We start from the raw sequence: 57671 nt of genomic DNA, 5'->3' as shown, positions 1-57671 counted from the left end.
GACTGCAATTCACAATTTACAATTGAATCCTCTGGGGGAACCGTTGACGTTACATGGACCATGAGCGGGGAAAATAAAACGACAATGGAAAAGTGGATGAGCCTTAACTTTGATAATATGATTGGTAAGGATTTCGAAAGCGGCCTTAAGGACCTAAAGAAACTCTCTGAAAAACAATAAAAAAAAGCGCCAGTGGGGAACTAGGCGCTTTCATGTATGATGAGTTTAGAAAAGGGGCTAATTAATCCATTTCTGCGTAAACCGGTTTTTTAACTCCGTTATCATACGGCTTTAAGCTTTTCTTAAGCAATTTACGCGCAACGTGAATCCTTGTTTTTACTGTTCCAATCGGAATTTGAAGATAATCAGCAATCTCGTGATACTTGAATCCTTCAAAATACATACTGAAAGGAACATAATACTCTTCAGGCAACTTGCCCAGGGCTAACTTAATGTCATCCATAATAAATTTGGATTCACCCTGATTTTTTGTTGAACTGAACACAAGATTGGCTGATGAAATCTCTTCGGATTTAGTAACAAATGAGCTGATTTTTACAAATCTGCGGTAATTGTTAATAAATGTATTTTTCATGATAGTGTAGAGCCATCCTTTAAGGTTTGTACCTTCCTTAAATTTATTGTAGTATGTAATAGCTTTTAATAGAGTGTCTTGAACTAAATCATTCGCATCGTCGGTATCACGTGTAAAATGTAAAGCATACATTTTTAAAGAGCTTGATTGACGCATTACCATGGTGTTGAATTCGATCTTTGTCATAGTTATTGGATTTAGGTTAACTCTAATTTAAATTTGAACAACCTGTTTAAAATTCTGCTTTTAATACCGTCATTGCGATCGGTACGGAGAATTATACAACAACTATGCTAACACCAGAAAAATAAAACAATATAGACTCTGAACGGTAAAAAATTTTGACGATTTAATGATTTCTTAACATTAAATCACGTTCACCTCACGCTCTAATTCAATACCAAAATGGCTCCGAACATCGCTGATAATTTTTGAAGAAACATCATAAATAGCTGATCCTGTTGCATTTCCGTAATTAACAAGCACTAATGCCTGGTTCTTCCAGGTACCGGCATTGCCAATTTGTTTGCCTTTCCAACCTAATTTTTCTATCATCCACCCTGCCGCAATTTTTTCTTCCTCATTGTTTACAGAAAAATGTACAATGTCTGGAAAAGCAGACTGCAACTGTCTGAATTTGTCAACCTTTATGATCGGATTCTTAAAAAAACTACCTGCATTACCAATGGTTGATGGGTCTGGGAGTTTGCTTACGCGTATGTGGGATACAACGTCTGATATATCTTTAACCGAGGGCTCAGTTATTTTTCTGTTTTCCAGCTCTTGACGAATTGCACCGTATTCGAGCTTTAAATTTTGCTGATTTGATAATGAATAAGTAACCTCGGTAATAATGAACTTACCTTTTAATGCATTTTTAAATACACTGTCGCGGTATCCAAAATGGCAGTCATGATTTGAAAATTGCCTGATCAAACCGGTAGCGATTTCAAAAGCCCGGCATGAAAAAAAAACGTCCTTCAGCTCGACACCATAGGCGCCGATATTTTGTATTGGTGAAGCGCCAACCGAGCCGGGGATTAAACTGAGATTTTCAAGGCCGGCAATATCTTTTTTTACACAATACTGTACTAAGTCGTTCCATACTTCCCCCGCTTTTGAGATTACAAGAATCCGGTCATCTTCTACGCGTGTCTCAATTCCCTTTATATTAATTTTAATTGCCAGTCCGTCAAAATCGCGGGTGAAAAGAATATTGCTTCCGCCTCCAAGTACTAGGCGCGGAACATCATGCCATGTTTTATCTGCAAATAATTCAGCCAGGTCAGCTTCCGAATTTATCTCAACGAAATAACGGGCCATAACGTCAACACCAAAGGTGTTGTATTTTTTAAGGGAAACGTTTTCTTTTACCTCCAGCATGAAAAGATATTTTGCGCCGAATTTCGGATTAAATTTATTTAGAAGGCTGCTTTTTTAAATATTTTCCGGAAACTATCCACAACCCAAATTCTTCAGATGGGAATCTTTCCACGGATTTATGATGAATTTTATGAGCACGCCGCACGCCGCTCAAATACCGGTTTTTACTTTTAAAAGCTCTGATACGGTTATGAATAAACCAGTCGTGGAATATGAAATAAGATATGCCATACAATGAAATTCCGACGCCAATCCAAAATTTATAGCTTAACCTTTCGTGGCCCGAATACATGAGCAAAAACGCTATCGCAGCAAATAACACGCTAAAAATATCATTCAACTCTAACCAGCCATGCCGTTTCTGATGATGTGTTTTGTGAATGAACCATAGCGGACCATGAAATAGATATTTATGCATAGCCCAGGATACCGCCTCCATCAAGACGAATGTTGTAATAACAACTGCTGCATTAAATAAAACTTCCATGTTTGTATTATAAAAAAAGCGATGATTTCATCGCTTTTATATCCTAAATATGTATTGGTCGATTCTCTGTTGCAGCCAAAGCAGCTTCTTTAAGTGATTCCGTATAGGTCGGATGTGGGTGGCATATTCTGCCAATGTCTTCAGCCGATGCCCGGAATTCCATGGCCGTGACAGCCTCCATGATCATATCAGCAGCGCGCGGACCAATCATATGCACGCCTAAAATTTCGTCTGTTTCCGCATCCGCCAATACTTTTACAAATCCGTCAGTATCCATGCTGGCCCTGGCACGTCCACTCGCTTTAAATGGAAACGAGCCGGTTTTATATTTTTTTCCGTCTGCCTTTAACTGCTCTTCTGTAAAACCAACACTCGCAACCTCCGGCCATGTATAAACCACGCCAGGAATCAGGTTATAATTAATATGCGGTTTTTGACCAGCAATGGTTTCAGCCACAAATACCCCCTCATCTTCAGCTTTATGTGCAAGCATAGCACCACGCACTACATCGCCGATAGCGTAAACTCCAGGAACACTAGTTTGAAGATGTTCATCAACGGTTATTTTTTTACCGCGATCTTCCACTTTTAAACCAATGTTTTTCAGCCCGAGGCTGTCTGTGTATGCTGAACGCCCTACCGCGACGATGCAGTAGTCACCTTCTACTGTAATAGTTTCGCCTTTCGGAGTTTCTGCAGAAACAGATACTTTTTTACCTTTTACTGTTGCACCGGTTACTTTGTGGCTCAACAAGAATTCAAAGCCGATTTTTGTCAACGTTTTTTGCAACTCGCGACCCAGCGCTTTATCCATTGTTGCGATAATTGAATCAAGGAATTCGATCACCGTTACTTTAGCGCCTAGTCTCGCATAAACCGACCCCAATTCCAAACCGATCACTCCGCCTCCGATAACAATTAAATGCTTAGGTACTTCAGGCAGATTCAGCGCCTCGGTAGATGTAATAATTCTTTTTTTATCGATAGGTAAAAACGGCAACGCAGTTGGTTTTGAACCTGTTGCGATGATAACGTTTTTTGCCGTTATGGTTTCTTCTTTACCTTCATTGGATATCTTGATGGTATTTTTATCAACGAATGATCCCATTCCCTGGTAAGAAGTAATTTTATTCTTTTTGAACAGGAAAGTGATCCCGCCGGTTGTCTGGGCCACCACTTCATTCTTACGCTTTATCATTTGAGGCAAGTCAACTGACAAATCTTTCAGATTAATTCCATGGGTTTGAAATGTGTGCGCTGCATTATGAAAATGCTCAGAAGAATCAAGCAAAGCCTTTGATGGAATACAGCCAACGTTAAGGCAGGTTCCGCCGAATGTGCTGTACTTTTCAACAACAGCCGTTTTTAAACCTAATTGAGCACAGCGTATTGCGGCTACATATCCGCCAGGTCCGCTGCCAATAACTACTACATCGTATTGCATGGAAAGATTTTTTCTAATGTTCGCGCCAAAGTTAACTATTTGCCCGATTAGTTCACTGGCAATAAAACTGCATATATTTGAAACAAAGCCATTAAAAGTTACCTTCGGAGATTTATTACTTTAACATGAAGATTGCACGGTTACTTACATTACTTCCTGTATTTTTTGCGGTAATAGTTAACGCCCAGGTTATGACATCGCAAGAAAAATACACGAGAGCTGATACTCTTCGCGGCATGTTAACGCCGTTACGCACATGCTACGATATTAATTATTATCACCTCGATGTTCAAATGAATATCAGTAACCAATCTATACAGGGCAGTAACGAGTTTTCATTTACCGCCACTCAAAATTTTCAAAAACTGCAGTTTGATTTATTCGATAATCTTAAAGTAGAACGTGTATTATACGGTAAACAGGAACTACCTTTTACACGTGAATTTAATGCAGTATTTGTCACTTTCCCTCGTGAGATAAAAAAAGGCACAAAGGAAAAGTTCACGGTTTATTACTCGGGTAAACCGGTTGTCGCAAAGAGGGCACCATGGGACGGTGGTTTTATCTATTCAAAAGACAAGTCCGGAAATCCGTGGGTTGCGGTTGCCTGCCAGGGATTTGGAGCGAGCTGCTGGTGGCCAACCAAGGATCATCAAAGTGATGAAGTAGATAGTATGCTAATCAGTATTACAGTTCCTGATACCTTAAACGAAATTTCTAACGGCCGGCTAAGAAGTGCAGTGAAAAAGCCAGACAACCAAACCCAGTACAACTGGTTTGTTGCAAATCCAATTAACAATTACGACGTAAGTTTCTACATTGGAAAATATTCACATTGGAAAGACAATTTTAAAGGTGCACAAGGTGATTTAAGTATCGATTACTGGTCGCTAAAAGAAGATAGTTCTCAAGCTAAACCACACTGGGATGCTGATGTTAAGCCTATGCTTAAATGCTTTGAATATTGGTTCGGCCCCTATCCTTTTTACAAAGATGGTTACAAACTTGTCGAATCACCTTATCTGGGAATGGAACACCAGAGCGCGGTTGCTTATGGAAACAAATTTAGAAAAGGCTACCTTGGTAAAGACCTCAGCGGAACCGGCCATGGATTGAAATGGGATTTCATAACCGTGCATGAAAGCGGCCACGAATGGTTTGGCAACAATATAACAAGCAAAGACCTGGCTGATATGTGGATTCACGAAAGCTTTACTAATTACTCCGAAACGCTCTTTATCGAATGTACCGAAAGCAAAGCCGCCGGAGCAGAATACCTGGTCGGCATTCGCAAAAATATCGCCAACGATAAGCCTATAATTGCCGCATACAACGTAAACAAAGAAGGTTCCGGCGACATGTATTATAAAGGCGCCAATATGATCCATACGATACGGCAGCTGATTAACGACGACGATAAGTTCAGGGAAGTTTTGCGAGGTTTAAATAAAACTTTTTATCATCAAACAGTTACAACCACACAGATTGAAAACTTCATCAGCAACAAAAGCGGAGTAAAGCTGAACAAGGTATTTGATCAGTATTTGCGGCATATTACTATTCCAGTGCTTGAGTATAAAATTTTTGGTGGGACACTCTCCTATCGCTGGGTGTCAGAGGTTAAAGGATTCGATATGCCTGTAAAGGTGACATTAAAGAATTCGTCTTTTGAGTGGATAAAACCTTCAACGGAATGGAAAAAAACAAAAATACCATTAACCCTAACAGCTGAATCATTTAAAATCGATCCAAATTTTTATGTCGACTCAAAGAATATTAAATGATAGTAGCTGTGAGGCCTTTTAAATATTCAGAACGTTGCAACTAATTGTATGACAAATGCGTCTAATGAACAAATTATAAATCGTATGAAAAAAATAATAGCATCTTTCGGTTGGCTCATGTTGCTGCTGCCGCTAATCAGCGTGGCTGGAAACAAGTCGTTTTTAAATTCTATTAACGGCGGTTTTGCCGAAACAGAAACCAGGCAAGTATCAAATTTTAAAGGCGTTTCTTCGGGCGGCTCGTTCGACGTTTTTATAACAATGGGTGGCCAGGAATCATTAAAACTTGAAGGCGATAAAGAAGACCTGGCAAAAATTGAAACCGTTGTTGAAGATGGCATTTTGAAAGTAAGATTTCAGAAGAAAATGAATTCCAGTTGGTTTAACACCCATGAAAAAGTACGCGTCTACATCACTGCCAAACAACTTGATGAAGTTTCATTGAGCGGATCTGGAAATATAAAAGTTGATGGTACTATCAAATCAACCGACTTTAAAACCAAACTCAGCGGCTCTGGCAATATCAGTCTTGCTGCCAACGCAAGCACGTTCAATGCAGCAATCAGCGGCTCAGGCGGCATCACCGTATCGGGCGAAACAAAAGGTTCGTCAATCAGCATCAGCGGTTCAGGCGATTTTAATGGAAAAGGATTGCATTCTCAAACAACCGACATTAAAATAAGCGGCTCAGGAAACGCGAAGGTAAACGTTGACGAAACCCTAAATGCGGCGGTAAGCGGATCAGGAAATATTTATTATTCAGGCAAAGCCCAGGTAGCGAATGTGAAAAAAAGCGGATCGGGGAGTATTTCTAAAATGTAACCCTTATTTAACTCATTTGGCCCGGTAATCCGGGCTTTTTTTTGCAAAAACATTGACCGGGGTTTTTAGTTGTTCAGGTATCGTAGAATAAATTCCTGTACAAGATGAAAATTGTAATTATAGGTGGCGGTTTTGCCGGAATGAATCTTGCCAAGAGCCTTGCTAATGAAAATGGTTTCGATATAACCCTTGTCGATAAAAACAATTACCACTTCTTTCCGCCACTAATTTACCAGGTTTCCACTGCATTTATAGAAGCTTCCAACATCAGTTACCCTTTCAGAAAGATATTTCAACACAAGAAAAACCTTCGCTTCCATTACGGTGCGTTAACGGGCATCAATCTTCAGGAAAATAAAATTACTACAACAACCGGCGACATACCCTACGATCAGCTGGTGCTGGCAATGGGTACCGAAACTAACTATTTCGGCTTGGAGAACGTCAAGAAAAACGCATTACCGATGAAGACCATCAACGATGCGTTGAACCTGCGTAATCATATCTTGCAAATGACCGAGAAAGCCGCCCTGGTTGACGATCCTAACGAAAAAGAAAAGTATCTGAATATCGTGATCTCCGGCGGCGGGCCAACCGGTGTTGAGCTGGCGGGCATGCTTTCTTATGTAAACAAAAACATTGTCAAAAAGGATTATCCTGAGATTGGCGACGCCAGCAAAATCAAAATATATCTTGTCGACTTGCTCCCGGTTCTTTTAGGCCCGATGAGTAAAAAGTCACAGCAGGAAGCCAAAGACGTACTTGAACGAATGGGTGTGATCGTGAAGCTGAACCTGGGCGTAAAAGATTATGTCAACGATGAAGTCGTATTCGCCGATGGAAGCACCATTCCAACTTATTCTTTGATCTGGACGTCGGGTGTAACAGCAGTTACCGTACCAGGCATTCCACAGGAAAGTGTTACTAAAGGCAACAGGGTATTAGTGAACGAGCACAACCTGATCAACGGAACCTCAAATATTTACGCAATTGGTGACGTTGCCTTGATGATGTCAGACCCGAAATGGCCGAAAGGACATCCGCAACTGGCGCAACCAGCTATACAACAAGGCGAATTGCTGGCCGATAATTTCGAGCGTATGCTTAATAACAAGCCACTGAAAGCATTCAGTTATCGCGACAAAGGCAGTATGGCGATCATTTCAAAAAATGAAGCCGTAGGCGATCTCCCGGGCAACATCTTCATCAAAGGCGTAATCGCCTGGTTTATCTGGATGTTTATTCACATCATCCCGATAGCCGGTTTTAGAAATAAAATCAAACTGTTCAACAACTGGTTTTGGTCGTTTTTAACCAATGACCCGAACTTACGGCTTATCATACGGCCAAGAAATGATTGGGCAGCGAAAGTAGATGAGCCTGTTAAACCGAATGGGTGAGGAAAATCTTCGTTTGTCATTCTGACGAAGGGAGAATCTGACACGGATAGGACGACTTCTTTGTTTTAGCGATAATGACAGCTGCTATAAACCACTGGTAAAAGAATATTGAAAAGCAATGTTCACCATTGTTCTGTCCCGTGCTTCGCTGTAGTTTTGCCTTGAACGTTACTGCTATGATTAAATTAACTGCAATGGTAAAAGCTGCCGCTGCGCCCGGGTTTATTGCACGCGGGACATACTTTCATGGCAAGATAATACTGCGCAAAAGCAAATTCTGTGCGGTGAATGATGATTTTAAACCGGATTGAAGTGGTTACCCCACAGCGAAGCGACGCCAAAAGAGAGGGGGCGAGGAGTAAAAACGGAAAGCCGGACTGCAGGGAATAGAAGCACTTCTATCCCTTTTCAAAAAAACAATCGAACTAAATGCATTACTGTCAGGAGCTATTACCTTGTCAACTTCTTTCGATACAAACATTCTAAAATTCACTTCGTTACTATTTCCAATCACACTATTATGAAAGCATTAATAATCAACTGCACATTAAAACCATTGCCGGAATTTTCAAATACCGGGGCGTTAATCGACAAGGCAGTAAAGCAACTGGAAGAACAAGGCGCAGCTACCGAAGTAATTCGCTTAGTAGATTACGAAATTAAGCCCGGCAATTCATCTGATGAAGGTAATGGTGATCAATGGCCACAAATTCTGAGTAAGATTCGCGAAACTGACATCCTGATCATTGGAACTCCCGTGTGGATGGGACATTTAGCTTCAACGGCTCAGCGGGTTATCGAACGCCTCGACGCTATTTTCCATGAGGAAGGAACAACCGACGAGCAAACCGGCCAGTACTTTACCTATAACAAAGTAGCAGGCTGCCTGGTTACCGGTAACGAAGACGGTGCACATTCGTGCGCGGCACAGGTGCTTTGGTCTATGCAGGAATTAGGATTTACCATACCTCCAAACGTGAATGCCTATTGGGTTGGAATGGCCGGCGGCGACAAAGACTATGTACCCGGCGGCGGCGAACGCTACTTTTATACAAATAAGACGCTGCGGTATATGATCGCCAACCTTACTTATTTCGCGAAACTTTTGAAAGAGAATCCTATTACAACAAATTGGAATGAGTTAACGAAGCTGGCGAAAAAGGAAAGTGATGAAGAAGGAGAATAAAAATTAAAGTACACTTGCCTTTTTGTCATTCTGACGAAGGAAGAATCTGTCTCCGTTTCTGAAGATTTGTTGATCAAGCTTTAGCAAACGGCAATGAATTCTTGCTGACCAGATACTATTGAATAAAAATTAAGTCTTAAAAAGCCCGTTTCTACTCTTTTCGAATCGGACAGCCCGAGCTTTGCTCATACTACACAAGGCGTTAACCACAAGGCCGGAATCCCAATGTCATTAAGTTAAGCAAATTACGGTCAGGTTGAGGTACTCGAAGTCCCGTGATTTGCTTGCTTCGTTTCATAAAAATGCCCCATTTCAAGCGCCTCAATGTGGCATTTTTATTAAGCATTCTCTTAACAAATAATATTCGCCGGTATCCGCGACGCCCGGGTTTTATCATACTCAAGACAAACTTTCATGGCTGCACACGCAACTGTCAACCCGACTATCGTTCCTCCATCCTTAAAACCTTGTATAAACTGCCAACTGAATCACATTATTCGAAACGTTTGTATTCAGTCCCTTTACATACTGGTTTATATAACCGGCTTCCAGGTCGACTTTCGGGCTAAAGCGATATCCGACGGCTCCGTAAACCCGGTTCTGATCAAAGAAGCTATCATTCAGCTTCTCCTTGTTCTGGATGGTGAAGAATATTTCATCCTGCAATGCTGCGTATGGCCCCTTGCTGAACTTTCCTTCCTGTTTGGCCAAAGGAATGATGGTGCGTACAAAGTATCGCAAACGCTGAGAGAAAATATCATCGGCCTGTCGTTCTATGAAGCGCTGCTCCAGTCGAAAACGGTTCTGTAAACTAACAGCACCGAAGCTCATGTTATTGATATATTGCTCCCAAATACGGCTTTCGGTTAGCGAGTTTTTAGGAACACCTACCAATCTGTTAAATGTGCCAACATAAGCATAACCCACCGTCACATTATTTTTCGGATTAAAATGATAAGTGATTCCAGGGCGGATAAGTACATTTCTTACATATCGCCAATTATCGGCAGAACGCACTTGTCCGTCAAAATGAAGTCCCCAGTTTTTTGAAAACTTATAGGAATTAAACCAGGCGAACCAACCTGTGTTTTCATTTAAAGTTTGTGCGATTGATGTGTTGGCAAAAGCAATTAACACAATAAAAGATATAAGCAATTTCCGGTTACTCATAATTTAACGGATATAAAAAAGTCCGGCTGACCGGACTATATAATAAAAACTTAATTTTTAAACGCCTAACAGCAGACGCGCCGGGTCTTCCAGTAATTGCTTTACTCTTACGAGGAAGCTAACGGATTCGCGGCCGTCGATGATACGGTGATCATAGGATAATGCTATATACATCATCGGACGAATTACAACCTGGCCGCTAACAGCAACGGGACGTTCGACGATGTTATGCATACCCAAAATGGCTGATTGTGGTGCGTTAATAATTGGTGTCGACATCATCGATCCGAAAACACCGCCATTTGTGATGGTAAATGTTCCACCAGTCATCTCGTCGATCGTCAATTTATTATCACGGGCTTTCGTAGCCAGCGTTACAACTTCTTTTTCAATCTGGGCAAGGCTCATTCCATCCGCATTGCGAATAATCGGAACTACAAGTCCTTTAGGTGCAGACACGGCAATTGAAATATCCGCGAAATCATTGTACACGATTTCTTCACCATCGATGCGTGCGTTTACAGCCGGAAATTCCTTTAAAGCTTCGCAAACAGCTTTGGTAAAGAATGACATAAAGCCTAAACCTACGCCATGTTTCTCTTTGAATTTATCTTTGTATTTGGAACGCAATTCCATGACCGGCTGCATGTCAACCTCATTAAAGGTTGTAAGCATTGCCGTATCATTTTTAACAGCTACCAAACGTTTTGCAATCGTCTTACGCAGCGAGGTCATTTTCTCGCGACGCTCGTTGCGGCTTCCGGCAACTGAAGGTGCAACAGTTGGCTTTTGAGCTTCAGCAGCGGCAGGTTTGCTTTCAGTTTTAGGTTTAGAAACCTCAGCTTTTAATGCATCTTCTTTTGTAATACGGCCACCAACACCTGTGCCGTTTACACCGCCTCCATCTACTCCTTTTTCAGTTAAAATTTTTGCTGCCGAAGGCGAAGGCGTTCCTGAAGCATACGATTTTTGAGTTTCGCCGCCGCCCGCGCTTACTGGCTCCGTTACCGGAACAGGGCTTTCCTTTTTTACAGGAGCACCAACAGCGCCTGAAATAGCACAAACTACAGCACCGATCGGAAGCGTGTCTCCTTCTTTAGCAATAGTTTTTAACGTCCCTGCTTTTTCGGCAGTCAGTTCAAATGTTGCTTTATCTGATTCCAACTCAGCGATAGCTTCGTCCATTTCAACCTGATCGCCGTCTTTCTTGATCCAGCGGGATAAAACCACTTCAGTTATTGATTCGCCAACCGGCGGAACCTTTATTTCTATACTTTCTGCTGATGCTGATTTTTGTTCGGCTGCCGGAGCACTTGCTTCCTGAGCAGCGGGCTTCTCTGCGCTTGCAGATCCAGCCTCATCAATCGAACATACAACAGCACCAATTGCCAGCGTATCTCCTTCTTTGGCTATGGTTTTTAAAGTTCCTGCTTTTTCGGCAGTCAGTTCAAATGTTGCTTTGTCTGATTCCAGCTCGGCAATAACCTCATCCATTTCAACCTGGTCGCCGTCCTTTTTTATCCAGCGCGACAGAACTACTTCAGATATTGATTCGCCAACCGGCGGAACTTTTATTTCTAAACTCATATTGTATCTCTTGTTACTTTAGGTTTTAATCGATATTAACCACTTTTTTGGTTGTTTTCTCAACAGCTTTTTTTACTTCGGGCCCGGCCGCACTTTCGAAAGCTTTTCCAACAATATATAACTGTTGCGCAATATGCTGCTTCGCATAGCCGGTTGCTGTACTGCTGCTTTCCTTACGGGATATAACCTGTAAATCGGTATTCCTGAATTTACGGCATAAATAAGGCCATGCACCCATATTTTCTGGTTCTTCCTGAACCCAGATAAATTCGCCCGCTTTTTTATACTTATCACGTATTGCCTGAATTTCATCATAAGGCAGCGGATAAAGCTGCTCTACTCTGACAACAGCGACATCCTTCCGTTTGTCGGTTTGCTGTTTTTCCAAAAGGTCGTAATACACCTTTCCGGTACAGAACAACACGCGTTTTACGTCCTGGGCTTTAACAAAGTCATCATCTATAACTTTACGGAATGATCCTTCGGTAAACTCTTCCAGTTTGCTTACTACCTGCGGATGACGCAGCAAACTTTTCGGCGTAAATACTACCAGCGGCTTCCGGAAATCACGTTTTAACTGGCGGCGCAACAAGTGAAAGAAGTTTGCAGGAGTTGTACAATCTGCAACGGTAATGTTATTATCAGCACAAAGCTCCATAAAACGTTCAATCCGCGCCGAGGAGTGCTCCGGCCCTTGTCCTTCGTAGCCGTGAGGCAATAGCATTACCAGGCCGTTTGAACGTTGCCATTTAGTTTCAGCACTTGTTATAAACTGGTCGACAATAATTTGTGCTCCATTGAAGAAATCACCAAACTGAGCCTCCCAGATAACTAAAGCCTGAGGATTAGCCAACGCATAACCATACTCAAATCCTAAAACACCGTACTCGGACAAATGCGAGTTATATATATCAAATTTCGATTTTTCCGTAACGTGATTTAACGGCACATATTCTTCTTCCGAATCTTCTAAAGTTAAAACTGCATGCCTGTGAGAAAACGTTCCACGCTCTACATCCTGACCGCTAACGCGTACGCGATTGCCTTCGTCAAGTAATGTCGCATATGCCATCAGCTCGCCCATTGCCCAGTCAAAAGTTTTAGTTTCGACCATTTTCCGGCGATCATCAAAAAGCTTCTCGATTTTCTTGAAGAACTTTTTATCCGCAGGCAGTTCGGTGATTTTCTTGGCAAGTTCTATGAACTTATCCGTTGATACCGCCGTATCTACCGCTTTATTCACTTCCTCTGTTGTTGCCAGATGAAGACCTTTCCACGCTCCGGAGAACATTGGATTGGTGTTTGAATAAGGCTCGTCTTTTGACTCGTTTAATCTTTCCTGCAGTAAGCCACGGAATTTCTTTTCCATCTCTTTAGCAAGATTGGCATCTACGCTTCCCTGTTCCTGGAGTTTTTTGGCATATATCTCACGGGGATTTGCATGCGTTTCAATGGCCTTATAAAGTAATGGTTGAGTGAACTTAGGCTCATCAGATTCATTGTGTCCAAACCGACGATAGCAAAGGATATCGATGAATACATCATTGTGATACTTTTGACGATATTCAACCGCGAAATTGATTGCATATACCAAAGCCTCTACGTCGTCGCCATTTACATGGAAAACGGGTGATAAGGTAGTTTTCGCGATATCGGTGCAATAAGTGGAGGAGCGGGCGTCTTTGAAATTGGTAGTAAAACCAACCTGATTGTTAATCACCAGGTGAATAGTTCCGCCTGTTCTGTAACCATCAAGTTTTGACATCTGCAATACTTCATATACGATTCCCTGCCCGGCAACGGATGCATCACCATGGATAAGGATCGGCGCAATGCGATGTTCATCGCCTTCATATTTGAAATCGAGCTTTGAACGCACCATTCCTTCTACCACAGCGTCCACTGTTTCGAGGTGGGATGGATTCGGGCAAAGGCTCAGGTGAACTTTTTTTCCTGTACTCGTATCAACGTCTGTTGAATAACCGAGGTGATACTTTACGTCTCCGCCGAATGGTTTGCTTTCATCATAACTTTTACCTTCGAACTCGGAAAATATTTCTTTGTACGTTTTATGCATAATGTTAGCTAAAACGTTCAGTCGGCCACGATGTGCCATCCCGATTACAAACTCTTCAATACCGAGTTCGGCGCCTTTTTCAATTACCGAATCAAGCGCAGGAATAACGCTTTCGGCGCCTTCCAGTGAAAAACGCTTTTGTCCAAGAAACTTGGTTCCGAGAAAATTCTCAAAAACAACGGCTTCATTCAATTTTTGAAGAATCCGTTTTTTCGTATCTATCGAAAATTTAGGCGTATTGCGTTCGCTTTCCATGCGCTGCTCGAACCATTTCAATTTCTCCGGGTTACGGATAAATTTATATTCGGCGCCGATGGACTGGCAGTAAGTATCTTCAAGCAACTGGCGTATATCACGCAGTGAGGCCGGACCTAAGCCTACCTCTACGCCCGCGTTAAAAATTGTATTGAGATCTGCCTCTGTAAAGCCAAACGTCTCCAGCTCTTTTCCGGGGAAATATTTACGGCGCTCACGCACCGGATTAGTCTTTGTAAACAAGTGACCACGCTGACGGTAGCCGTTTATCATGTTCAGAACATTAATTTCTTTCAGAACATGTTCATAATTTTCCGGACTTGCACCTGCACTTGCTGAAACGGAAGAATCAGCACCCCGGCCAAAATCAAATCCTTCAAAAAATTTCTGCCAGCCAAAATCAACTGATTCGTGATCCTGATTATATTGCTGATAAAGTGAATCGATGTAAGCCGCGTTCGTTTCGTTTATATACGACGGATTATTCATTGGAAATAAATTTGTAGCGCTCAAAATTAAGACTTTTGCCTATTAGTCAGGCAGAAAACTTACTATTTACTTATGATATTTTATCAGGCAACTTTAATGCTGCCTGTTTGCAGGGATGGATAAAGCTGAACCCCAAAATCATCTATCTGCTGAGGTGTAAGCTGCCATGGCTGGTGTATCGCAGCTCCGGGAATATCCGCAAGTTCCGGAATCCAGTATCTTACGTATTCACCCTTGGGATCATACTCCAATGCCTGTTTCAGAACGTCAAAATACCTCTTATCTCTCGGATCATTACCAACTCCGGCAATATACGCCCAGTTGCCCCAATTACTGGCAGGCGAATAATCAATCAGCTTTTCTTCAAAGTATGCTGCTCCCAGACGCCAGCTTACATGCAAATCCTTTACCAAAAAACTGGCTACATTTTGCCGGCCGCGATTACTCATAAACCCGGTAGCATTTAACTCCCTCATATTAGCATCAATAAACGGGAAACCGGTAGTTCCTGTTTTCCATTTTTCAAAAAGATCTAACTGATTTTCTGAAACAGCCGGTGCGAGATCTTTAAAGCCGGTTTCTTTAAAAAACATATTGCCGTGCTTTTTAAACATGAACCTGAAAAAATCCCGCCATAATAACTCAAAAACCAGCCAATAAGTTGAATCGTTTGCCAACCTTTCGCGCTCATATTTTTTCACTTCCCAGTATACCTCCCGCGTTGATAAACACCCCACCGCTAACCAGGGTGAGAGATGCGAAGAGTAATCAGAACCCAGCAAACCGTCGCGGGTAGCTTTATAGCTTTTAAGCAGATCTTTTTCCCATAAATAATAATGGAGGCGCTTTAGACCTTCTGTTTCACCGCCGTTAAACTGCATAAATGCAAGCGGCTCATCAGTCACATCGTCATACGACAGATCGGATAAAGACGGCACGTTGCTCGGCTGAAGGTCAACAGGCACACTAATAGAAACAGGCGTTTCAAAAGACGGCCTGATATGGCTGTCGCGCTCTATTTTCTTTCTGAATGTTGTAAATATGTCGGGAATGTCTTTTATCGGGAAGGGCAGATCTTCTTTGTGATACATGGTATGCCCGATGAAATGCTTCAGATTAACCCTGAGCTTCCATAATGCATCTTCAACAAGTGATGAGACACGGGTTTCCTCTGTGGCTACTTCCCTGTGATGGTAAACCTCGGTAATATTATATCGTTCAACTAAAGATGGAAGTATTTCCTCCGGTTTTCCTGTCAAAACAAGCAAATCGCCACCAAGACTTTGAAGTGAGTGTTTTAAATCGGAAACGCTTTCAATCAAGAATTTTGCCCGCCGGACGCCGGTTTTTAGGGTACCGAATTGCGTCTCTGTAAACTGGCGTGGATCAAAGCAGTAAACAGGCAAAATCCGGTCAGATTTTTTTACTGCTTCCAGCAGGATTTCATTATCATGAATCCGTAAATCATTTCTAAACCATACTAAAATGGTTTTTGACATCTATAAAATTTTAGTTAAACAAATCTCGGGGAACCTTACCGAACAACTGTCCAAAGTTACGCATCAAACGGTATACATTTATATCATTTAAACGTCAATTCGACGATTTTAAGCGATTTCAATAACAGTTAGACAAGAACTTAGCAAAACAACCGGGTTGCATGTTCGTTAATATTTTATCAATTATCAGCACAATGGCAACCAGGGAACAAATCCAAAACGAATATATCGACTACGTTTTAACAAGCGGCCAAAGGCCTTCGTCCGTTTATATTTTTTCTAAAAACCGGGGGATGGATGAATCTGAATTTTATGAGTTTTTCGGATCGTTCGAAGGTGTGGAAGAATCAATCTGGACAAGCCTTATTGAACATACGATTGACGAAATTAAAACGCAAGATATATGGAACGAGTATAGCTCAAGGGAAAAAGCTCTTTCCTTTTTCTATAGCTACACGGAACTGCTAAAAAGCCGTCGCAGTTTTATTTTGCAAAGCTACCGGGCGATACCACGCGGCGTTACAACTCCGGCAGTGCTCGAAGGAACAAAAGAAACATTCAAAATTTTTGCGTCTGAATTGATTAATGATGGCCTGGAAAGCGGAGAATTGGCCGAACGTAAGTTTTTTGACAAACGTTACAAAGATGCGCTGTGGGCTCAGTTTGCTTTTATTCTGAATTTTTGGATACATGATGGAAGCCCGGGATTTGAAAAGACCGATGAAGCCATAGAGAAAGGAATAAATTTAACATTCGACATGTTTGAACGATCAGCTATTGACAATCTCATCGATTACGGCAAATTCCTGGCACGTAGCGGCGGGCTAAGAAATACGGTACGGGTTTGATGGGCAGGTCGGCATTTGCAGTGATATTTGACATGGATGGCACGCTGCTCGACAATAATCCATATCACTATAAAGCATGGGTTGAGTTCTATAAAAAACGTGGTTATAATCTCACCGAGCAGGATTATCTACAAAATATCAGTGGTGTACCGATACGCTCGCACTTAAATCGGTTTTTAGGAAAACTGGTAGAAGAAGAGCAGATAGCGCAGCTAAGTGAAGAAAAAGAATCCCTGTACAGAAAATTATATGAGCCTTATATTAAACCGATAGATGGCCTGATCTCATTTTTAAAACAACTGAAAGAGACCAGTACAAAAACAGCAATCGCCACATCTGCCACTGCCGAAAACATGAAGTTTGCTATGGATCATTTGAATTTGTGGCCCTGGTTCGACGAAATTGTTGATACAACACAAGTAGAAAATGGCAAACCTGCACCTGATATTTTTCTTAAAGCTGCCGAAAAGCTGGAAACCGCTCCGGAAAAATGCGTTGTGATTGAAGATTCTTTTGCCGGCATTAATGGAGCGAACGCTGCAGATATGAAAGTTATCGCTATTACTACATCAAACACCGCTGAAACACTTGTGCCGCATTCGCTCGCTGTCAGCAATTATAATAACCTCACAGTTGAAAAGCTTGCCGGGCTATTTTCCGACTAAACATACGATGAAAGAACAACAGAACATCCCTACTTCCAAAGCCTCCAGATCAGCAAGGTTTGTTAAAACCGGAATAAATATCGGCGGAAATTATATCAAGTATTATTCAAAAAGACTGTTCAATCCCGAGTTCGGAAAAGATGAATTAAACCAGGATAACGCCACAGATATTTATGATTCGCTAAGCGAGCTAAAGGGCAGTGCTTTGAAAGTTGCACAAATGTTGAGCATGGACAAAAATATTCTTCCGAAAGCTTACACTGACACATTTGCGCAGTCGCAATACAATGCTCCGCCACTTTCCGGCCCGCTAATCGTCCGTACGTTTAAACGTTACCTGGAGAAAACGCCCGAGCAGGTTTTTGACAAATTTAACTTGAAGTCAACCAATGCCGCATCAATCGGGCAGGTACATCACGCTTTCTTAGACGGAAAAAAACTGGCTGTAAAGATTCAGTATCCAGGCGTCGGCGACAGCATTTCTTCTGACTTGAAACTAATAAAACCCTTCGCATTCAGGTTGCTCGGAATGAGTGAAAAGGAATTGAATATTTATTTGCGGGAAGTTGAAGAACGCTTACTAGAGGAAACTGATTATGAGCTGGAACTAAAACGCTCGGTAGAGTTTTCGGACGCCTGCAAAAATCTTAACAACGTAGTTTTTCCGGGCTACTATCCTGAGCTCTCCGGTAAACGGATCATAACCATGGACTGGATTGATGGCCTGCACCTTAAAGAGTTTTTAAAAACTGATCCGCCGCAGGATCTCCGTAACCAGATCGGGCAGGCACTTTGGGACTTTTATAACTTTCAGCAGCACGAATTGCGCGCAGTACACGCCGATCCGCATCCAGGCAATTTCCTGATAACACCGGCGGGTAAACTCGGTGTTATTGATTTCGGCTGCATCAAGGTAATGCCTGACGATTTTTATGAACCTTTTTTCTCTCTGATCTCATCAGATACTTTAACGGACAAAGCAAAAACTTTAGACGCATTCAGAAAACTGGAAATGATACTGCCGAATGACTCACCGGCGCAAATCGAATTTTACTATAAAGCCTACAGGGAAGTGATCGGGCTTTTTGCCAAACCATATATGAACAATGTCTTTGATTTTAGTCAAAGCGAATATTTCGACCATTTGTATTCGTACGGCGAAAAGATTTCAAAAATGCCGGAATTTAAAACGGCACGCGGAGTAAAACATTTTATCTATGTGAACCGAACAAATTTCGGTCTGTATAACATCCTTCACGAACTTAACGCAACGGTTAGAACCGACACTTACAAACCTCATCTCGAGCTTGCCAAAACATTTGCAGCAGATAACTCATTATGAGAATCTTGCTAACAGGTGCAAATGGCTACATCGGCGCTCGCTTATTACCGATCTTGCTCGAAAAAGGGCACGATATTATCTGCATGGTGCGGGATAAACGCCGTTTTCGCGAGATAAGCGACTTTGGCGACAGGGTAACTATAATCTCAGGCGACCTGCTAAAAGAAGAAACACTTATAAATATTCCCCACGAAATCGACGCAGCCTTTTACCTGGTTCACTCGATGAGTTCGGGAAATGAAAGCTTCGAGAAGCTGGAAAGTCTTTCGGCTCAGCATTTTGCTGATGCGATAAAGAAAACAACATGCAGGCAAATAATCTATTTAACCGGCATCGTGAACGACCAACGTTTGTCAAAGCACTTAACATCGCGTTTACATGTTGAAGATATTTTGAAAGAGAGCGGCGTTCCAACTACCATTTTGCGCGCTGCAATTATTATCGGATCCGGCAGTGCTTCATTTGAAATTATCCGCGACCTTACAGAAAAGCTGCCTGTTATGATCGCTCCAAAATGGCTTAAAACCAAATGCCAGCCAATCGCTATACGTGATGTTCTGGCTTATATGGAACAATCTCTTCTAAACCAAAAGACTTTCAACAGGACTTTTGATATCGGCGGACCAGACGTGCTTACCTATAAAAACATGCTGTTGACGTATGCCCGGGTGAGAAAGTTAAAGAGATTCATTGTTACTCTTCCCGTGCTAACACCTAAGCTTTCATCGTATTGGATTAACATGGTAACTTCTGTTCCATACTCGCTTGCTAAAAGCCTGGTGCAAAGTATGAGGAACGAAGTTGTTTGTAAAAACGACCAAATAAAAGAGATTATACCACGTAGCTGCCTAGGTTATGAAGAGTCGCTTAAACTCGCTTTTGAAAAAATTGAACAGAATTCTATCGTTTCAAGCTGGAAAGACGCATTAAACCAAGGCTACCTGGAAACTGATTTTATGGACCACGTCAAAGTTCCTCAAAATGGCACTCTGGAATATAAAATCGTGATGCCCTTCGAGCGCAGCAGCGACGAGGTTTTCGAAAACATCTGGAACATCGGCGGAACCCGCGGTTGGTATTATCTCGACTGGCTTTGGAACCTTCGGGGATTCATCGATAAGCTCATCGGCGGGATCGGAACACGACGAGGAAGAACAAGCAATGTTCAGTTGCGAGCAGGTGATGCGCTGGATTTTTGGCGTGTGCTGCTTGCCGACCGGAAAAACCAACGGCTTTTACTTTATGCAGAAATGAAGGTTCCCGGAGAAGCCTGGCTTGAGCTCAAAATTATCAATAAAGATCAGCGCAACTGCCTGTACCAAACGGCAACCTTCCGCCCTTATGGTGTTTGGGGACGGATGTACTGGTATAGCATGTGGCCGTTTCATGCCGTGTTGTTTAAAGGAATGGCAAAAGAAATAACCCGCTATAATCCAAAAGCGCTGATTAGCAAGTTAAATACCTGATCAGCATTTCTTCCACGGCAGTTGGCAAAAATCGCCTTCAGTCAACTGCAAACGCTCAACAATACGATTATTTTCAAGATGCTCGTTAACGATTTCTGCAACGTCGCTCATTTGTACTTTGCCATAAAATACTCCTTCGGGATACACAACCACGCTCGGCCCTAATTCGCAAGTTTCCATACATCCGGTTCGCTGGGCACGTATTTCAGTGTTCAGGTTCTTGTTTTTTATTAGCTTTTTAAATTCGGCAACGAGCATAAGGCCGTGCTCCTCGCCACAGCTGATCCTCGAACCCTCGGGGCGTTGGTTTGTACAGATAAAGACGTGTTTTTTATATAACATACAAACCAAATCTATGAAACAGAGTTAATTTTCAAACCACCATAATGTAATAAATCAGCAATTATATAGGTAAGTCACAAATCGAGCTATGCAGAAACGGATATTGTTGACAGACGGAACCGGCTTAATCGGTAAACATCTGGTAAATACTTTACGGCAACAGGATTATGTAATCTATCAACTTCTGAGAGATCCTGCCAAAACTGAATCGTCAGTTTACATAAAAAACTTTAAGTGGGATGTAAAAAAGGGCCAGATCGATCCTGAATGCATCCATGGAGTTTCTGCAATTATTCATCTCGCCGGCGAGCCGATAGCTGGTAAGCGCTGGACACACCGGCAAAAAATGGAAATTGTTTCCAGCAGAACCGAATCTATTCGACTGGTTTACGAATTGCTTAACAAAACTACACACCAGGTTGATACGGTCATTTCGGCATCGGCAGTTGGTTATTACGGAAACCGCGGTGACGAGCTATTAACGGAAGATAAGCCCCCCGGCCGTGGTTTTTTAGCCGACACTTGTATTGAGTGGGAAAAAGCTGTAGATGAAGCGCAGGATCTGAAGATGCGGGTTGTCAAATTGCGTACAGGCATTGTATTGTCGAAAGATGGCGGGGCTTTGCCGCAACTTGCGAAACCTATCAGGACAGGCCTGGGAGCTGCACTGGGATCAGGCAGGCAGTGGATGCCCTGGATTCACTTAAACGACGTTATTCAGGCATATACTTACGCGTTAAATAATGAAAACGTCAGCGGGACTTTTAATCTTTCTGCACCGGCACCAGTAACAAATAAAGAATTTACCGAAACCCTGGCCGAACTCCTGCACAAAAAAATATGGCTGCCTAATCTGCCCGAATTTTCACTAAAACTGATATTGGGCGAAATGAGTGAAACAATTCTGGACAGTAACAGGACAGCTTGCCAAAAACTTACAGATACCGGTTTTAAGTTTCAGTTTAGCGACCTTCGCCAGGCAATAAGTAATATTTATGCCTGAACAAGCAGTTACAATTTTCTGGTTCCGAAGAGATTTAAGGCTCGATGACAACGCCGGCTTATACCATGCGCTTAAATCCGGAAATCCTGTACAATGCCTGTTCATTTTTGATCGGAACATCCTCGATAAACTTGAAGACCAAGATGATTCAAGGCTAACATTCATCCACCTGGCTGTAACGGAACTTGATAGGGAGTTAAAAAAACACGGCTCGTCATTACTCGTTAAATATAACACAGCCGAAAAAGCATGGGAAGACATCCTCGGCGAATTTACTATCAATAAAGTAATCACAAACCGGGATTATGAACCTTACGCAAGGGAACGGGATAATCGTATCAAAGCGTTACTTGAAAACACAGGTGTCGAATTTATCGATTTTAAAGATCATGTTATTTTTGATCACGAAGAAGTTTTCAAAGACGGCGGATCGCCTTATACAGTTTTTACGCCTTACAAGCGGCGCTGGATCGAAAAATTAAAACCTCAATTCCACTTAAAGCCCTATCCGACTAAAAAATATTTTCACTTCCTTTCTAAAAATACCAAGAATATCGTTCCATCGCTGGAAAGTATGGGCTTTACAAAAAGCTCGCTTAAGTTCCCAGATAAAAAGTTTGAAGATATAATTGATGATTACGCAAAAACCAGGGATTATCCTGGAATAGACGGCACCTCAAGAATCAGCGTTCATTTGCGATTTGGCACAATCAGCATCCGTGATGCCGCAGCTAAAGCTTATGAAGCCAAAGAAAAAACCTGGTTGAATGAATTGATCTGGCGGGACTTTTATTCGATGATTCTTTGGCATTTCCCTGAGACCGTACACAAAGCATTTAAACCTAATTATGATCGTATACAATGGCGGAATAATGAAAAAGAGTTTGAAGCATGGTGCACTGGGCAAACCGGCTATCCGATTGTTGATGCAGGTATGCGGCAGTTGAATACCATCGGCTGGATGCATAACCGCATAAGGATGGTTACCGCCAGTTTTTTAAGCAAGCACTTACTGATCGACTGGCGCTTGGGTGAAGCCTATTTTGCAAAAAAACTGATAGACTACGAACAGGCAAGTAACGTTGGCGGCTGGCAATGGGCGGCAAGTTCGGGGAATGATGCCGTTCCTTATTTCCGCATCTTTAACCCTGAAATTCAAACCAAGAAATTCGATCCTGATCTGAAATATATCAAAGAATGGGTACCAGAGTTTCAGGACTTCAGTAAATATCCGCAACCAATTGTTGATCATAAAGCCGCCAGGGAAAGGGCTTTGAATGCGTTTAAAAAAGCCTTAAAATAAAAAAAGGGTGAAAAAAAATTCCACCCATGTTTAAAAGATCATCACATGTATATCAATCATCGACAGCAACGTCGGTAACTTTTATATCAAAATCTAGACATGAAAATGCTGGTATGGTCGAACTTCCCGCTGTTCCATAACCTTGTTTTGAAGGAACGATCATTCTTATTGTGCCACCTCCTTTTATCAAAGGAAGTAATTCTTGCCAAGCTGGTATTAAAGTATTCAGCGGTAGCGAAACTGCATTTGGCTGTTGAAATATCGTTCCATTTAAGAGTTTTCCGGTTGTTTCAAACGTAAGAAGCGAATCAGCCGCAATTGGACTTCCAGTTCCGACTTCACCGATTTTATAATAAATCCCGGTCGTAGTTGGTTGGAACCCTGTCAAGTTATTGGCGGCCATATATTTCTTAATACTAATATCATCGTAAGCCGGCAGCCCCGTTACATCGAGTGCGCGCACCGTTACATCGAGGCTTTCATTTCCTTTAACAGTTTGACCGAAATAGGTTGTTCCCCCGTTACGACCATAAGCTAAATTCGAAGGAATGATTAGTCGGATAACTCCTCCGCGATTTTTCAAACCTTCTTTAACGCCGATCTGGATTCCTTTCGGTAAGCGATATTTCTCCAGGTAACCCAAAAAATCAGCATAGTGGTTTATGATAGTGTCCGTTGCAGATATAGAACCGTCAACAGTTCTCATGGTGATAACTAACGGTATCTTGTCTGAATACTGCATCTGTGTTCCCTGGCCAGGCGTACTCACCTTATAATAAACGCCGCTGGTATCCTTTGTAAAACCGGTCAGATTATTTTGCTGCATGTATGTTTGTATCTGCTGGTCGTCTTCAACCTGGATGGTATCGTATGTTTTATCACATGCATAAAGCGATACAATTGCTACACATGGCAGAAAAAATCTGGTGAAAAAGTGTTTCATTAATTAGTTACTGGTTTTTACGTCTAGAAGTTCGATATCGAAATCAAGAGGTGAGTTTGCCGGAATCACAACATTTCCGCTATTGTCTTTCCTATCGACATTGCCATAGCAATAATAGGAAGGTGCGATAATTCTAATCTTAGCGCCTTTCTGCAATCCGCCCGGAATTAACCCGCCAACGGCCTTCGGCGCAAGCGCAATTTGCCAAGCTGTTATCACGCCGCCAAGCGTAAATGACACGCCATCCTGGTTTTTATCGAACACGGAGCCATTTAATAAACGACCGTTATATTTTACAGTGGTTACAGTGTTATTCAGATTATCATAATTGTATGAACCGCTACCCGCGCTTGTCAATATGTAAAAAACCCCTGAGGTATCTTTTACAGCTGTTAAATTGTTAGCTTTCACAAACGCGCGAATAGCAGTAGTGTCTGCCTTGAATTGCTTTTCGGCATCAAAAGTCGGTGTATCATCGGTTTTCTTACATGCTGATAGAACCGCGACTGCGGCTATAAGGCATAGTAATGTTCTCTTAATCGTCATGCGTGCAAATTTATTCTTTTATATAATGTAAAAATGGAATTAACATTTTTTAACTTTTTACAAAAGAAGTAAATGCCGGTTTATTTGCCGGCATTCCCTTTGTAAAAAATATCTTACTTCGCGTAAGAAACGGAACGTGTCTCGCGGATCACCGTCACCTTAATCTGTCCCGGATATGTCATTTCAGTTTGAATGCGGTTCGAAATATCTGCGGCAAGCACCTCCGCCTGCGCATCGGTAACACGTTCGCTTTCCACAACAACGCGTAACTCACGTCCTGCCTGTATTGCGAATGTTTTTTCGACACCCGGATAAGACAAGGCCAGCGATTCAAGTTCTTTTAATCGCTTGATATAACTCTCAACTACTTCGCGGCGTGCACCAGGGCGAGCGCCGGAAATAGCATCACAAGCCTGGACAATCGGCGAAATCATAGAAGTCATCTCAATTTCATCGTGGTGAGCTCCGATGGCATTACAAACTTCCGGATGTTCCTTGTATTTTTCTGCCAGCTGCATACCTAAAATAGCGTGCGGAAGCTCCGGATTGTCGTCTGGTACTTTACCAATATCGTGTAATAATCCGGCTCGCTTAGCGAGTTTAACGTTTAGGCCAAGTTCTGATGCCATTGTAGCACAGAAATTAGCAACTTCCCTCGAGTGCTGCAAAAGATTCTGCCCGTAAGACGAGCGGTAACGCATTCTTCCAACCATACGAATAAGCTCAGGATGAAGTCCATGTATACCAAGGTCTATAACGGTACGTTCGCCGATCTCAACAATTTCTTCCTCAAGTTGCTTCTTAGTTTTGGCAACAACTTCCTCGATACGGGCCGGGTGAATGCGGCCATCCGTCACGAGCCTGTGTAAAGCCAGTCGGGCGATTTCCCGGCGAACCGGATCGAAGCCTGACAAAATGATTGCCTCCGGGGTATCGTCAACAATGATCTCAATTCCGGTAGCTGCTTCGAGCGCACGAATGTTCCGGCCTTCTCTGCCTATTACACGGCCCTTAATTTCGTCATTTTCAATATTGAAAATAGAAACCGTGTTTTCGATGGCCGCTTCTGTAGCTGTACGCTGAATAGTTTGAATAACAACCTTTTTAGCCTCTTTAGTCGCTGTTAATTTAGCTTCGTCAACAATGTCTTTGATTTGCATCATTGCTTTGGTACGAGCTTCTTCACGAAGGTTGTCAACTAATTGATTTTTTGCTTCTTCGGCAGATAATCCGGCAATCGCTTCTAATTCTTTAATGTGCTGGTTCTTTAGCTGATCAACTTCTTCCTGCTTCTTTTCAGCAATTTCAATCTGTTTTTCCAGGTTTTTGCGGGTATTTTCTACTTCTTGATCCTTCCGGTTAAAGTTTTCAAGGCGTTGATTTACCGACTGCTCTTTTTGTTTGATTGAATTCTCGCGTTGATTGATCGAGTTATTCCGGTTATTAACTTCCTGCTCGTGCTCAGCTTTCATTTGCAAGAACTTTTCTTTTGCTTCAAGAAGCTTATTTTTTTTCAGGATCTCGGCATTATTTTCGGCGTCTTTTAAGATCTTTTTGACCTTATTCTGTGCCGCAGCCTCCTGGTTTTTGAACATTTTTACCAGCAGGAATCTTCCGATTGCAATTCCGGCCGCAATGCCCAGTAAAACGTAAAGTATTATTTCCATAATCTAATCTGTAATAAAATAAAAAAACCGCAACTAAACTTTAGATTTCATGTATTGTAAAGCTTCTTCAGATGGTTTAGAGTTCTTGATCTTCCAGTCAACCATAGTCGAGTGGCATCTTTTTTATCACTCTTCTGATATTGAAGCGTTAAGCTTTAAATAGTGAAACCTAAAAATTTACCTGCGGTTAATCTTTTCGGCGCTCTGATATATAAAAGAACGTATTACTTATTCGAGAAAAAGTCTGACAGCAACTGATCTAACTGGTAAACTTTTTCTGCAACATCCGTATCTTCATTTATTACACGTTTTTCGGCCTTTAATGTAGCCGTAGCGTAATGCAGCACACACATTGATAGCAAATCCTGTTTATCTCTGACCGCATAATTTTCCTGATAATCTTTTATACGATCGTTTATTAGCTTAGCTGCCCTTCTGATCACTTCCTCTTCTTCCATGTTTACCTTTAAGGGGTAAACTCTGTCAGCAATATTTATTTTAATGGAGATTTCTCCCATTTGAGCTTTGTTTCACTTGTACTACTTTTTCAGCAATACAATACACTTATCTATTTCCCGCACAAATTCGTTAATTTTTTGCTTGATGTCAAGATTTTTTTCATCAACCACTAAATCCGGTGCTTTTATGCCTTCTAATGAGCGGGCTAATTTTAACGCTTTTAACTTTTCTTCGAGGTCGACAGATTTTGCTTTGCCTGTTTCAAGCGCCACTTTTAACGACTGGTTTTCGAGATTAAGCAAATCATTTTCTTCCTGTAAAGCGGAACAAAGGTCAATTAACCTGGATGTTTTATCTACGACAATGCTTAACTGATCCGCCAACTGCGACATACTTTTTTAAAAGTTATAGTGATTATTTACGCACTTCTGCTCCAGCCTCTTTCTCGAAATTAACAATTAATTTTTGCATGACGCCTTCGATCTGTTTGTCAGTTAACGTTTTCTCTTCATCCTGCAGCACAAAACTCAAGGCATATGATTTTTTGCCGACCTGAAGTTTTTCTCCCTGGTACACGTCAAAAACGTTTACTTCTTTCAAAATATTTTTTTCAGAGCGGCGTGCAATGATTTGAAGCTGATTAAACGTTATTTGTTGATCAACAAGCAGTGACAAGTCGCGCCTTACCGCCGGGTATTTTGAAACCTCCTGGTATCTGATCACGTTGTTTTTAATTGAACGCAGAATCAGGTCCCAGTCAAAATCAGCGAAAAACACTTCTTTATCTATATCAAATTTCTTCAGAAGCTTAGCTGACACTTTACCAAATCTGACAAGCGGCTTGTCGCCTTTTTTATAAGCGAGGCCAAATTGAAAGTCGTCTGTTACATCGTCAATAATGAAATTTTTTAAATTCAATCTTTCCAAAATTCCATCAACAACCGATTTGATTGAATAGAAGCTAACCGAATTTGACTTCTGATGCCAGTTTTCTGACTGCTTATTCCCTGTTATAAAAATTGCAAAACGCTGGTTTTCCTTGTACCAGTCACCATCAGTAAAATATGTTTTTCCGAATTCGAATAATTTCAGATCAGAATTCTTACGATTATGATTATAAGCGATAGCCTCCAAACCAGAATATAGCAGTGTCTGACGCATGGTATCCAGGTCGCTGCTTAGGGGATTCAGAATTTTAACAGCATTTTCTGATTCCTCATAGTAAGACGCCTTGCTGAGAGAATTGGAAAGGATTTCGTAGAAGCCGTTTGCCGAAAGCAGGTTCGCCACCTGATCGTACACTGCTTCCTTGTCAGGTTTCGTTGCATAGTTTAATGAAGCGCGGATTTGCTGCGGGATCCCGATATTGTTGTAACCATAGATACGCAAAATCTCTTCGATCACGTCAACTTCACGGCTAACATCCACTTTATAGGCAGGAACTTTCAGCTCTAACCCTTCTTCACTTTCGGCGGCAACATCAATATTTAAAGATGTTAAAATTGATTTGATCTCAGCAGGCTCAATAAGTTGCCCGATCAACCTGTTGACATTTTTGTAGCTAATACTTACAGAAAACGGTTTCGCAGGAACAGGATAAAAATCGTTTATCTCGGAGGATATTGTTCCGCCGGCAAGTTCCTTAATCAATGAAGCAGCGTATTTCAATGCCGTTATAGTCATATCCGGATCGGTGCCACGCTCGAATCTGAACGATGCGTCTGTTTTCAAGCCATGCCTCTTAGAAGTTTTACGAACGGCAACGGCATTAAACCAGGCGCTTTCCAAAAAGATATTTGTTGTAGAATCTTTCACACCCGATTCCGCACCGCCGAAAACACCTGCAATACACAAAGGCTTAACGGCGTCGCAGATCATTAGATCTTCTGATGAAAGCTTACGATCAACTCCATCGAGTGTTTTGAAAACTGTTCCTTCCGGGCAATTGCGCACGACAACTTTACCACCGCTTATCGCATCGGCATCGAAAGCGTGAAGCGGCTGACCCAAGCCATGCAATACATAATTTGTTATGTCAACGATATTGTTGATCGGCCTTAAACCAATTACATTTAATTTGTCCTTTAACCAGTCCGGCGACTCTTTTACCTGTACACCGCTTATACTCACTGATGAATATCGCGGACAGGCCAGCTCATTTTCGACTACTACGGGAATCGTTAAATCATGATTGTCGGTAACAAATGAACCTGTATCCGGTAGTGTAAACCCAATTTTCAGATATGCGGCGAGATCCCTGGCGACACCCAGATGCGATGCTGCATCGGCGCGATTCGGGGTGAGTCCTATTTCATATAAAAAATCGTCCTCTACGTTAAAAAATAATTTTGCTGAACTACCGATTGTGGCGCTTTCGTCCAAAACCATAATGCCGGCATGCGATGTTCCAAGGCCAATTTCATCTTCAGCGCAAATCATCCCTTCCGAAACTTCACCTCTGATCTTTGATTTGTTGATTTTGAACGGTTCGCCGCTCAGGGGATAGACAGTGGTGCCAACAGTAGCCACTACGACTTTTTGCCCGGCTGCCACATTAGGTGCTCCACACACGATCTGCAAATCTTCGCCCGCACCTACATCGACTTTTGTAACGCTAAGCCTGTCGGCGTTGGGGTGCTGGAATCGCTCTTTAACATATCCGATTACAAGTCCTTCAAGACCGCCTGGGATCGTTTGTACTTTTTCCAGGCTTTCAACTTCCAATCCGATAGCTGTTAAAATTTTTGAAATTTCTTCAGGCGATTTATCGGTATTTACAAATTGTTTCAGCCAGTTATATGATATCTTCATGTACTTTCGGGAATGGAGGCACAAAGATAATTTAATTTCGGATTCTGCCTGCAGCGCAGTTGTGAAAGTGGGACTTAGTCAGACATTATTCCCTCGTCAGCAAAGCTGTAATAGCCATGATTGGTGAAAATCAGATGATCCGGCACTTCTATATCAAACAGCCGACCGGCTGCGATCAATTTTCTGGTAAGTGCTATATCCTGTTGGCTGGGTGTTAAATTTCCCGAAGGATGATTATGGGAAAGAAAAACCGACGCGGCGTGATTTTCAAGTGCTGTTTGAAAAATAATCTTTGGATCGGCGATGGTGCCGGCCTGCCCGCCTTTACTGATTAAATATTTTCCGATTATCCGATGAGACCGGTTTGTAAGAACAATCCAAAACTCTTCATGATTCAGATCTTCAAAGTACCGGCTCATTAACTGGTGAAGATCAGCACTGCGGGTAATTTTTCCGACGTGCTTTTGCTCGGTTTCTTTACGGCGGCGGCCAAGTTCAAGCGCTGCAATAATCGTTATTGCTTTGGCGTCGCCTATTCCGTTAAAACGTGAAAGGTCGCTAACTGAAAGCTTACCTAACCGGCCGAGATCGTTTTCAAAGGAGTGAAGAATTCGCTTACTCAATTCAACGGCGGTTTCATTCCTGTTACCTGAACCAATCAAAATAGCAAGCAATTCAGCGTCTGAAACCGCCCTCCTTCCAAGCGTTAAAAGCTTTTCTCTTGGACGATCCTCTTCGGCCCAGGCTTTAATAGAAATTCGGTTTTCGTATTGATCCATAAACTAATTTATGAAATCAAAACAAAACAAAAAAGGGGATACTTATACAGCATCCCCTTTTTAAGAAATTTCTTTAATATTAGCTTAAGCTATTAACAAATTTAGTTAATTTAGATTTGTTGTTAGAAGCTTTATTTTTATGAATAACGTTCTTTTTTGCCAGGCGATCAAGCATTGAAATCACTTTAGATAAAAGCGGAGATGCATCTGCTTTGCTTGTTGTACTGCGTAATTTTTTAATTGCGTTACGGGTTGTTTTAGCCTGGTAACGGTTACGCAAACGCTTAGCTGCATTTGCTCTGATTCTTTTGATCGCTGATTTATGATTTGCCATTTCTTAGCTTTTTCTTCCTTTTTATACAATAATCGATTATTTCAATCGGGATGCAAATATAGAAGGATATTTTTAATTATACAAGCTAAATTTTATTTTTTAGATGCAATTAACCGGTTAATCCTAAACCAATTACATACCGATGTTTACAAAAGTAAAAAAGAATTTCTTTACCAAACTAATCCTGCTGATAAGTTTGCTTTTCATTACCGCCTCCTGGGGTTTTTACGCCCATAAGAAGATCAATACGCTGGCCGTATTTACGTTGCCTAAAGGAATGATCTGGTTTTATAAAAACAATCTGTCGTATATTTCGGAACATGCCGTTGACCCGGACAGACGCCGTTACACTGATTCATTAGAAGCACCGAGGCATTACCTGGATGCTGACCATTATGGCATCGCGCCTTTCGATTCGATTCCCGAAAAATGGAATGACGCTGTCAAAAAATATTCGGCTGATACACTTAAGGCGTATGGTTTAGCGCCATGGCAAATTCAACAGACTTATTATAGCCTGGTGAAAGCTTTCGAAGCAAGGAACGGAGGCCGAATCCTTAAACTATCGTCGGATATCGGGCACTACCTTGCCGATATCCATGTTCCTCTTCACACTACTGAGAATTATAATGGCCAATTAACCCATCAAACCGGCATACACGCTTTTTGGGAAAGCCGGCTTCCAGAACTGTTCTGCGGAGATTATGATTTCCTGGTTGGCAAAACCGATTATATTGAAAACCCGTTGAAAGAGACGTGGAATATTCTCCGTCACACAAATTCTTATAAAGATTCTGTACTCCAAATAGAAGCGAGCCTTAATAGCCGTTTTCCGGCCGACCGAAAGTTTTCATTTGTTGAACGGAGCGGAAAAATAGAAAGGCAATATTCTGAAGAGTATTCCGCTGCTTATCATACCGCATTAAAGGGCATGGTAGAAAAACAGATGCGTGCATCTATTCATGAAATCGGAAGTTTTTGGTACTCGGCTTGGGTTGATGCCGGACAACCGGATATCAGCAATCTGACTAACATTAATGAACCGGATACAATAATTGTACACCAACAGAATCCGGGTCGTGTCCGGGAGGAAAACTAAGCGGCTTTTTTCCTGGACTTAAAGGCTCCGTAAAGCGTTGGAACTACTGAAAGGAGTATGATTGCAAAAACGACAATTGTAAAATTTTCTTTCACTACAGGCAGATTTCCGAACAGGTAACCCAGGATCAGGAAACTGATAACCCAGCTAACCCCGCCAATAACATTGTAAACGGTGTATTGCTTCAAAGGCATACGGCCAACGCCGGCAACAAATGGTGCAATGGTGCGAATTATTGGCAAAAACCTGCTGAAAATCACCGCTTTTCCGCCATGTTTATTAAAGAATTTTTGAGTTTCTAGATAATAATCCAGTTTCAAAACTTTGTTTTCAGGCTTGAACACTTTAACGCCAAGATATCTGCCAATGTAATAGTTAACCGTATTTCCGGCAATTGCAGCGACACATAATAAAGCTGCCATTAGAAAGATATCCAAACCAGTTGTTCCTTTGGCAATCAGTGCCGCCATAGCAAAAAGTAGCGAATCACCCGGCAGAAATGGTGTAACAACAAGGCCGGTTTCGGCGAAAATTATTAAAAAGATGATCAGGTATGTCCAGGTTTGATACTGGCTGACGATTTGTACGAGATGATGATCAATGTGAATGATAAAGTCAATGATCGAATGCAAAAATTCCAACTTACTGTATTTACTGATTATCCTTATTTTGTATTCTAACTGCACTGAAAGCTTTGGTTCCTGTCGAATCCCTGTTCCAATAACCTTTTGCATAAATGGTATACAGATAGCCCGCTCTTGCATTAAATGCAGGCAGCTCATACCTGACGTCGCTGGTTCCGTTTTGCCTGATCTGAAGAATGAGCGATGATGATGCATCAATTTCAATAAAGCCACCATCTCTTGATGGGAAGATACGATTACTTGCTATCGGCGCGAGAGTAGTATCTGCAATTGCCAGATCTAATGCCGGTGCGTCCGGTGAGAAATTGAGAAAACGAATTTTAGCCCGTTGAGGAGCCGTAGAGCTTATGAGATCATCTTTGAATGATACGATAAAGTTAGAATCCCGGTTAGCGGTATCCTTCTTAGTCAGCATGAAAGCTGAATAATACCCGCCTTCATTGAAGCCCAGCGTGTCTATTTTCAATGTATTGCTTTTCCCCGCAGGCTTTACATCGAACAAATAGTTGCCCTGCGTAATCTGCGCGTAAGAAAATTTAGGACTAACAAAACTGAAGGTCGAATCGCTATTATATTTAATGGATTGTGCGTTTTCGTCGTCAACATTTTTTGTATACAAGTCAATTGATTGATCAAGGGGAGAGGCGTTTATAAATCCAAAATTACCATAACCAAAAACTTTCACCGAATCATCCTTCTTACAGGATTGAACGATTAAAACAAGCGAGTATAAAAAAGCACTAATTAAGACTAACCTGGCAATGCGCATAATTTAGGCAAGTATAGAGTTTTTCGGCCAAATCATAAACCGGGCTTAACAAAAAAGTCCGGCTCAATACCGGACTTCACTTTATTTCACACTAATTATTAATTATTTACGATCACATGTGAGCTGATAGTTGCAGCCGTACTTCCTGAAATATATACGGTATAAATTTTACCGGCTTCAATAGTAACGTTTGGAATGCTTAAAGCCGATGTTACGGATCCGGCAGCACTAAGTTGAAGATTGTATGTTCCACCGTCGATTTCAGAAAAAGCAGTCGCCCCTTTGTAAGCAAGGTTGGTTGCTAATTTTGATCCGTTTTGAACAGCGATATCAACGCTGGCGGAAGCTGCAGGGCTCAGGTGAACAAAACGCACTTTCGCTTTACCGGAAGCTGGCGCAGATAAATCGTCCTCTAATGCTACGGAAAGATTGTTGTTGCTCAGATCACCTGTATAGAAAAATGTGTAATGCTTCCCGTCTTGGAGCTGTACTACATCGGATGTGTTAACAGTGCCGGTTGCAGCTACTCGGAAGCTTGCTGTACGGTTACCTGAGTTTGATGTGATGTAAGCGGTGTTTTGAGTATAAGCAAGAGCATCACCATTCATTTTTGACTGGTCGAGGTAAAAGTTTTGCGGCAGTGAAGCTTCGCGGGCGTTAACAGCCATTACTGTGACTGAGCCATTCTCATAACCGTTGTCATCGCTCTTGTCACATGATGAGAAAAATGTTACTGCGCCTAACAATGCAGCAGCTGCTAGAAAGAATTTCGTTTTTTTGATTGCGTTGTTTGTTTTCATTGATATAATAAAATTTGTTTTAAATGCCAAGGCCCGGGCAAAACCCGGGCCAGCAAATTATATCATTGAAAGACAAGCGCTTCTATTTTCAGCACCTGTTCAGATTATCAGGCATAGTTGTTCAGCATTACAGGCATAACAAGCATCAGGACGTTTTCGCTTTCATCATTCGTTTGTGGGATCAGCAAGCCTGCACGATTAGGTGTACTCATTTCTAATTTCACTTCTTCGCCCGAAAGATTGCCCAGCATTTCTATCAGGAATTTGGCATTGAACCCAATCTCCATGTCTTCGCCTTCGTACTGGCAGCTCAGCCTTTCGTGTGCTTCGTTAGAGAAATCAATATCTTCTGAAGATATGTTCAACTCGCTTCCGGTAATTTTTAATCTTACCTGGTGGGTGGTTTTGTTGGCAAAAATCACAACACGACGCAGCGAATTCAAAAATAAAGCGCGGTCAAGTGTTAATGTATTCGGATTGTTTTGTGGTATAACTGCTTCGTAATCAGGATAGCGTTCGTCAATCAAACGGCAAATCAGGTTAATGTTCCCAAACCTGAAAAAAGCACTTGTGTTATTATATTCGACCGCCACATTAACATCTTCCGAAGGCAATGAAGACTTTAATAGATTCAACGCTTTCTTTGGTAAAATGAATGAGGTTGAAGATTCAGCTTTTGCATCCATACGGCGATATCTAACCAGTTTATGAGCATCAGTCGATACAAATGTTAAAGACTGTGGTGATAGTTGGCAGTAAACCCCGGTCATTGCCGGCCGAAGCTCGTCGTTACTTACCGCAAAAAGCGTTTTGTTTATTGCCTCTGACAATACTGACGCAGGAAGATTTACCGATGATGCATTTTCGACGACCGGAATTTTAGGAAAGTCATCACCGTTTTCGCCGCTCAATTTGTATTTTCCATCTCCCGCGCTGATTTCGACGGCAAAAGTATTATCGTCTATCGTAAAGGCAATTGGCTGATCTGGCAGGGTTTTTAACGTTTCCATTAAAATTTTCGCAGGGATTGCTACTTTTCCATCCTCCTTCGATTCAACAGCCAGCGAAGTCGTCATACTGGTTTGTAAATCGGTAGCAGATATCGTCAAATTGCCATCTTTTATCTCAAAAAGGAAGTTCTCAAGAATAGGTAACACCGTGCTGCTGCTCGAAGCTCCGTTAACCGCCTGCAATTGTTTTAATAAAGTTGATGTGGAAACTATAAATCTCATGGATACAGAAAATATATTGACAATTATAGGAAAGCTTTTTTAATAAGCAAACAACAAACTATCCACACTTTTATGCATAGAAATTAACAAATCGGGCATTTCAGGCCGCATATTTTCTTTTTCTCAGATATGCCTGGATAAGCCCCGCAACTACCAGCAAAGACAATGGCACAAGCAGATTTATCAGCTGCCATCGCAGCTTTTCATCACGAACGCGTGCCTTATCAAGCAAACGAAGCTTAACTTCCTTATTTCGAAGTTCGATAATGCCCGAATCGTCTGTTAAGTAATCGACAATATTTAGCAACAGGCTCCTGTTTCCATACTGCTGTTGTGTATAACGATCGTAACCCAATGGAAATGGTGAGCGATCTTTTGAACTAACCTGGCTCTTCAAAACATCACCATCTGAAATGAAAACCATTTTCGTAGGAATGCTTTTTTCAGGGATCTGAACCTGCTCACTCATGCCTTCAGGTTGCTGACGATTTTTAAAATCCGATGGGAATACCCCTTCCGACAAAACAGCAACCGGCAAAGGAACATTTTTAAATTGCCTTGGATCGGGTTGCTTATTAACCATATCGAGTGATATCATTCCGGGAGCAATCATTGCCCGGCTGTAAGGCGAAGATGCCAGGATCACTTGCTTTTTAATTCCTTTTACGCCAATAGTATCAATCGTAGATGCAAACTCGCTGCGTATGCCGTCGAGATTTTTCACTATCGGGTGTTGGGACGTAGGAATGAAGATCGGGTAAAACAACCATGGAACCATTTGCATTTGCGACTGCCCACCGACATTTCCCACCTTCAAGGGAATTTGGGCACAGTTCATATCTGCAATCAGGTTGTAGTTAATTCTTATACCGTAGTTAAATAATATGTCATCCAGGTTCAACTTTTTAGGAAAGGCCAGTTGCTGGCCTCCATGCCCCTGCAGGCTATCAAGTTCAGCATTTACATTATCGATAGCCCACAAAATCCGGCCGCCGTTCATCACGAAATAATCTATTTTAAACTTATCGGCTTCAGAAAAAGATGAGTCAGGCTTAGCTATAACAAGCAATTTAAGCTTTCTCAAGCCATCGAGAGATATCGCCTTAAGGTCAACTCTTCCAACGTCGAAACCATCCTGCAACGAAGTCATAGCATCGCTAAGCTGTAAATTATTCAGCTCGCGGTGGCCATCCACAAACCCAATTAAAGGCTTTCCATTCTTGACGACTTTTTCAATAGCACTGACAAATGCGTATTCCAGGTTTTGTATTGAATTGTTCAATACTTCATCCGGACTGGCAGACATACGGTTCTGTAATAATCTAACCGGAATTTGCTGGTCATGATAAGTAATCAATGCTTCGGGAAAAATAATTTTTTGCGTCAGCCCTTCTTCCGTTTTTACACTAAGATTGGTAGGTTCGATACCAGCGGCCGCTAGTTTTTCAAAATTTTCCTGCTGCTGTTTTTCATCTCCTTTAGCTGGATTAACAAAGTCAACGTGGATCTTTCCGTGAGAATACGAGGCTAAATCCAGGAGCAAATCATTTGTTTCATTTTTCAATCTCCGAAAGCCCGCAGGAAGATCGCCGTCCAGATAAACAGTTATTTGAAGATCGCCATTTAAATCTGACGCGATTTTATGGCTAAGATTGGAAAGCGTGTATCGCTTATCAGCTGTAAAATCAAAACGGGTAAAATAAAACGAAGAAATAAAATTGATGACTATTATAGCGATCAGAATTCCAAAAAGAACAGAAAGGTCTCGTTTACGTTTGTTTACCACGTTCTGCCTCCTAAAACCGTTTTGGTACAAACTAAAAAAAATGCGATAAAGCTTAAAAAGTAAAATAGGTCGCGCGTGTCGAGCACACCACGGCTAATTGCCTCATAATGTTCTTCGATGCCCAATCCGGCAAGTGTGCCTTCGATACTTTGAAAAGAGAGTATTTTACTGACTGCTCCAAATCCCGCGAATGCGATAAAGCATAGGAACACAGACAATGCAAAAGCGATTATCTGGTTTTTAGTGATCGAGGAAGCAAAAATACCAATGGCCGAAAAAGAGCTGCCAATTAAAAACAAACCGATATAGGAACCAATGACGGCGCCAGTGTCGACATTCCCTTTCACGGCGCCAAGCTCATAAACCGTGTAATAGTAAATGAACGTTGGAATAAGTGCTAGTAAAACGATAACAACGCTTCCCAGGTATTTGCCTGCAACGATCTGCCAATCTGTTACCGGGCTTGTTGCAAGTGTTTCGAAAGTCCCCTCCTTTTTTTCCTCGGCTAAAGACCGCATAGTTATTGCCGGGATGAGAAACATAAAAAGATAGGGCACTATGGAAAACAACGTCTCAAGACTGGAAAAACCATATTCGAAGATACTCGTGTCCGGAAAAATCCATAAGAACAGGCCGGTAACGGCTAAAAATATACCTACTGTTATGTAGGCTACAAGTGAATTGAAATATGATGAGACTTCTTTGCGAAAGATGGATAGCATTTTGCTAATTAAATCTCAAAGTAAATCAATATCCCCTTAACAAAAAAGCTTCCGGAGAGAATTCCGGAAGCTATTGCAAATTATCCTGGCGTTATCGCTAGCTATTTTCAGCTCATGTCTTTTAAATTGCTATTTCGGTTACTGTCGCGGAAATTGTCAGCTTCTATAAACCTTATGTAGAAGCAACCCGGAACATGGGCAGGGCGGCAGTTATCTTCCCGGGAATATTTTATGGCAATAGTTGACACCCGGATAAACAGCCATTAAAACTTATAAGCGGCTTTGATGGCAAATTGATTGAGATTGCCCCCGTCACGATCCCAAACTTCGAAACGGCCTCCAATGTCCAGATAGCCGTCCTTTGTAACCGGAATTGAGACACCAGCTCCTGGGCTGTATACTAAGGCCACGCCTGCATTTTTTTGCGTACCAATGCTGACTCCAAAGGTTCCTTCGGCATATAAGTAATTTTTAATGTAATATTTACCGCCGGCTTTTAACGGGATGTAACTTTTATTGATATCAGACTCGTCATACGAGCTTGACTTTAAATAATAAGTAATGAACCCGGCCACCCCTTCCAGGTAAAATTTACGTGTAACCGGTATTTCCAGCGCTCCGGAACCGCCAAATCCAAAACGGAATAAATCGGCGAACTCATGATCGGTGGGAAATCCGAATTCAGGCCCGAGACTAAACCGCGGCTTTGGAAGGTAAGGCCTGGGGGTTGATTGCGCAAATACACTAACTAAGCTTAAACTAAAAACAAGGGAAATGAGGAATCTTTTCATTAATTCGCGCTACGGATTCATTAAAAATAGGTAAATCATTAACAACATACAAAACTGGTTGTTTAGGTATTTTATTGCTTAAACAACAACATTTTGGGATGTTAAGCGGATAAAAATTTCTTCAAGGCTTTTGGATTTGTGCCGACTGAAAATATTCTGCAGTGAGTCATTTTCAACAAGCGTTCCCTTATTGATAATCACCACATCATCGCAAACGGCTTCTACCTCCTGCATAATATGTGTTGAAAAAACAATCGTTTTATCTTTTCCCAGATCACGGATCAGCTGCCTTATATCAACCAGCTGATTTGGGTCCAGTCCCGACGTAGGTTCATCCATAATTAATACCGGTGGATCGTTTAAAATTGCCTGAGCGATACCTACCCGCTGCCGGTATCCTTTTGAAAGTTGGGCTATTTTTTTGTTTTGTTCGACTCCCAGCCCTACTAAATCAATCACTTCCTTAATCCGTTGCACTTTATTTGGCGTTTGGTGAAGTTCAGCGATAAAATTCAGGTATTCCTTTACATACATCTCTATGTACAATGGATTATGCTCCGGGAGATAGCCTACCTGCCTTTTTGCTTCAACAGGATTTGTTAAAACGTCAAATCCGTTTACCAATGCCTTGCCGGATGTTTGCGGTATGAAGCACGAAAGGATTTTCATCGTGGTTGATTTTCCTGCACCGTTCGGACCAAGGAAGCCCATGATACGCCCGTTATTTGCGCTGAAAGAAATTGAATCGACAGCTTTTTGCTGGCCGTATGCTTTGGTGAGGTTTTCAACCTGAATGCTCATAAGGCAAATATACGTTTGGGATTAGGATTTGAGAGGGATTGAGAAATTGATTTCATTGATTGTTCCCAAATTAACCTTGCATCGGGTTCGGTTTAAAATGAGCTGATATCACACAAAAATTATCTGCAGCAACGGCGCTGTGGCCATGAAAATCTGTCCCGCGTTCAATAAACCCGGGTGTCAGCGGTAGTTTTGCCATGATGGAACATTCAATTTTCCATACGTTTGAGGCAAAACTTTAGCAGAACACGGGACTATCGGACTCGATAAATCAGGAACTTGCTTTTCAAATTAACATTATTCATATAATCTTTCATACACTAAAATAAATACCTTAGTTATCCAGATAAAGACATGAGAGGACATTCTACACAATCCCTACTCACGCAACTCTTTTAACCTCAATCCATCTCTGAAAATAAACGCTACACCACCTAATTCTAAAATCCAATATTATCTTTGCCCCTGTTATGAGTAAAAGTACCGACGAACTTTTTAAAAACGTTATATCGCATGCTAAGGAATACGGTTTTGTATTTCCTTCAAGCGAAATTTACGATGGCCTGAGCGCCGTTTATGATTACGGCCAGAATGGTTCGGAATTAAAAAACAATATCAAAACATATTGGTGGAAAAGCATGGTGCAGCTGCACGAAAACATCGTGGGCATCGATGCCGCGATTTTTATGCACCCCAAAACCTGGAAAGCAAGCGGCCACGTGGACGGCTTCAGCGATCCGATGATCGATAATAAAGATTCCAAAAAAAGGTACCGTGCCGATCAGCTTTTAGAAGATAAAATTGCCCGTTATGAAAAAGACGGCAAAAAGGAAAAGGCTGACGCTTTACAAACAAACCTGGACGATGCTTTAAAAGCAGATAATTTGGTTGCTTTACGTGATCTCATCATCGAGCATGAAATTGTTTGCCCGGTTTCGGGAACCCGTAACTGGACCGATGTCCGCCAGTTCAACCTGATGTTCAGCACGCAAATGGGCGCTATCGCCGATGATGCGGACCAGATTTATCTCCGCCCGGAAACAGCGCAGGGAATTTTTGTAAACTTCCTGAACGTTCAGAAAACAGGCCGCATGAAAATCCCTTTTGGTATTGCACAAATCGGAAAGGCTTTTCGTAACGAGGTTATCGCGCGCCAGTTCATTATGCGTATGCGCGAATTTGAACAGATGGAGATGCAATTCTTTGTTCGTCCCGGCGAAGAAATGAAATGGTATGCTTACTGGAAAGAGGCGCGCTTGAAATGGCACCTTGCCGTAGGAACACCAGCAGAGAAATATCGTTACCACGATCACACAAAACTGGCTCACTATGCAAATGCCGCCGTTGATATTGAATTTGAGTTTCCTTTTGGGTTTAAAGAAGTAGAGGGGATTCACAGCCGCACAGATTTCGACCTGAGCCAGCACCAGGAACTTTCAGGGAAAAAACTGCAGTATTTCGATTCGGAGATCAATCAAAATTATATTCCTTATGTAATCGAAACTTCTATCGGCCTCGACAGGATGTTCTTGTTAACGATGATCAATGCTTACGAAGAGCAGGACTTAAGCGAAGGCGACAAAAAAGACAGCCGCGTGGTTTTAAAACTTCACCCATGCCTGGCGCCGGTCAAAGCAGCCATCCTGCCTTTGACCAAGAAAGATGGCTTGCCGGAAAAGGCTCGTGAAATTATGAACCGCCTGAAACTAGATCACAATATCATTTACGAAGAAAAAGATTCGATCGGGAAACGCTACCGCCGCCAGGACGCTATCGGAACGCCGTTCTGCATAACGGTCGACCACCAGTCGCTGGAGGATAATACGGTAACTATTCGCCACCGTGATAGTATGCTGCAGGAACGTGTAGCGATCGATCAGCTGGATAAAATTATCGGGGAATTAGTAAGCTGGAAGAATTTGCTGGCGAAATAATTTCCTTTATAAAAAGGAAAGGCGCATTGATGAGTCGATGCGCCTTTTTTATGAAGACGTCCCCGGTATGGTGATAACACCAACCGGAGGTTGAATCCTTACGTCCCCGCGATGACTAGACTGGCAGCTGGTGTAATGTCGTTTCCCTATGGTCGGTGTTGTCACCGTACCATTTCTATATATTCATATCTCTAAAAGTCGCGGTATGGTGAGAACACCAACCGCAGGTGAATACGGTAACTATTCGGCACCGTGATAGTATGTTGCAGGAACGTGTAGCGATCGATCAGCTGGATAAAATTATCGGGGAATTAGTGAGCTGGAAAAATTTGCTGGCGAAATAATTTCCTTTATAAAAACAAAAGGCGCATTGATGAGTCGATGCGCCTTTTTTTATGGTTGTTGGTTGCGCACTGGAAAAAGCACAGACTTTGCAAGCCTTGGTCTATGTGCCGGCTTTGCACGGCTTGCAAACGTGTATGCTTGTTTGTTTTGGCTTATATTCCATACGTTCCTGCAATTAACTGAAACAGTTCAAGTTCTATTTGTTCGTTATAACTTCCTGTCGTTCTTACTTCATCAACTATATTTTTTGTTTTCTTGGTTACCAATTCCAAAACGGAATTTTCAGGAATGATAAACGGAATTTTCTTTATATAGTTTGCAGGGTTATTGGCTGATGGATTAATGGTTCTTATCAATTTATTACAAGTTGGCGAATTGAAAAAAGCCAATAAATAATAGGTCAAGCCTTCATCTTTCGGAAAAATGCCTACAATACTTTGGTCGAATAATTTGTTTTCAATTAATGATGCCGTGATGCTTGATGAACTTATCATCGGTACGCCAATACCAAATTTAAAGTAGTATCTCGGATTTTGAAATCGTGCTTTTTTATCGGTTTTGTAATATTGAACGGCTTCTTTACTCCAATTCATAAACCAACTTTCTGGCTTTAAGTATTTGGTATTTCCACCTTTTACAATTGGTAGGAAATGTTGCTGTCCGTCAATTCCGCTCAGTATTTCAGAATTGTACTTATAATCTGTATTGATGCTTTCAATATTTGCCAACGCGTAGTTTTTCCCATTTTTTAATTCATTACTAATCACTTGTAAAAAACGCTTGTCATCTCCCGAATAAAACCCCGTAACACAATCGGAAATATCACCAACTTTTAATTTTGACTGGCTGATGAGTTTTAGTATCTTACTATTTTCTGCAATCAAAAAAGCGTGTTCGGGATTTTTAAAGACATCTTCTTGTTTGAACGAATACTTTTTTAAATTTTCATCGTCGATGTTGTTCAATTGTTCTACATTATCAAAGCCGTTAATAACAACGAAGGTGTTTTTTAAGCATTCTTTATAATCACTTTTCTTTCTCAAAGTAATGATGGACAGATTTGCATATCCAAATTTCACTCCTGGGAAAAACGAGGAAGGGAATAATGCTAATTCTACGATTTGTGTTTTATTCAAAATGTGGTTTCTCAACGCCTTGTGCATATGCAGATTGAGAAAAGTATCGGGAATGATAAAAGATAAAATTCCGTCTTCTTTTAGTAGCTCAATACAGCGGTATAAAAACAAGCCGTAGCTTTCTTTGGCATACAATTCGGGGTACATCTTTTTTAGCACAACCCGCTTGTCATAGTCTTGCCATGCTCCGTACGGTGGATTGGCTATGATTTTGTCATAAATGCCGCCAAAGCAAGAATTGAATTTTAATTCGGTATCTAACAACGTATCACATTCACGAATAGTTACATTTAAACAATCAGAAAACTTCTCACTAAGAATTTCTACAGACCTTGTATTTAACTCGCAAATATCAATGTGGGCATATTCGTTTTCGCTTAAAATTGTTTCAACAAATACACCATCGCCACCGCAAGGTTCAAAGATTTTATCCCTTGCCTGCAATGAAAGTTTACTAACCATATAATCAACGATAGGTGTAGATTTAGTGTAAAATGCCTGATATTTTCTTGCTTCGCTTATCATTACCAAAGTAGATATTGTAAAAGTCTGTTGTCACCTAAGTGCTGTGTTGTTTCTTCATTAAAATCTGTTGCCCAATCAATGTTCGTTTCTGTCCATTGTTTCAGATTGTAACCTGAATACTCTTGCACTTTCTGATAGGCTACATTGCCACAATATGCCTCCCAAATCCCTGAATTTTTCAGCGTATTAAAATAGCTGTTATTTTCTTCTGCTCTTACAAAAAGCAGGCATTTATAGTTGTCGTCAAGATTTTGGTAAATGGTGGCTACTAGCAACAGTCGGTTTGTATTTCCTTTTTCGTTTGAACCAAAACCGCTTTTAAAATCAACAACATATTTTTGGTCGTTATGTACGAAATGTAAATCCAGTTCCAATTGAATTTCTCCCGAGCTTACCAAATTCCAAACTTTGTCATAATATCTTTTCAGTTCTTGTTTTTCTTCGTCAGGAATAGTTAGTTTATCAATGTAGCTGGTAATTTCATCCGTCATTTTCTTTTTAACCTCAGAAAAAAGCGGTGGTACAAAAAGTGCAATATCATTAACAGGATAATAAAAACACAACTTGCAAAACGGATCCCAAAGTTCTCCAACTCTTCTCGAAAAATCCATATACTCATAAGGTCTTACTGAATTACGGCTTTCAATCATCACGACGATATTGCAGTAAGTAATCATCAAAATGGCTTCTAACTTTTCTTGGTTAGTCCATTTTTCTTTTTCAGCTTGTTGCAACAAAGTTGTTATCAAATTATACTTGGTTTGGTTCAAAGCTTCATTAATAGCTCTTGCCCTTTTATCAGACTGCGTGTCTGCAAATCGGGTTTTGATTTGGGTCAAAAACTCCCTTGCCCTATCTCTGAAATAAGCCAAAAGTTCCTGTTTCTTGTTCTTTATATTCTTGTCAATATTCATTTTTTGTTTTGTTGTCTTTGATATTTTATTTTTTCTTCTGCTACTTTTAAAATTTCTAGTCCGTTATCTTCATCCAATAACTGATAGGTGATTTTGTCGCTTAGGTAGCGAAGTTTTAGTTCCGATTTTTCGATGTGGAAGATTTTTGAAATGCCGTCGATGATTTGTTCGTTGGCGTTTCTTTCGTTCTTTTCAATTTTGCTTAGTGTAGAAGTGTCAATGTCCAACTCCGAAGCTACTCTTCTAAGTGGAAGGTTAGCATTTTCTCTAAGCTCCCGAATGTATTGTCCAAATGATATTTTTTCTACCGTTGACATTTTTTGTTTTGGCATTATTTGTCCAAAATAGTAAAATGATTTTTTCTTCCAAAGTTTTTAGTGCGATTTCAGTCCGGGGTTAGCGGATGGGCTTGGATCACATCAACCCGGAAGCATTTCGATCGATTCCGCAGGCACTTCGAATAGTTTCGGGGACAATTCGATATACGCAGAAGGCATTTCGATACAAAACGGAGGCGCTTTGAAGCGAAATGAGTATAATTTGATTAATTACAAGTGTATTTCTGGTAAACTTTTAATTATTTTAAATAGTGCAGGGTATTTTTGAGCAATTCGGATACCCGATCAAGCCTCCAGAACGTACGCTGAGCTGTTTCTTCAACCCGAAGGCTTATCATATCGCGCCAGTCTTCGACTCCGCCCAGACTAGTACTCTTAAATACCAGGCTGACATCAGAAATTATTAAACACCAAAAGCATCCGACTGAACCTTACCCTTTCAAAATCTCGTGTCCCATCTTATCCCGCTTAGCTTGAAGGTATAAGTGGTTGTGCTTATTTGATTCGATCTCTATCGGCACGCGGTCGACAACTTCCAGGCCGTAGCCAATTAAACCTGCGCGTTTCTTAGGATTATTTGACATGAGGCGCATCTTGGTAACCCCCAGACTTCGTAATATCTGGGCACCGATTCCGTAATCACGCTGATCGGCTTTAAATCCCAGTTCGAGGTTCGCGTCAACGGTATCCAAACCGTTTTCCTGCAGATTGTAAGCGTGAAGTTTATTGATTAGTCCGATACCACGTCCTTCCTGGTTCATGTAAACGATAACTCCTTTGCCCTCCTTGTCGATCATCTCCATCGCTTTGTGAAGCTGCGGGCCACAATCGCAGCGGCACGAACCGAAAATATCGCCGGTAACGCACGAACTATGTACTCTCACCAGGATCGCTTCATCCGGTTCCCACTCACCTTTAATCAATGCGAGATGATGCATGCCTGTGTCAAGTTGGGTATAAGCAACCATTTCAAAATCGCCCCACTCGGTAGGAAGCTTAACTCCTACCTCTTTTTTAATAAGCGTTTCGGTTTTTAAACGGTACGCGATCAGATCCTTTATTGATATAACTTTAAGATTGTGAATACTCGCGATTTCCATCAGTTCCGGCAGACGGGCCATTTCGCCATCGGCTTTCATGATCTCGCAAATAACTCCGGCCGGTTCCAACCCAACGATCGACGCCAGATCAACCGCTGCTTCTGTATGTCCGGCACGACGCAAAACGCCGCCGTCTTTGGCTCTTAGCGGAAATATATGACCCGGCCGACCTAAATCTTCAGGCTTTGTATTAGGATCAATCAGTGCCATCATAGTTTTCGAACGATCGGAAGCCGAAATGCCGGTTGTACATCCGTTTCCCAGCAGGTCGACAGATACGGTGAAATTCGTTTCATGAGTGGCCGTGTTATTTCCTACCATGAGGCTTAGCTGCAAATCATCGCAGCGTTGTTCTGTAAGTGGCGCGCAAATTAATCCGCGGCCGTGAGTGGCCATAAAATTAATTACATCAGGAGTGGCGAAGCGTGCGGCAACTAAAAAGTCACCTTCGTTTTCCCGGTCCTCATCATCAACAACGATAATCACTTTACCGGTTCTTACATCTTCAAGCGCTTCTTCTATTGTGTTAAGCTTGATTTCCATCTTAAATAGAACAAAGGTACAGCTTAACTAAATACTAATGCCTTAAAATTATAATCTGAGGGTAAATTAAGTCAGGCGCGCTCTTTCTTTTTAAATAGCTTCTGGAAAAACAGTTTATATGCCTCCATATCAAACAGAGCCGAATCGACTGTAGCCTTATAAGTTAGAAATATGGCAACAGGGGTTAACACGATAATTGCCATCCACATACCTAATATCGGGTTGATAGCGCCATCTCTCGCAGTTTTTTCACTGATCGTCGCTATAATGTGGTAGATCAAAAAGAAAATGATTGAAACAACCACCGGCATTCCTAAGCCGCCTTTCCTGATGATAGCGCCCAAGGGGGCTCCGATGGAAAAAAGCACAAGGCAGGAAAAAGAAAGCGTAAACTTTCGCTGAAATTCAATCATATACCGCCTTATCTGCTCGAGGTAGCCGGTATAGTTATCCATTTTCATTGACAACGAGCTATTAAGCATTTCGAGCGAGCCTTTGGCATTGGTAATTGCTGTCATCCGCTGATCTTTCGGAATGATATTCATTACATTGCTATAAGGCTTTGCTTTAACCGGCTTCTTATTTTTTACAGGGTTGTAGGTAAAAATTTTATAAGACGACTTAACATTGGGAAAGAAGCTGCGGCTTGCGCTGTCGCGTTGTTTGGTTGTTGAATCCCGATAGTAACTCAGCTGACTGAGATTCAACATGGAATAATTATTTTTAAATAAACCTTCGTCCGTATGCTGCATTTTAAACCCGGACATATCGAACTTCTGTTCCGTTTCATTAAAGCGGAGTCGCCTGAATATCTGCCTTGGATTATAAGATCCTCCCCCCTGCGCCGGTGATTCCTCGTAACGGACGCCATCTTTCAGCTTTAATACTAAAAACTGGTTGTTATCGGTACGAAACATCTTACCCTCTTTAGCCATCACTGTATTGACATTTCCATTGCTGGGATTTTCCTGATAAATTAAAACGCCGTGTAAAGTCTGCCCGTCTTTATCTTTTTTATTAACGCGAATTGTATAGCCAGAAATACTATTGTTGAAAATGCCTTCTTCAATTAAAAAAGCGGCCTTTTGATTTCTTACATCATATAATAACGATCCCATTTTCAGGTTGGCCACAGGCAGCATATAATCTGAAAAAAGAAAGGCTCCGATACTCATCAATCCGATAAGAATGAATAACGGCGTCATTGCTTTCTGAAGCGAAACACCCGACGACTTTATAGCCACCAGCTCGTAGTTTTCGCCTAGGGTTCCAAATGTCATGATAGATGAAAGCAACATGGCCAATGGCAACGCCATGGCGACATTAGTTGCCGATGCATACCATAAAAGCTGGAGAATGACATACCATTCAAATCCTTTCCCAATCAAATCATCAATGTATTTGAAAAGAAAGAGCATGAGCAGCACGAACATCACAATGAAAAATGTTACGATGAACGGCCTTATGAAGGCTTTTAAAACAAGAAGATAGATTTTCTTCACGGATACAAAATTAGCATTTTAAGGCCTAAGCGCCTAAAACACTAATTAAATATTCTATTTGGTTATCCCAGATGAGCTTGCGTTCCTCAATTGCATCTACGGAGGCAAAATCGGTGATAGAGAGAGCGACATCATTTGTCAATTCGTCCTGCAGAATTTCCAGTTCGAAGTAGCATTGCGGTTCGTCATCAAGCCATTTAAACTTAACAAGCTTATTTTCTTTGCTCGACAAGAGCTTTGCCTTGTGCTCCTCGCTGTCCCAGGTAAACGTGTAAACCTGATCCTTATAAAACACATCATCGGCAAACCACTGGGCCAGGCCGTTTGGTTCACTTAAAAAGCTGTATAAGATTTTCGGCGATGATTTTATTTCGTATTCGAGGTTAAATTTCTTTTTTTCCGACATTATAATTTATTAAACCAAAAGCGCTTGCGGGCTTTTTTCACATTTGTTTCTAAAGAAAAGTAAATTAAACTATATTTGCAACTCGATTTTTGAAAGGGGCTTTTTAAGGTTTTTTTCTTAAAACTAAGGCGGGGTAGCTCAGATGGTTAGAGCGTAGGATTCATAACCCTAAGGTCGGCAGTTCGATCCTGCTCCCCGCTACCATACTGGGCAAGTCACTTTTTTGAGCGATTTGCCCTTCTTTTTTACCCTCAAAAACAGCCTTCACGGTATCAAAAACGCAAATTGCTTCATTCACCCGAATAGTTCGATGTTGCCTTCCGTCGAAAACCAATTTTTCAGGAAACATCGAACTAATCAGCCTTCGCTTGTTTACGTTGTATGCTTTTTCAATAAATTGCGGAAAGATTTGTAAGCCAGATCCACTTTATTTTGTAGAAATCTCTACTTTACCACCGTTCATGAATAAATCGTGCGAGACGAAATAGTCTTTACTTGTTTTGCCATTCACTTTTATGGATGTAATTGCCCTGCCTTTTCCCGGTTTTTCTATAGTCAATACTTTACCGTTACTTGTTTTCCATTTCACCTGATCAAACAGTGGCGCCGTAACTAGATACTTTGGATCTGTAGCGGAAAACGGATATAGTCCTAATGCACCGAACACATACCATGCAGACATTTCGCCCGCATCATCCATGCCGCTGAGTTCCAAGCCTTCATCGCCGATTCCATACAAGTTGTTCAGAATATGATCAAGTATCTTTTGCGTTTTCTCCGGCTTGCCGATAAAGGTGTAAGCAAAGGGCGCTTCATGATCTGGCTGATTGCCCTGACAATACTGGCCAATCATCGTTTCTACATTTCTGGCGATATAGTTTGGGTTCCAGGGTACGGTAAACAACGAATCTAATTTCGATTCGAAACCTTTTGTTCCGCCGTATAATTGAATCAAGCCCGGCATGTCATGAGGTGCAAAAAACGATACCTGCCAGGCGTTTGCTTCCCGGTACATGTATTCATAGTAGGGAAACTGAGGATTAAAAGGCTTGATCCAGTCGCCATTTTCCAGTCTTCCTCGCATGAACCTGGTTGAGGGATCAAACATGTTTTTATAATTTTTTGACCGGGCCATCAGTATCCTGTAATTGGTCGTGTCACCTAACTTTTTGGCTATCTGGGCCACCGAATAATCATCATATGAATATTCCAGTGTTTTTGAAACACCCGCTTTGGCTTTGGTCTCAACATCGGGTTTAGCGATATCAGGATCCGAAATATATCCTTTTTGAATGTATTCAGCGATATACGGACGAGTCCCTCCTTCCACATTGGCATTTCTTAGCAACAGTTGATAGGTTCCTTTTATGTCGAAATTGTCGATGCCTCTGAGATATGCGCCCGCGATGGACGATGCGCCATGGTCGCCGTGAAAAAAGGTTGGTATAAAGCCAGTTTTATCTCCAACATCTTTCATCGACTTAATTACATCGAGGGTAACCTCGGGAGAAATCAGTCCCAGCAAAACATCTTTATTTCGGTAAGTATCCCATAACGATGGCTCGGTGTAATAGCTGAAATTGCTTTTTACGACGTTCTTTTTGGCGTCTGTAAACTCTCCGTTGACATCGCTGCGCAGTGCAGGCCACAAAAATGAGCGGTACAGGCAGGAATAAAACATCCGTTTTTGCTTATCTGTTCCACCTTTAACTTGTATGGAAGACAATAGCGTTTCCCATTTTTTCGTTGCTTCTGAGCGAATTTCTGCAAACGTTCTATCACCGATTTCCTGCTGGAGGTTTTGTTTTGCATTCTCTGTACTTACAAAGGATAACCCGATTTTAAGTTCAACCAGCCCCTTGCTGCCATTAGCCAAATGAACCACAGCAAAACCGGTACGCTTGCCTTCTTCCGTTATAACCAGCTTTTCAATTTTGGCATTCACAGTGGCATAGAAGTAAACGTTTTCACCGCCCTGAAAGCCCTTTACAGCATTGTCGCCGACCTGCTCAATTCTCCAGGTCGACACCCTGCTGTTTGCTTTGCCCAGATCAAAAAGTATCTGCCTGTCTGCATTGTTTTTATATTCGTACTGGTGGTATCCGCATCGTAAGGTTGATGTCAGATTCACGTTCACATTGTAATCATCCAGGTATACCTGGTAAAAACCGGGCGCAGAACTTTCCTTTTTATGTGAAAATTTTGATCCGAATTTTGTACCCGGATTTGAAAGCGGCAGTATTGGAATATTACAAAGGTTCCAATGGCCTTTATTGGTGTGAGTAAACCCTAATATCACTGAATCTTCATATTGATAACCCGCGCCGGAGCCGTAAGCTGTAACCGGGCTTAACTGAACCATTGCATTTGGCAACGAGCTGCCGGGAAAGGTAAGCCCCGCCCAGGAGCGCCAGCCTTCCGGTAATTTATAACCGAGAATTTTAGGGTCGTTAAGCGGTGCCGTACCAATAAATGTATTTACATACTTTGTATATTCCATCGTTTGGCTTTTGCCGGGCAATGCGGTAAGCAAAACGATGACTACACTTAAAACGATTTTCATTAAGTTTCCCATTTATATTTATTCAGATAGGTGGATTGACAGGTTAATTTTTCACGATCTTAAATATGCTGCACTTTGTGTTTCCAGGTCCTGTATCCGGATTAGTAAACAGGTATAGTTCGCCTGCCGGGTCTTCCGAAAAACCTGTTATTTTCAAGTTTTTGGGAATATTTTTCAACGTAATGTTGCCCCTTTGCCAGTTAGAACCGGTCTTTTGTAAATACCATACCGGCCCAGTCCAGTCGGCAAACACATATTTGGTTTTTAAGGCAGACAATTGCTGTCCGTTATAAACATAACCGCCTATTACGGATACTCCTTCCTTGTGGCTGTACTCGGTTATCGGCAGGGTGATGCCTTTTGTGTTACAACCGGTAGCCGGGTTGTAGCAATGGGTTCCTTCCATGAGCCTCCAGCCGTAGTTAGCTCCTTTTTTAACAATGTCAACTTCTTCCCACAAATCCTGGCCAACATCTCCGGCAAATAACAGCTTTGATACTTTATCGAAAGAAAACCTGTAAGGATTGCGGAAACCGTAGGCCCATATTTCGGGACTTATATCTTTTTTTCCGACAAAAGGATTGTCTTTTGGTACCGTATAACCGGATTTAACATTCACATCGACACGTAATATTTTACCGAGCCAAGTATTTAGTTTCTGCCCGTTACCGATTTCGCCGTGCTTATCGCCCTGTCCTCCGCCGTCGCCAAATGAAATATATAAATACCCGTCGGGGCCAAATTTTACACATCCTCCATCATGGTTTCCGTCAGGCTTTTCAGCGCTTAAAATGACGCGGCCACTGTTGGGATCAACCTGGGATGAGTTTGTCGACAGCTTGAATTCAGCCACCACATCCTTATGATCAGATTTATTGTCGGAAGGCACGCTGTAAAAGACATAAAATTTCCTGTTGGATTTAAAATCCGGATGCAGAGCTATTCCTAGTAAACCCCGTTCTTCATAACCGTTGTTTACTTTTATCATCTTGCTTTTCAGATCAAGAATGGGCGCATCAATCAACTTTCCATTTCTGATCACCCGTATTTGTCCTTTTTGCTCCAATATCCAAATATCGCCGTTGCCCGGGAAAGCCATATCTGTAGGCGCTTCCAGGTTGTTAGTAAGCTGCAAAACTTTTAACGTAATTGCCGGCAGACCGCTGCCAGGTTCCGCCGGTTTGGGCTTGTAAAAAACGACAAAAGAAGGCAGCAGATACATGCAAATAATTGAAGACAACAGGATGAAAAATAAGCTGGATTTATTCGTTAAAGGTTGTTTCATATCGTAATACTGTTTACTCGATTAGTTATTAATGATTAAAATCAAACCATAGCGTTCCGGCAATGGTCTCCCCGTCAGCATGGTTTTTTTGAGCTTGCGGACCCATCACCTCTGCTGATTGAAACTTGGTACCAATAGCGCTGATCGCGTTTAAAAAACCAATGCTTCCATCCGGGAAAGCCGGCTCGACATTGTTATTTTTAAGCGCGTCTTTTTCCCTGCCGGGACGCAACATTTGCAGGTACATATTTTTGTCGCCGCTAAAAATCGTAAACGGTGATTCCTTATTTTCGATGGTAACCCAATTGACTTCGGCGTGGTAACCCTTAAATTCCGGATAGTCCCAACTTTCGCCGGTTATGGTATTGTTGTAAGTTTTATGCCAAACACCGAATTGCTGCCCTTTCAACCTGTTTTTCCAAACCCGGTATGGACCTCGCCCGAGCCATTTCATGCCGGTGATCTTTTCTTCAGGATAATTGAATGTGATACCCACAAAATCAGCGGTTCCGTTTTGAGCGTATTGATACTCGAGTTTTACAGGATTGCCTGGGGCGAAAGTCCATTTTACGTTTAGTGATCCCGCACCGTGGTAGTTGGCTTCCACAACATACTGGCCGTTTACTGTTTTGTGATCGAATTTTTCCAAAGTGGTTTTAACACCCGCCAATACCGGTCCGCCAGACAAAGAAATCGTGACAGATGGTTTAATTACTTTTTGGATGTATCCGGTGGTTTTGTCGAAATAATAGCTGATACCATCACACTTTACAACAATTGATTGGTCTGTTTCTTCAGCTTCAATACCAGCTTTAGGCGACGATGGGATGATTTTTTCGATAGCAGGCGGGCCGGCAATAGGCCAGCTCCAGGTGAACAGCTCTTTTTTATCCGGACCATAAGCAGTAAGATAAAGCGCATCGCTTTCCGGCCATGATGCGGGCAGATTTAAGTTCAGTATCCCACTTTTACCGGGATCAAGATTCAACCTTTCGGCCGTACCTTTTGCTTGCTGCATGGACACTGTTGAGTTATCAGAGGCAGAAGGAAATTTAACCAGCTTCCAAATAAACGTGCATTGATTCAGGTTGGTAAAGTCATACCTGTTTTCCACCGGAATTTTACCATTGAAACTCTGACTGATCGGCTGCGGATTGATGTAAACAGGCGACCAAATTTCCTTTATCGTGTAAAAACTGGCTTCCTTTTCGCGGTGCGGGCCAACGATTCCATCGGGTGCGTGGTTGCCATCCGAATCATAGATACCGTTTTTGTCTGTACGAATAACGGCCTCGTCTAAAAACGCCCAGATAAAACCGCCTGCTGCATGCGGATGCTGAAGCATCAAGCTCCAGAAATCATCGAGCGACGCGCCGGCACCACCGTCATAAAGGCCGTGCATAAATTCCGTTGGAAAAAACACTTCCTGGCCGCTGGCAACTGTTTTGGCTATACCATTATAATCCTGGTAATGCTTTGTATCTGTCCCGTTAAATTTCTCCCAAGGATGAATCACTGTGCGTTTTTGAGGGTCGTATAAAGCATAGTCATTATCCAAACCTGTGTTCCAGCCGCCTTCATTGCCATTATCCCAAAGCAGGATAGATGGATGATTCACATCTCGAACTACGAGTTCCTTAACTAATTTTTGGCCAACAATCGTATCGTATTTCGCTTGCCAGCCAGTCAGTTCATCCAAAACATATAAACCCAATGAATCACAAACGTCCAGAAAATCGCGGTCCGGAGGATAATGCGACATGCGCACTGCGTTCATGTTCATTTCCTTCATCAGCTTAACATCCATTACCTGGATCTGATGACTTAATGTGCGCCCGGTTTCGGGCCAAAAGCTATGACGATTGCAACCCTTTAATATTATTTTTTTGCTGTTCACATATAATCCGTCATTAGCGCGCAGTTCAACCGTGCGGAAGCCGAACTTTTGCCTGACGATGTGGACAAGGCCCTGATTATTTTTTATGCTAACCAACACCTGGTATAAGTTTGGAAACTCTGCACTCCATAATAAAGGTTTGGCGAAATTTCCTCTTAGTTCCTGATTACTGCCTAACGGATCCACTTTTACAGAGATCGGCTTACCGACGTTTTCGCCGCTAAGTTTTTGAACCTGGGCTTCAATAAGGTCATCATTCTTTAGATTTTGAGAATAGACGTCAAGCCGAAACGAACCATCAGCTTTCGCATTTATCGCTACTCTATCAGTAAAAGTTTTGGGCACGATCTCCAGATAAACCGGCCGAAAGATTCCGCCAAACACCCAAAAATCACTATTGCGGCGTTCTGCATCATTTACAGAAGAATTTGCCGATGTTTTGTCAACGGTAACTTCCAGTAAGTTTTTCCCAGTCGGATTAAGCAGGTTTGTGATGTCATATTTGAAACGATAAAAACTTCCCTGGCGAATCGGCCCAGCCTGTTTTCCGTTGATCATAACTTTCGTATCCGTCATGGATCCTTCGAAAACGATAAAGACCTTTTTACCACTCTGGCTTTTTAAAAAAAAATCGTGTTTGTAAAGCCCCTGTTCATTCGCTTTTACTTTATCATGGCCATAGTTATAGGTTCCAAAGCCCTGTAATTCCCAGTTTGAGGGTACCGCTATTTTAGTCCATTTTCCGCTGTTCCTGCCGCCGGTACAATAAAAATCCCACAAAACAGTATGGTCTTTATCTGTTCCCGATAAATACCTCGTAATTGTTTCCTGGGAAAACACTGTTACGGAAATGAAGGTAAATAAGAGATAAAAAAAAATCTTTTTCATAAATCAGACAACGAACGCAGGTTGCATCCAGATCAAGATACACTATTTAACTACATGGTGGAAGAGCATATTATATGGTCATATCACAATGCGTGATTGGATTTTAAAATTTATTTCTCATTTGAAAGTGAATACGGGAAACTCGATGCTGAAACGCCTCGTTGCTTATTCGGCTGGTTCGACATATCAAAAGTGATAGTTCCGCCTTTTAGCACAGACTCATGACCCAGCCAGTTGTTATTATAAATCTTTCCGTTATAGTTGATGCTTTTTACATATTTATTTACTTCTTATTGGCAGGTGCGTTTAAAATCAACTGTTTACCATTTTCCAGGTTTAAGGTGATTTTTTAAACAAAGGAGTGCCTAACACATATTGTCCGCTCGTTGGGCATACCGGGTAAAAGCCCATGGCGGAAAAAACGTACCACGCCGATGTTTGTCCGTTATCCTCATCTCCGCAATAGCCGTCGGGAGTTGCGTGGTATAACCTGTTCATAGCTTCGCGCACCCAATATTGTGGACAAACTGCTCAAGTTGATTGATGAGAACCTGCAGCGCGAAGAACTTGACGTAGATTATCTGTGTAAAAATCTGTTCATCAGCCGGACCGGACTATATCAAAAAATTAAAAGCATTTCCGATCAGCCGGTCGGTGAGTTTATAAGAACCGCCAGGTTGAACAAAGGTGTTTATATTATGACCCATGAAGACATCAACCTAAATGAGCTGATAGATCGAATCGGATTTCAGAGCGTTTCATACTTTTCTAGGGCATTTAAAAAAGAATTCGGTGTAACACAGTCACAATTTGTGCAGGATTTAAATAAGAAAAAACAGCTCTTAGAGTAACAAATATTGATAATCATCTTGTGTTCACAGAGGGTTTTTGGGGTATCTGCAAGAAATTGTACTTTTAATTCGCATTGTTTTTAATTTCTTTCAGCCGAAACCCCCGTAATTTTCTCACGTCGTTGCTCAATTTTTACGCAATTAAGCAGGCGCCACCTATATTTTTGCTTAATCAAGCTATTTTGTCTCCTGCGACAAACCCTAATAAATGCGAGCAGCTATTATAGGTGCCGGACCCGCCGGACTAACAATTGCCCATCAGCTATCAGCAAATGGAGTATCAGTTGACGTATATGATAACGCGGCCGAAGTAGGCGGCTTTGCGAAAAGTATACTGATGTGGGACGTCCCCGTGGAGATAGGACCGCACTTTTTAAATATCGGTTACATCCCTGCTGTTTATAAATTTGTAAGCACGGTTTTAAAAGGCCGCTTTGATGTTTATGAGCGTAAAACCTATATCATAACACCCCAGAAACTTTTCAAATATCCACCGGCAGTTGCCGATATGCTGAAGCAAATGAATATCTGGGAAACAGCCAAAGCAATCGGAGGGCTTTTAAAACAAAGCATATTGCCGGTTAAGCCTGATGGCACCGCTGAGCAATTTGTAAAACGTTCATTAGGCGGCTATCTGTACGAACATTTCTTTGCCAGCTTTTCCAGGAAACTTTGGGGTTTGGCGGCCGGTAATGTATCAGATGTGTTCGCCAGGTCATTATTGGGGTTTAGCAGCGGTTATTCACCCGGAAAAATCGCCTGGAAAAAAATAAAAGATGGTTTACAAAGAAAACCGGACACAAACTGTTATATCTACCCGCATAATGGACTTTCGACGCTGTGGCAGGTATTGAAAATCGCCACCGAAATTAATGGCGGAAGATTTTTCCTCTCCGCTGTTATCAAAGAATTGATCTGTGATGAACCTTGCCGGATTAGCGGCCTCAGGCTTGCCGACGGCAGCATTCAAAAATACGACGTTGTAATTGCAACTATACCGCTTGCACCATTATTCTCCTACCTGAAAGCTGCGCAAATCGTCGAAAGCACAACCGTATCACGATTCAGATGCGATATACTTGTTTATCTGAAGGTAACATTTAATTCAGGTGTTGCGGCACAATGCTTTTATGTCTATCGCGAAGACGTAGCCGTTACACGAATAACAAACTTCAACCAATTCAATCAAACGAAGAGCAGGGATTTCAGTATTTTGCTAGTGGAATGCTGGTGCGATAAAACTGACGAACTATGGCGTTCCTCAGACGAGGCGATAATTGGACATGCCATATCAGCGCTTAATAAATTAAAAATATTCAGCGGATTGGAAGTGCTGAGCTCGTCGATAAAAAAAATTGAGAATGCTTTTCAAATACCGGTCATTGATGTAGTGCAAACCCGTGAAGCTATGTTCAATCAATTAAGTCAATATGAAAATCTGTTTGTAACGGGCAGAACGGCATCAATTAGCTTTAACTATGGGATGGAAAATGCCATACACGATGGCCTTAAACTTTCAGAACAGCTTTTGAAAACAGTGAACCAACCTGCCGCATGCAAGGAAAGCTAAAAACCGCAATAGTACACGACCTGGTAACGGGTAACGGAGGAGCCGACAGTACGCTGGAATCAATATTAAAAATTTATCCATCGCCCGTTTATACACTAATGGCGAAGCATGCCGAGCTCATCTCAACCGTGTTAGGGTCGGCCGATATTAAAACATCTTTTATCCAGAAACTGCCCTTCGGAGTAAAAAAATACCGCAGCTATCTGCCGCTGTATCCGCTGGCAATCGAACAGTTTGATCTTCGGCAATACGATCTTATTCTTTCGTCGTCATTTATAGTTGCTAAAGGTGCCATATCGGGTATTGATCAGCTTCACATTTGCTATTTGCACAATCCTATCAGAGCAGCCTGGGAATTGTATCAATCATTTTTAAATCACCGGGGAAACCAGAAAGGCATAAAAGGGCATTTTATACGTGGGGTTTTGCACTTCATGCGATTGTGGGATGTAGTGTCAGCCAACAGGGTAGATTACTTTATCGCAAATTCTAACTTTACCGCTAAACGTATTGAAAAGCTGTACCGGCGAGAATCCACTGTGAT

The 57671-nt window shown here is 41.7% G+C and carries 52 protein-coding genes and 1 tRNA gene (2 of these 53 cut by a window edge); 17 read left to right on the top strand and 36 right to left on the bottom strand.

Annotated features, from left to right (window positions below):
- A protein-coding gene (locus GS399_RS18500) for an SRPBCC family protein (RefSeq protein WP_160846146.1) crosses the window boundary here: on the top strand, positions 1-180 show its 3' end. Its footprint begins 351 nt before the window's first position; 180 of the gene's 531 nt are visible here — the last part of the coding sequence; the start codon falls outside the window, past its left edge; the stop codon is at positions 178-180.
- A gap of 61 nt (positions 181-241) precedes the next feature.
- Here GS399_RS18500 and GS399_RS18495 read toward each other — a convergent pair whose 3' ends face one another.
- The 4 genes from GS399_RS18495 to lpdA all read right to left on the bottom strand — a co-directional run bounded on the left by GS399_RS18495 (position 242) and on the right by lpdA (position 3909).
- Complete coding sequence (locus tag GS399_RS18495) at positions 242-781, bottom strand: sigma-70 family RNA polymerase sigma factor (RefSeq protein WP_160846145.1); 540 nt, start codon at positions 779-781, stop codon at positions 242-244.
- Positions 782-961: 180 nt separating this feature from the next.
- A complete protein-coding gene (gene murB, locus GS399_RS18490; protein ID WP_160846144.1) occupies positions 962-1978 on the bottom strand; it encodes a UDP-N-acetylmuramate dehydrogenase in 1017 nt (338 codons plus the stop codon).
- Between the two features lie 34 nt (positions 1979-2012).
- On the bottom strand, positions 2013-2465 hold the full coding sequence (locus GS399_RS18485) for a sterol desaturase family protein (RefSeq protein ID WP_160846143.1): 453 nt from the start codon (positions 2463-2465) through the stop codon (positions 2013-2015).
- 43 nt (positions 2466-2508) lie between these two features.
- Positions 2509-3909 carry a dihydrolipoyl dehydrogenase gene (gene lpdA / locus GS399_RS18480; RefSeq protein ID WP_160846142.1) on the bottom strand — a complete coding sequence of 467 codons (1401 nt, stop codon included), beginning with the start codon at positions 3907-3909 and terminating at the stop codon, positions 2509-2511.
- A 125-nt stretch (positions 3910-4034) separates the two neighbouring features.
- Here lpdA and GS399_RS18475 point away from each other — a divergent pair, with 125 nt between their 5' ends.
- From GS399_RS18475 to GS399_RS18460, 4 genes are all read left to right on the top strand, one after another.
- Positions 4035-5693, top strand: coding sequence for a M1 family metallopeptidase (locus GS399_RS18475; RefSeq protein WP_160846141.1), 1659 nt, complete (start codon positions 4035-4037; stop codon positions 5691-5693).
- Between the two features lie 84 nt (positions 5694-5777).
- Positions 5778-6515, top strand: coding sequence for a head GIN domain-containing protein (locus GS399_RS18470; protein ID WP_160846140.1), 738 nt, complete (start codon positions 5778-5780; stop codon positions 6513-6515).
- A gap of 104 nt (positions 6516-6619) precedes the next feature.
- On the top strand, positions 6620-7915 hold the full coding sequence (locus GS399_RS18465; protein WP_160846139.1) for an NAD(P)/FAD-dependent oxidoreductase: 1296 nt from the start codon (positions 6620-6622) through the stop codon (positions 7913-7915).
- A 520-nt stretch (positions 7916-8435) separates the two neighbouring features.
- The gene (locus tag GS399_RS18460; protein ID WP_160846138.1) at positions 8436-9101 is read left to right on the top strand and encodes a flavodoxin family protein; all 666 of its coding nucleotides are present in this window, start codon (positions 8436-8438) and stop codon (positions 9099-9101) included.
- A 459-nt stretch (positions 9102-9560) separates the two neighbouring features.
- On the opposite strand, the gene GS399_RS18455 is transcribed toward GS399_RS18460, so the two are convergent.
- The 4 genes from GS399_RS18455 to GS399_RS18440 all read right to left on the bottom strand — a co-directional run bounded on the left by GS399_RS18455 (position 9561) and on the right by GS399_RS18440 (position 16178).
- Positions 9561-10271: a DUF2490 domain-containing protein gene (locus tag GS399_RS18455; RefSeq protein WP_160846137.1), complete on the bottom strand. Its 711-nt coding sequence runs from the start codon at positions 10269-10271 to the stop codon at positions 9561-9563.
- 57 nt (positions 10272-10328) lie between these two features.
- Positions 10329-11858: a 2-oxoglutarate dehydrogenase complex dihydrolipoyllysine-residue succinyltransferase gene (gene odhB / locus GS399_RS18450; protein WP_160846136.1), complete on the bottom strand. Its 1530-nt coding sequence runs from the start codon at positions 11856-11858 to the stop codon at positions 10329-10331.
- A gap of 25 nt (positions 11859-11883) precedes the next feature.
- Complete coding sequence (locus GS399_RS18445; protein ID WP_160846135.1) at positions 11884-14679, bottom strand: 2-oxoglutarate dehydrogenase E1 component; 2796 nt, start codon at positions 14677-14679, stop codon at positions 11884-11886.
- Positions 14680-14762: 83 nt separating this feature from the next.
- Positions 14763-16178: a DASH family cryptochrome gene (locus GS399_RS18440; RefSeq protein WP_160846134.1), complete on the bottom strand. Its 1416-nt coding sequence runs from the start codon at positions 16176-16178 to the stop codon at positions 14763-14765.
- Between the two features lie 161 nt (positions 16179-16339).
- Between GS399_RS18440 and GS399_RS18435 the strand changes: the two genes are divergently transcribed.
- The 4 genes from GS399_RS18435 to GS399_RS18420 are packed head-to-tail and all read left to right on the top strand — an operon-like array spanning position 16340 to position 20499.
- A complete protein-coding gene (locus GS399_RS18435; RefSeq protein ID WP_237487997.1) occupies positions 16340-17026 on the top strand; it encodes a TetR family transcriptional regulator C-terminal domain-containing protein in 687 nt (228 codons plus the stop codon).
- Complete coding sequence (locus GS399_RS18430) at positions 17026-17691, top strand: HAD family hydrolase (protein WP_160846133.1); 666 nt, start codon at positions 17026-17028, stop codon at positions 17689-17691. The genes GS399_RS18435 and GS399_RS18430 overlap by 1 nt, the downstream gene beginning before the upstream one ends.
- 7 nt (positions 17692-17698) lie before the next feature.
- On the top strand, positions 17699-19033 hold the full coding sequence (locus GS399_RS18425; RefSeq protein WP_160846132.1) for an ABC1 kinase family protein: 1335 nt from the start codon (positions 17699-17701) through the stop codon (positions 19031-19033).
- Positions 19030-20499, top strand: a complete 1470-nt coding sequence (locus tag GS399_RS18420) for an SDR family oxidoreductase (RefSeq protein WP_160846131.1) — start codon at positions 19030-19032, stop codon at positions 20497-20499. The genes GS399_RS18425 and GS399_RS18420 overlap by 4 nt, the downstream gene beginning before the upstream one ends.
- Here GS399_RS18420 and GS399_RS18415 read toward each other — a convergent pair whose 3' ends face one another.
- Positions 20500-20841 (bottom strand): (2Fe-2S) ferredoxin domain-containing protein, encoded by a 342-nt coding sequence (locus GS399_RS18415; RefSeq protein WP_160846130.1) that lies wholly within the window; start codon positions 20839-20841, stop codon positions 20500-20502.
- A gap of 88 nt (positions 20842-20929) precedes the next feature.
- On the opposite strand from GS399_RS18415, the gene GS399_RS18410 reads away from it, so the two are divergent.
- Positions 20930-21844, top strand: a complete 915-nt coding sequence (locus tag GS399_RS18410; protein ID WP_160846129.1) for a TIGR01777 family oxidoreductase — start codon at positions 20930-20932, stop codon at positions 21842-21844.
- Positions 21837-23147, top strand: coding sequence for a cryptochrome/photolyase family protein (locus tag GS399_RS18405; RefSeq protein WP_160846128.1), 1311 nt, complete (start codon positions 21837-21839; stop codon positions 23145-23147). Before GS399_RS18410 ends, GS399_RS18405 begins: the two co-directional genes overlap by 8 nt.
- 52 nt (positions 23148-23199) lie before the next feature.
- Here the strand turns inward: GS399_RS18405 and GS399_RS18400 are convergent, their stop codons facing one another.
- The 8 genes from GS399_RS18400 to rpsT form a co-directional block, all read right to left on the bottom strand.
- On the bottom strand, positions 23200-24090 hold the full coding sequence (locus GS399_RS18400; protein ID WP_160846127.1) for an FKBP-type peptidyl-prolyl cis-trans isomerase: 891 nt from the start codon (positions 24088-24090) through the stop codon (positions 23200-23202).
- A gap of 3 nt (positions 24091-24093) precedes the next feature.
- Positions 24094-24636 (bottom strand): FKBP-type peptidyl-prolyl cis-trans isomerase, encoded by a 543-nt coding sequence (locus GS399_RS18395; RefSeq protein ID WP_160846126.1) that lies wholly within the window; start codon positions 24634-24636, stop codon positions 24094-24096.
- A gap of 113 nt (positions 24637-24749) precedes the next feature.
- Positions 24750-26303: a ribonuclease Y gene (gene rny, locus GS399_RS18390; RefSeq protein ID WP_160846125.1), complete on the bottom strand. Its 1554-nt coding sequence runs from the start codon at positions 26301-26303 to the stop codon at positions 24750-24752.
- Between the two features lie 224 nt (positions 26304-26527).
- On the bottom strand, positions 26528-26821 hold the full coding sequence (locus GS399_RS18385; RefSeq protein ID WP_160846124.1) for a cell division protein ZapA: 294 nt from the start codon (positions 26819-26821) through the stop codon (positions 26528-26530).
- 21 nt (positions 26822-26842) lie between these two features.
- Complete coding sequence (locus GS399_RS18380; RefSeq protein ID WP_160846123.1) at positions 26843-27154, bottom strand: hypothetical protein; 312 nt, start codon at positions 27152-27154, stop codon at positions 26843-26845.
- 22 nt (positions 27155-27176) lie between these two features.
- Positions 27177-29573, bottom strand: coding sequence for a phenylalanine--tRNA ligase subunit beta (gene pheT / locus GS399_RS18375; protein WP_160846122.1), 2397 nt, complete (start codon positions 29571-29573; stop codon positions 27177-27179).
- Between the two features lie 74 nt (positions 29574-29647).
- Positions 29648-30352, bottom strand: a complete 705-nt coding sequence (radC, locus tag GS399_RS18370) for a RadC family protein (protein ID WP_160846121.1) — start codon at positions 30350-30352, stop codon at positions 29648-29650.
- 79 nt (positions 30353-30431) lie between these two features.
- Positions 30432-30686: a 30S ribosomal protein S20 gene (gene rpsT / locus GS399_RS18365; protein ID WP_160846120.1), complete on the bottom strand. Its 255-nt coding sequence runs from the start codon at positions 30684-30686 to the stop codon at positions 30432-30434.
- Between the two features lie 142 nt (positions 30687-30828).
- On the opposite strand from rpsT, the gene GS399_RS18360 reads away from it, so the two are divergent.
- Positions 30829-31785 (top strand): zinc dependent phospholipase C family protein, encoded by a 957-nt coding sequence (locus GS399_RS18360; RefSeq protein ID WP_202409511.1) that lies wholly within the window; start codon positions 30829-30831, stop codon positions 31783-31785.
- On the opposite strand, the gene GS399_RS18355 is transcribed toward GS399_RS18360, so the two are convergent.
- The 8 genes from GS399_RS18355 to GS399_RS18320 form a co-directional block, all read right to left on the bottom strand.
- Complete coding sequence (locus GS399_RS18355; protein WP_160846119.1) at positions 31782-32426, bottom strand: DedA family protein; 645 nt, start codon at positions 32424-32426, stop codon at positions 31782-31784. The two genes, GS399_RS18360 and GS399_RS18355, sit on opposite strands and share 4 nt — an antisense overlap.
- Positions 32427-32436: 10 nt before the next feature.
- Entirely contained in the window at positions 32437-33198 is a 762-nt protein-coding gene (locus tag GS399_RS18350; RefSeq protein ID WP_160846118.1) for a DUF4397 domain-containing protein, read from the bottom strand.
- A 98-nt stretch (positions 33199-33296) separates the two neighbouring features.
- Positions 33297-33998 (bottom strand): DUF4397 domain-containing protein, encoded by a 702-nt coding sequence (locus tag GS399_RS18345; RefSeq protein ID WP_160846117.1) that lies wholly within the window; start codon positions 33996-33998, stop codon positions 33297-33299.
- Between the two features lie 107 nt (positions 33999-34105).
- Complete coding sequence (dnaN, locus tag GS399_RS18340) at positions 34106-35230, bottom strand: DNA polymerase III subunit beta (RefSeq protein ID WP_160846116.1); 1125 nt, start codon at positions 35228-35230, stop codon at positions 34106-34108.
- Between the two features lie 100 nt (positions 35231-35330).
- Positions 35331-37016, bottom strand: coding sequence for a gliding motility-associated ABC transporter substrate-binding protein GldG (gene gldG / locus GS399_RS18335; RefSeq protein ID WP_160846115.1), 1686 nt, complete (start codon positions 37014-37016; stop codon positions 35331-35333).
- Positions 37010-37738 (bottom strand): gliding motility-associated ABC transporter permease subunit GldF, encoded by a 729-nt coding sequence (gene gldF / locus GS399_RS18330; RefSeq protein ID WP_160846114.1) that lies wholly within the window; start codon positions 37736-37738, stop codon positions 37010-37012. Before gldF ends, gldG begins: the two co-directional genes overlap by 7 nt.
- Before the next feature lie 263 nt (positions 37739-38001).
- The gene (locus GS399_RS18325) at positions 38002-38529 is read right to left on the bottom strand and encodes a hypothetical protein (protein ID WP_160846113.1); all 528 of its coding nucleotides are present in this window, start codon (positions 38527-38529) and stop codon (positions 38002-38004) included.
- Positions 38530-38607: 78 nt separating this feature from the next.
- Positions 38608-39330, bottom strand: a complete 723-nt coding sequence (locus tag GS399_RS18320; protein ID WP_160846112.1) for an ATP-binding cassette domain-containing protein — start codon at positions 39328-39330, stop codon at positions 38608-38610.
- A 470-nt stretch (positions 39331-39800) separates the two neighbouring features.
- On the opposite strand from GS399_RS18320, the gene GS399_RS18315 reads away from it, so the two are divergent.
- On the top strand, positions 39801-41264 hold the full coding sequence (locus tag GS399_RS18315; RefSeq protein ID WP_160846111.1) for a glycine--tRNA ligase: 1464 nt from the start codon (positions 39801-39803) through the stop codon (positions 41262-41264).
- A 497-nt stretch (positions 41265-41761) separates the two neighbouring features.
- On the opposite strand, the gene GS399_RS18310 is transcribed toward GS399_RS18315, so the two are convergent.
- The 6 genes from GS399_RS18310 to GS399_RS18285 form a co-directional block, all read right to left on the bottom strand.
- A complete protein-coding gene (locus tag GS399_RS18310) occupies positions 41762-43270 on the bottom strand; it encodes an Eco57I restriction-modification methylase domain-containing protein (RefSeq protein WP_160846110.1) in 1509 nt (502 codons plus the stop codon).
- Complete coding sequence (locus GS399_RS18305) at positions 43270-44184, bottom strand: hypothetical protein (protein WP_160846109.1); 915 nt, start codon at positions 44182-44184, stop codon at positions 43270-43272. Before GS399_RS18305 ends, GS399_RS18310 begins: the two co-directional genes overlap by 1 nt.
- Positions 44181-44501 (bottom strand): helix-turn-helix domain-containing protein, encoded by a 321-nt coding sequence (locus GS399_RS18300; protein WP_160846108.1) that lies wholly within the window; start codon positions 44499-44501, stop codon positions 44181-44183. Before GS399_RS18300 ends, GS399_RS18305 begins: the two co-directional genes overlap by 4 nt.
- A 452-nt stretch (positions 44502-44953) precedes the next feature.
- Positions 44954-46165, bottom strand: a complete 1212-nt coding sequence (locus GS399_RS18295; protein WP_160846107.1) for a bifunctional 3,4-dihydroxy-2-butanone-4-phosphate synthase/GTP cyclohydrolase II — start codon at positions 46163-46165, stop codon at positions 44954-44956.
- Positions 46166-46236: 71 nt separating this feature from the next.
- On the bottom strand, positions 46237-47667 hold the full coding sequence (locus tag GS399_RS18290) for an LptF/LptG family permease (RefSeq protein ID WP_160846106.1): 1431 nt from the start codon (positions 47665-47667) through the stop codon (positions 46237-46239).
- Between the two features lie 25 nt (positions 47668-47692).
- Positions 47693-48073, bottom strand: coding sequence for an START-like domain-containing protein (locus GS399_RS18285; RefSeq protein ID WP_160846105.1), 381 nt, complete (start codon positions 48071-48073; stop codon positions 47693-47695).
- 127 nt (positions 48074-48200) lie between these two features.
- On the opposite strand from GS399_RS18285, the gene GS399_RS18280 reads away from it, so the two are divergent.
- Positions 48201-48277: transfer RNA gene (locus tag GS399_RS18280), tRNA-Met, on the top strand.
- A 223-nt stretch (positions 48278-48500) separates the two neighbouring features.
- On the opposite strand, the gene GS399_RS18275 is transcribed toward GS399_RS18280, so the two are convergent.
- The 5 genes from GS399_RS18275 to GS399_RS21130 all read right to left on the bottom strand — a co-directional run bounded on the left by GS399_RS18275 (position 48501) and on the right by GS399_RS21130 (position 55204).
- Positions 48501-50636: a GH92 family glycosyl hydrolase gene (locus GS399_RS18275; protein ID WP_160846104.1), complete on the bottom strand. Its 2136-nt coding sequence runs from the start codon at positions 50634-50636 to the stop codon at positions 48501-48503.
- Positions 50637-50679: 43 nt separating this feature from the next.
- Complete coding sequence (locus tag GS399_RS18270; RefSeq protein WP_237487996.1) at positions 50680-51921, bottom strand: PQQ-dependent sugar dehydrogenase; 1242 nt, start codon at positions 51919-51921, stop codon at positions 50680-50682.
- 28 nt (positions 51922-51949) lie between these two features.
- Complete coding sequence (locus GS399_RS18265) at positions 51950-54706, bottom strand: glycoside hydrolase family 2 TIM barrel-domain containing protein (protein WP_160846103.1); 2757 nt, start codon at positions 54704-54706, stop codon at positions 51950-51952.
- A gap of 110 nt (positions 54707-54816) precedes the next feature.
- Positions 54817-54954, bottom strand: coding sequence for a hypothetical protein (locus tag GS399_RS21135; RefSeq protein WP_369410134.1), 138 nt, complete (start codon positions 54952-54954; stop codon positions 54817-54819).
- 88 nt (positions 54955-55042) lie between these two features.
- Positions 55043-55204 carry a glycoside hydrolase domain-containing protein gene (locus tag GS399_RS21130; RefSeq protein WP_369410133.1) on the bottom strand — a complete coding sequence of 54 codons (162 nt, stop codon included), beginning with the start codon at positions 55202-55204 and terminating at the stop codon, positions 55043-55045.
- 20 nt (positions 55205-55224) lie between these two features.
- Here GS399_RS21130 and GS399_RS18255 point away from each other — a divergent pair, with 20 nt between their 5' ends.
- The 3 genes from GS399_RS18255 to GS399_RS18245 all read left to right on the top strand — a co-directional run.
- Complete coding sequence (locus GS399_RS18255; RefSeq protein WP_160846102.1) at positions 55225-55557, top strand: helix-turn-helix domain-containing protein; 333 nt, start codon at positions 55225-55227, stop codon at positions 55555-55557.
- A gap of 208 nt (positions 55558-55765) precedes the next feature.
- Positions 55766-57127, top strand: coding sequence for a protoporphyrinogen/coproporphyrinogen oxidase (locus GS399_RS18250; protein WP_160846101.1), 1362 nt, complete (start codon positions 55766-55768; stop codon positions 57125-57127).
- Positions 57112-57671, top strand: partial view of a glycosyltransferase gene (locus tag GS399_RS18245; RefSeq protein ID WP_160846100.1) — the 5' portion only. 565 nt of this gene lie beyond the right edge of the window; the window shows 560 of its 1125 coding nt (coding positions 1-560); the start codon lies at positions 57112-57114; the stop codon falls past the right edge of the window. The genes GS399_RS18250 and GS399_RS18245 overlap by 16 nt, the downstream gene beginning before the upstream one ends.

Source organism: Hufsiella arboris (genome assembly GCF_009834875.1).
GTDB lineage: Bacteria > Bacteroidota > Bacteroidia > Sphingobacteriales > Sphingobacteriaceae > Hufsiella_A > Hufsiella_A arboris.
Note: the sequence above shows the minus strand (reverse complement) of the source record. Positions and strands in the feature narration are given on the sequence as shown.

Excerpts from the sequence above, each read along its gene's own strand:
- GS399_RS18440 (WP_160846134.1), bottom strand. The coding sequence starts at position 16,178 with ATGTCAAAAACCATTTTAGTATGGTTTAGAAATGATTTACGGATTCAT.
- odhB (WP_160846136.1), bottom strand. The coding sequence starts at position 11,858 with ATGAGTTTAGAAATAAAAGTTCCGCCGGTTGGCGAATCAATATCTGAA.
- GS399_RS18270 (WP_237487996.1), bottom strand. The coding sequence starts at position 51,921 with ATGAAACAACCTTTAACGAATAAATCCAGCTTATTTTTCATCCTGTTG.
- GS399_RS18300 (WP_160846108.1), bottom strand. The coding sequence starts at position 44,501 with ATGTCAACGGTAGAAAAAATATCATTTGGACAATACATTCGGGAGCTT.
- murB (WP_160846144.1), bottom strand. The coding sequence starts at position 1,978 with ATGCTGGAGGTAAAAGAAAACGTTTCCCTTAAAAAATACAACACCTTT.
- gldF (WP_160846114.1), bottom strand. The coding sequence starts at position 37,738 with ATGCTATCCATCTTTCGCAAAGAAGTCTCATCATATTTCAATTCACTT.
- GS399_RS18410 (WP_160846129.1), top strand. The coding sequence starts at position 20,930 with ATGCAGAAACGGATATTGTTGACAGACGGAACCGGCTTAATCGGTAAA.
- pheT (WP_160846122.1), bottom strand. The coding sequence starts at position 29,573 with ATGAAGATATCATATAACTGGCTGAAACAATTTGTAAATACCGATAAA.
- GS399_RS18380 (WP_160846123.1), bottom strand. The coding sequence starts at position 27,154 with ATGTCGCAGTTGGCGGATCAGTTAAGCATTGTCGTAGATAAAACATCC.
- dnaN (WP_160846116.1), bottom strand. The coding sequence starts at position 35,230 with ATGAGATTTATAGTTTCCACATCAACTTTATTAAAACAATTGCAGGCG.
- GS399_RS18315 (WP_160846111.1), top strand. The coding sequence starts at position 39,801 with ATGAGTAAAAGTACCGACGAACTTTTTAAAAACGTTATATCGCATGCT.
- GS399_RS18350 (WP_160846118.1), bottom strand. The coding sequence starts at position 33,198 with ATGCGCATTGCCAGGTTAGTCTTAATTAGTGCTTTTTTATACTCGCTT.
- GS399_RS18385 (WP_160846124.1), bottom strand. The coding sequence starts at position 26,821 with ATGGGAGAAATCTCCATTAAAATAAATATTGCTGACAGAGTTTACCCC.
- lpdA (WP_160846142.1), bottom strand. The coding sequence starts at position 3,909 with ATGCAATACGATGTAGTAGTTATTGGCAGCGGACCTGGCGGATATGTA.
- GS399_RS18275 (WP_160846104.1), bottom strand. The coding sequence starts at position 50,636 with ATGAAAATCGTTTTAAGTGTAGTCATCGTTTTGCTTACCGCATTGCCC.
- GS399_RS18430 (WP_160846133.1), top strand. The coding sequence starts at position 17,026 with ATGGGCAGGTCGGCATTTGCAGTGATATTTGACATGGATGGCACGCTG.
- GS399_RS21130 (WP_369410133.1), bottom strand. The coding sequence starts at position 55,204 with ATGAACAGGTTATACCACGCAACTCCCGACGGCTATTGCGGAGATGAG.
- GS399_RS18495 (WP_160846145.1), bottom strand. The coding sequence starts at position 781 with ATGACAAAGATCGAATTCAACACCATGGTAATGCGTCAATCAAGCTCT.
- GS399_RS18360 (WP_202409511.1), top strand. The coding sequence starts at position 30,829 with ATGTTTACAAAAGTAAAAAAGAATTTCTTTACCAAACTAATCCTGCTG.
- GS399_RS18460 (WP_160846138.1), top strand. The coding sequence starts at position 8,436 with ATGAAAGCATTAATAATCAACTGCACATTAAAACCATTGCCGGAATTT.
- GS399_RS18320 (WP_160846112.1), bottom strand. The coding sequence starts at position 39,330 with ATGAGCATTCAGGTTGAAAACCTCACCAAAGCATACGGCCAGCAAAAA.
- GS399_RS18485 (WP_160846143.1), bottom strand. The coding sequence starts at position 2,465 with ATGGAAGTTTTATTTAATGCAGCAGTTGTTATTACAACATTCGTCTTG.
- GS399_RS18470 (WP_160846140.1), top strand. The coding sequence starts at position 5,778 with ATGAAAAAAATAATAGCATCTTTCGGTTGGCTCATGTTGCTGCTGCCG.
- GS399_RS18400 (WP_160846127.1), bottom strand. The coding sequence starts at position 24,090 with ATGAAACACTTTTTCACCAGATTTTTTCTGCCATGTGTAGCAATTGTA.
- GS399_RS18295 (WP_160846107.1), bottom strand. The coding sequence starts at position 46,165 with ATGGAAATCAAGCTTAACACAATAGAAGAAGCGCTTGAAGATGTAAGA.
- GS399_RS18305 (WP_160846109.1), bottom strand. The coding sequence starts at position 44,184 with ATGAATATTGACAAGAATATAAAGAACAAGAAACAGGAACTTTTGGCT.
- GS399_RS18395 (WP_160846126.1), bottom strand. The coding sequence starts at position 24,636 with ATGACGATTAAGAGAACATTACTATGCCTTATAGCCGCAGTCGCGGTT.
- GS399_RS18265 (WP_160846103.1), bottom strand. The coding sequence starts at position 54,706 with ATGAAAAAGATTTTTTTTTATCTCTTATTTACCTTCATTTCCGTAACA.
- GS399_RS18455 (WP_160846137.1), bottom strand. The coding sequence starts at position 10,271 with ATGAGTAACCGGAAATTGCTTATATCTTTTATTGTGTTAATTGCTTTT.
- rpsT (WP_160846120.1), bottom strand. The coding sequence starts at position 30,686 with ATGGCAAATCATAAATCAGCGATCAAAAGAATCAGAGCAAATGCAGCT.
- GS399_RS18250 (WP_160846101.1), top strand. The coding sequence starts at position 55,766 with ATGCGAGCAGCTATTATAGGTGCCGGACCCGCCGGACTAACAATTGCC.
- GS399_RS18345 (WP_160846117.1), bottom strand. The coding sequence starts at position 33,998 with ATGAAAACAAACAACGCAATCAAAAAAACGAAATTCTTTCTAGCAGCT.
- GS399_RS18435 (WP_237487997.1), top strand. The coding sequence starts at position 16,340 with ATGTTCGTTAATATTTTATCAATTATCAGCACAATGGCAACCAGGGAA.
- rny (WP_160846125.1), bottom strand. The coding sequence starts at position 26,303 with ATGGAAATAATACTTTACGTTTTACTGGGCATTGCGGCCGGAATTGCA.
- GS399_RS18420 (WP_160846131.1), top strand. The coding sequence starts at position 19,030 with ATGAGAATCTTGCTAACAGGTGCAAATGGCTACATCGGCGCTCGCTTA.
- GS399_RS18325 (WP_160846113.1), bottom strand. The coding sequence starts at position 38,529 with ATGAAAAGATTCCTCATTTCCCTTGTTTTTAGTTTAAGCTTAGTTAGT.
- GS399_RS18310 (WP_160846110.1), bottom strand. The coding sequence starts at position 43,270 with ATGATAAGCGAAGCAAGAAAATATCAGGCATTTTACACTAAATCTACA.
- GS399_RS18415 (WP_160846130.1), bottom strand. The coding sequence starts at position 20,841 with ATGTTATATAAAAAACACGTCTTTATCTGTACAAACCAACGCCCCGAG.
- GS399_RS18475 (WP_160846141.1), top strand. The coding sequence starts at position 4,035 with ATGAAGATTGCACGGTTACTTACATTACTTCCTGTATTTTTTGCGGTA.
- GS399_RS18425 (WP_160846132.1), top strand. The coding sequence starts at position 17,699 with ATGAAAGAACAACAGAACATCCCTACTTCCAAAGCCTCCAGATCAGCA.
- radC (WP_160846121.1), bottom strand. The coding sequence starts at position 30,352 with ATGGATCAATACGAAAACCGAATTTCTATTAAAGCCTGGGCCGAAGAG.
- GS399_RS18465 (WP_160846139.1), top strand. The coding sequence starts at position 6,620 with ATGAAAATTGTAATTATAGGTGGCGGTTTTGCCGGAATGAATCTTGCC.
- GS399_RS18285 (WP_160846105.1), bottom strand. The coding sequence starts at position 48,073 with ATGTCGGAAAAAAAGAAATTTAACCTCGAATACGAAATAAAATCATCG.
- GS399_RS18445 (WP_160846135.1), bottom strand. The coding sequence starts at position 14,679 with ATGAATAATCCGTCGTATATAAACGAAACGAACGCGGCTTACATCGAT.
- GS399_RS18405 (WP_160846128.1), top strand. The coding sequence starts at position 21,837 with ATGCCTGAACAAGCAGTTACAATTTTCTGGTTCCGAAGAGATTTAAGG.